At 49.1% G+C, this 57,671-nt stretch carries 49 protein-coding genes and 4 tRNA genes (1 of these 53 running past the window's edge); 41 read left to right on the top strand and 12 right to left on the bottom strand.

From position 1 onward, the window contains the following. A protein-coding gene (gene mmsB, locus BOCO_RS06090) for a multiple monosaccharide ABC transporter permease (protein WP_244568772.1) crosses the window boundary here: on the top strand, window positions 1-103 show its 3' portion. Its footprint begins 1,067 nt before the window's first position; the window shows 103 of its 1,170 coding nt (coding positions 1,068-1,170); the start codon falls outside the window, past its left edge; it ends in the stop codon at window positions 101-103. 523 nt (window positions 104-626) lie between these two features. Here mmsB and BOCO_RS06080 read toward each other — a convergent pair. Continuing rightward, window positions 627-703: transfer RNA gene (locus BOCO_RS06080), tRNA-Met, on the bottom strand. A gap of 273 nt (window positions 704-976) precedes the next feature. Between BOCO_RS06080 and atpB the strand changes: the two genes are divergently transcribed. From atpB to nrdH, 10 genes are all read left to right on the top strand, one after another. Then, window positions 977-1,789, top strand: a complete 813-nt coding sequence (gene atpB, locus BOCO_RS06075) for a F0F1 ATP synthase subunit A (RefSeq protein ID WP_094723263.1) — start codon at window positions 977-979, stop codon at window positions 1,787-1,789. A 136-nt stretch (window positions 1,790-1,925) separates the two neighbouring features. Next, complete coding sequence (atpE, locus tag BOCO_RS06070; RefSeq protein ID WP_094723261.1) at window positions 1,926-2,153, top strand: ATP synthase F0 subunit C; 228 nt, start codon at window positions 1,926-1,928, stop codon at window positions 2,151-2,153. Window positions 2,154-2,271: 118 nt separating this feature from the next. Further along, on the top strand, window positions 2,272-2,814 hold the full coding sequence (locus BOCO_RS06065; protein ID WP_094723259.1) for a F0F1 ATP synthase subunit B: 543 nt from the start codon (window positions 2,272-2,274) through the stop codon (window positions 2,812-2,814). A gap of 61 nt (window positions 2,815-2,875) precedes the next feature. Beyond that, complete coding sequence (locus tag BOCO_RS06060; RefSeq protein ID WP_094723257.1) at window positions 2,876-3,703, top strand: F0F1 ATP synthase subunit delta; 828 nt, start codon at window positions 2,876-2,878, stop codon at window positions 3,701-3,703. 52 nt (window positions 3,704-3,755) lie between these two features. Continuing rightward, window positions 3,756-5,402, top strand: coding sequence for a F0F1 ATP synthase subunit alpha (gene atpA / locus BOCO_RS06055; RefSeq protein ID WP_094723255.1), 1,647 nt, complete (start codon window positions 3,756-3,758; stop codon window positions 5,400-5,402). Window positions 5,403-5,405: 3 nt separating this feature from the next. Then, window positions 5,406-6,344 (top strand): F0F1 ATP synthase subunit gamma, encoded by a 939-nt coding sequence (locus BOCO_RS06050; RefSeq protein WP_094723253.1) that lies wholly within the window; start codon window positions 5,406-5,408, stop codon window positions 6,342-6,344. Between the two features lie 8 nt (window positions 6,345-6,352). Beyond that, the gene (atpD, locus tag BOCO_RS06045; RefSeq protein WP_094723251.1) at window positions 6,353-7,846 is read left to right on the top strand and encodes a F0F1 ATP synthase subunit beta; all 1,494 of its coding nucleotides are present in this window, start codon (window positions 6,353-6,355) and stop codon (window positions 7,844-7,846) included. Further along, window positions 7,846-8,136, top strand: a complete 291-nt coding sequence (locus BOCO_RS06040; protein ID WP_094723249.1) for a F0F1 ATP synthase subunit epsilon — start codon at window positions 7,846-7,848, stop codon at window positions 8,134-8,136. Before atpD ends, BOCO_RS06040 begins: the two co-directional genes overlap by 1 nt. A 7-nt stretch (window positions 8,137-8,143) precedes the next feature. Next, window positions 8,144-8,887 carry an endonuclease NucS gene (gene nucS, locus BOCO_RS06035; RefSeq protein ID WP_094723247.1) on the top strand — a complete coding sequence of 248 codons (744 nt, stop codon included), beginning with the start codon at window positions 8,144-8,146 and terminating at the stop codon, window positions 8,885-8,887. Window positions 8,888-9,164: 277 nt separating this feature from the next. After that, on the top strand, window positions 9,165-9,410 hold the full coding sequence (gene nrdH / locus BOCO_RS06025) for a glutaredoxin-like protein NrdH (protein WP_094723243.1): 246 nt from the start codon (window positions 9,165-9,167) through the stop codon (window positions 9,408-9,410). 108 nt (window positions 9,411-9,518) lie between these two features. On the opposite strand, the gene BOCO_RS06020 is transcribed toward nrdH, so the two are convergent. Next, window positions 9,519-10,481, bottom strand: coding sequence for an FKBP-type peptidyl-prolyl cis-trans isomerase (locus BOCO_RS06020; RefSeq protein ID WP_094723241.1), 963 nt, complete (start codon window positions 10,479-10,481; stop codon window positions 9,519-9,521). Window positions 10,482-10,561: 80 nt separating this feature from the next. Here BOCO_RS06020 and BOCO_RS06015 point away from each other — a divergent pair, with 80 nt between their 5' ends. The 3 genes from BOCO_RS06015 (at window position 10,562) to BOCO_RS06005 (ending at window position 14,011) form a co-directional block, all read left to right on the top strand. Further along, window positions 10,562-11,908, top strand: a complete 1,347-nt coding sequence (locus BOCO_RS06015) for a hypothetical protein (protein WP_094723239.1) — start codon at window positions 10,562-10,564, stop codon at window positions 11,906-11,908. Next, window positions 11,908-12,939 (top strand): DUF8094 domain-containing protein, encoded by a 1,032-nt coding sequence (locus BOCO_RS06010; protein ID WP_244568770.1) that lies wholly within the window; start codon window positions 11,908-11,910, stop codon window positions 12,937-12,939. The genes BOCO_RS06015 and BOCO_RS06010 overlap by 1 nt, the downstream gene beginning before the upstream one ends. A gap of 109 nt (window positions 12,940-13,048) precedes the next feature. Beyond that, window positions 13,049-14,011 carry a tetratricopeptide repeat protein gene (locus tag BOCO_RS06005; RefSeq protein ID WP_094723237.1) on the top strand — a complete coding sequence of 321 codons (963 nt, stop codon included), beginning with the start codon at window positions 13,049-13,051 and terminating at the stop codon, window positions 14,009-14,011. Window positions 14,012-14,034: 23 nt separating this feature from the next. On the opposite strand, the gene BOCO_RS06000 is transcribed toward BOCO_RS06005, so the two are convergent. After that, a complete protein-coding gene (locus BOCO_RS06000; RefSeq protein WP_094723235.1) occupies window positions 14,035-14,664 on the bottom strand; it encodes a CYTH domain-containing protein in 630 nt (209 codons plus the stop codon). A gap of 138 nt (window positions 14,665-14,802) precedes the next feature. Here BOCO_RS06000 and BOCO_RS05995 point away from each other — a divergent pair. The 12 genes from BOCO_RS05995 to rplA all read left to right on the top strand — a co-directional run bounded on the left by BOCO_RS05995 (window position 14,803) and on the right by rplA (window position 26,743). Further along, a tRNA-Arg gene (locus BOCO_RS05995) sits at window positions 14,803-14,878 on the top strand. Window positions 14,879-15,077: 199 nt separating this feature from the next. Beyond that, window positions 15,078-16,874, top strand: a complete 1,797-nt coding sequence (gene argS / locus BOCO_RS05990; protein WP_094723233.1) for an arginine--tRNA ligase — start codon at window positions 15,078-15,080, stop codon at window positions 16,872-16,874. Between the two features lie 124 nt (window positions 16,875-16,998). Continuing rightward, window positions 16,999-18,333, top strand: a complete 1,335-nt coding sequence (locus BOCO_RS05985; RefSeq protein ID WP_094723231.1) for a Maf family nucleotide pyrophosphatase — start codon at window positions 16,999-17,001, stop codon at window positions 18,331-18,333. A 415-nt stretch (window positions 18,334-18,748) separates the two neighbouring features. Beyond that, window positions 18,749-21,505 carry an Rne/Rng family ribonuclease gene (locus BOCO_RS05980; RefSeq protein ID WP_169711897.1) on the top strand — a complete coding sequence of 919 codons (2,757 nt, stop codon included), beginning with the start codon at window positions 18,749-18,751 and terminating at the stop codon, window positions 21,503-21,505. A 148-nt stretch (window positions 21,506-21,653) separates the two neighbouring features. Then, window positions 21,654-21,962, top strand: a complete 309-nt coding sequence (rplU, locus tag BOCO_RS05975) for a 50S ribosomal protein L21 (RefSeq protein ID WP_094723229.1) — start codon at window positions 21,654-21,656, stop codon at window positions 21,960-21,962. A 38-nt stretch (window positions 21,963-22,000) separates the two neighbouring features. Beyond that, window positions 22,001-22,252 carry a 50S ribosomal protein L27 gene (gene rpmA, locus BOCO_RS05970; RefSeq protein WP_094723227.1) on the top strand — a complete coding sequence of 84 codons (252 nt, stop codon included), beginning with the start codon at window positions 22,001-22,003 and terminating at the stop codon, window positions 22,250-22,252. Window positions 22,253-22,362: 110 nt separating this feature from the next. Continuing rightward, complete coding sequence (obgE, locus tag BOCO_RS05965) at window positions 22,363-24,033, top strand: GTPase ObgE (RefSeq protein WP_094723225.1); 1,671 nt, start codon at window positions 22,363-22,365, stop codon at window positions 24,031-24,033. A 176-nt stretch (window positions 24,034-24,209) separates the two neighbouring features. Further along, window positions 24,210-24,282: transfer RNA gene (locus BOCO_RS05960), tRNA-Trp, on the top strand. A gap of 36 nt (window positions 24,283-24,318) precedes the next feature. Further along, the gene (gene secE, locus BOCO_RS05955) at window positions 24,319-24,546 is read left to right on the top strand and encodes a preprotein translocase subunit SecE (RefSeq protein ID WP_094723223.1); all 228 of its coding nucleotides are present in this window, start codon (window positions 24,319-24,321) and stop codon (window positions 24,544-24,546) included. 41 nt (window positions 24,547-24,587) lie between these two features. Beyond that, window positions 24,588-25,415 carry a transcription termination/antitermination protein NusG gene (gene nusG, locus BOCO_RS05950; protein WP_094723221.1) on the top strand — a complete coding sequence of 276 codons (828 nt, stop codon included), beginning with the start codon at window positions 24,588-24,590 and terminating at the stop codon, window positions 25,413-25,415. Window positions 25,416-25,562: 147 nt separating this feature from the next. After that, the gene (rplK, locus tag BOCO_RS05945) at window positions 25,563-25,997 is read left to right on the top strand and encodes a 50S ribosomal protein L11 (protein WP_094723219.1); all 435 of its coding nucleotides are present in this window, start codon (window positions 25,563-25,565) and stop codon (window positions 25,995-25,997) included. Between the two features lie 56 nt (window positions 25,998-26,053). Continuing rightward, on the top strand, window positions 26,054-26,743 hold the full coding sequence (gene rplA, locus BOCO_RS05940; protein ID WP_094723217.1) for a 50S ribosomal protein L1: 690 nt from the start codon (window positions 26,054-26,056) through the stop codon (window positions 26,741-26,743). 123 nt (window positions 26,744-26,866) lie between these two features. On the opposite strand, the gene BOCO_RS05935 is transcribed toward rplA, so the two are convergent. Next, window positions 26,867-28,675, bottom strand: coding sequence for a DUF6020 family protein (locus BOCO_RS05935; protein WP_158520429.1), 1,809 nt, complete (start codon window positions 28,673-28,675; stop codon window positions 26,867-26,869). Between the two features lie 224 nt (window positions 28,676-28,899). On the opposite strand from BOCO_RS05935, the gene BOCO_RS05930 reads away from it, so the two are divergent. Next, entirely contained in the window at window positions 28,900-29,520 is a 621-nt protein-coding gene (locus tag BOCO_RS05930) for a hypothetical protein (protein ID WP_244568769.1), read from the top strand. Between the two features lie 154 nt (window positions 29,521-29,674). Here the strand turns inward: BOCO_RS05930 and BOCO_RS05925 are convergent, their stop codons facing one another. From BOCO_RS05925 to BOCO_RS05905, 5 genes are all read right to left on the bottom strand, one after another. Next, on the bottom strand, window positions 29,675-30,100 hold the full coding sequence (locus BOCO_RS05925) for a glycerophosphodiester phosphodiesterase (RefSeq protein WP_094723211.1): 426 nt from the start codon (window positions 30,098-30,100) through the stop codon (window positions 29,675-29,677). 358 nt (window positions 30,101-30,458) lie between these two features. Further along, a complete protein-coding gene (locus tag BOCO_RS05920; RefSeq protein WP_094723209.1) occupies window positions 30,459-31,076 on the bottom strand; it encodes a hypothetical protein in 618 nt (205 codons plus the stop codon). Window positions 31,077-31,252: 176 nt separating this feature from the next. After that, window positions 31,253-31,340, bottom strand: a tRNA-Ser gene (locus tag BOCO_RS05915). 128 nt (window positions 31,341-31,468) lie between these two features. Beyond that, window positions 31,469-32,914, bottom strand: coding sequence for a catalase (locus BOCO_RS05910; RefSeq protein ID WP_094723207.1), 1,446 nt, complete (start codon window positions 32,912-32,914; stop codon window positions 31,469-31,471). Between the two features lie 327 nt (window positions 32,915-33,241). Next, entirely contained in the window at window positions 33,242-34,693 is a 1,452-nt protein-coding gene (locus tag BOCO_RS05905; RefSeq protein WP_094723205.1) for an Nramp family divalent metal transporter, read from the bottom strand. 209 nt (window positions 34,694-34,902) lie between these two features. On the opposite strand from BOCO_RS05905, the gene BOCO_RS05900 reads away from it, so the two are divergent. The 3 genes from BOCO_RS05900 (at window position 34,903) to BOCO_RS05890 (ending at window position 39,200) form a co-directional block, all read left to right on the top strand. After that, window positions 34,903-35,625, top strand: a complete 723-nt coding sequence (locus BOCO_RS05900; RefSeq protein ID WP_094723203.1) for a metal-dependent transcriptional regulator — start codon at window positions 34,903-34,905, stop codon at window positions 35,623-35,625. 4 nt (window positions 35,626-35,629) lie between these two features. Beyond that, a complete protein-coding gene (locus BOCO_RS05895) occupies window positions 35,630-37,483 on the top strand; it encodes a DUF6541 family protein (RefSeq protein WP_094723201.1) in 1,854 nt (617 codons plus the stop codon). A gap of 133 nt (window positions 37,484-37,616) precedes the next feature. After that, window positions 37,617-39,200, top strand: a complete 1,584-nt coding sequence (locus BOCO_RS05890; protein ID WP_094723199.1) for a glycoside hydrolase family 25 protein — start codon at window positions 37,617-37,619, stop codon at window positions 39,198-39,200. Here the strand turns inward: BOCO_RS05890 and BOCO_RS05885 are convergent. Together BOCO_RS05885 and BOCO_RS05880 are read right to left on the bottom strand one after the other, a co-directional pair. Beyond that, on the bottom strand, window positions 39,197-41,023 hold the full coding sequence (locus tag BOCO_RS05885; protein WP_094723197.1) for a hypothetical protein: 1,827 nt from the start codon (window positions 41,021-41,023) through the stop codon (window positions 39,197-39,199). The two genes, BOCO_RS05890 and BOCO_RS05885, sit on opposite strands and share 4 nt — an antisense overlap. A gap of 34 nt (window positions 41,024-41,057) precedes the next feature. Then, window positions 41,058-42,548 (bottom strand): DUF2142 domain-containing protein, encoded by a 1,491-nt coding sequence (locus tag BOCO_RS05880; protein WP_094723195.1) that lies wholly within the window; start codon window positions 42,546-42,548, stop codon window positions 41,058-41,060. A 77-nt stretch (window positions 42,549-42,625) separates the two neighbouring features. Here BOCO_RS05880 and rfbB point away from each other — a divergent pair, with 77 nt between their 5' ends. The 7 genes from rfbB (at window position 42,626) to BOCO_RS05845 (ending at window position 54,183) form a co-directional block, all read left to right on the top strand. After that, a complete protein-coding gene (gene rfbB, locus BOCO_RS05875) occupies window positions 42,626-43,645 on the top strand; it encodes a dTDP-glucose 4,6-dehydratase (RefSeq protein WP_094723193.1) in 1,020 nt (339 codons plus the stop codon). Between the two features lie 150 nt (window positions 43,646-43,795). Then, window positions 43,796-45,250 (top strand): sugar nucleotide-binding protein, encoded by a 1,455-nt coding sequence (locus BOCO_RS05870; RefSeq protein WP_094723191.1) that lies wholly within the window; start codon window positions 43,796-43,798, stop codon window positions 45,248-45,250. 132 nt (window positions 45,251-45,382) lie between these two features. Then, complete coding sequence (gene rfbA / locus BOCO_RS05865) at window positions 45,383-46,273, top strand: glucose-1-phosphate thymidylyltransferase RfbA (protein ID WP_094723189.1); 891 nt, start codon at window positions 45,383-45,385, stop codon at window positions 46,271-46,273. A 101-nt stretch (window positions 46,274-46,374) separates the two neighbouring features. Further along, a complete protein-coding gene (locus BOCO_RS05860) occupies window positions 46,375-47,202 on the top strand; it encodes an ABC transporter permease (RefSeq protein WP_094723187.1) in 828 nt (275 codons plus the stop codon). Then, the gene (locus tag BOCO_RS05855; protein ID WP_094723185.1) at window positions 47,203-48,429 is read left to right on the top strand and encodes an ABC transporter ATP-binding protein; all 1,227 of its coding nucleotides are present in this window, start codon (window positions 47,203-47,205) and stop codon (window positions 48,427-48,429) included. Next, window positions 48,429-50,081 carry a glycosyltransferase family protein gene (locus BOCO_RS05850; protein WP_094723183.1) on the top strand — a complete coding sequence of 551 codons (1,653 nt, stop codon included), beginning with the start codon at window positions 48,429-48,431 and terminating at the stop codon, window positions 50,079-50,081. Before BOCO_RS05855 ends, BOCO_RS05850 begins: the two co-directional genes overlap by 1 nt. Before the next feature lie 7 nt (window positions 50,082-50,088). Further along, a complete protein-coding gene (locus tag BOCO_RS05845) occupies window positions 50,089-54,183 on the top strand; it encodes a glycosyltransferase family 2 protein (protein ID WP_211278695.1) in 4,095 nt (1,364 codons plus the stop codon). Between the two features lie 40 nt (window positions 54,184-54,223). Here the strand turns inward: BOCO_RS05845 and BOCO_RS05840 are convergent, their stop codons facing one another. Beyond that, window positions 54,224-55,255, bottom strand: coding sequence for a glycosyltransferase (locus BOCO_RS05840; protein WP_094723181.1), 1,032 nt, complete (start codon window positions 55,253-55,255; stop codon window positions 54,224-54,226). 253 nt (window positions 55,256-55,508) lie between these two features. Between BOCO_RS05840 and rpsF the strand changes: the two genes are divergently transcribed. Genes rpsF through rplI form a run of 4 tightly spaced genes read left to right on the top strand, consistent with a single transcriptional unit; the run spans window position 55,509 to window position 57,235 of the window. After that, on the top strand, window positions 55,509-55,805 hold the full coding sequence (gene rpsF / locus BOCO_RS05835) for a 30S ribosomal protein S6 (protein ID WP_094723179.1): 297 nt from the start codon (window positions 55,509-55,511) through the stop codon (window positions 55,803-55,805). A 55-nt stretch (window positions 55,806-55,860) separates the two neighbouring features. Beyond that, the gene (ssb, locus tag BOCO_RS05830) at window positions 55,861-56,469 is read left to right on the top strand and encodes a single-stranded DNA-binding protein (RefSeq protein WP_094723177.1); all 609 of its coding nucleotides are present in this window, start codon (window positions 55,861-55,863) and stop codon (window positions 56,467-56,469) included. 53 nt (window positions 56,470-56,522) lie between these two features. Further along, on the top strand, window positions 56,523-56,771 hold the full coding sequence (rpsR, locus tag BOCO_RS05825) for a 30S ribosomal protein S18 (RefSeq protein WP_094723175.1): 249 nt from the start codon (window positions 56,523-56,525) through the stop codon (window positions 56,769-56,771). 11 nt (window positions 56,772-56,782) lie between these two features. After that, window positions 56,783-57,235: a 50S ribosomal protein L9 gene (gene rplI / locus BOCO_RS05820; RefSeq protein ID WP_094723173.1), complete on the top strand. Its 453-nt coding sequence runs from the start codon at window positions 56,783-56,785 to the stop codon at window positions 57,233-57,235. The last annotated feature ends 436 nt before the right edge of the window (window positions 57,236-57,671 follow it).

Here is a 57,671-nt window from a genome sequence, read left to right as displayed (position 1 = left end):
GTCCATTATGGGCGTAGATACAGCCATTGTGAAGACTATTAAGGGTCTGGTGTTGCTGTTGGCTGTGGCTATTGATGTGATGTCTAAGCGGACCAAGAAGTAGTAGCACTATCGAACCACTGCTAGTGCATTGCCCCGGGGCCAAGTTTCCAGGTGGACTCGGGGCGTACCCATTGCTGGAATATGCAGGCTTTATGAAATGGAGAACATCATGCAAATTACGGGAAAAGCTCGAGCAAGAATGTATGCGTTAACAGCCCTTGCTTGCGCCTTGTGGTTAGTTCAATCCCTCGTTGAAGCATCGAAGGATGGCAGTCTCCTTCATTGGTCGACAATAGTGTTTTCATTATGTCTGGGTGTGGTTACTATGTACTGCGGTTGTTGTGCCTGGAAGGTCAATAGAGCAGCAGAGAAAACCGTTTCCACTGACACCCCTGCCTCAAGTGAGTCCTCCCAGGATTGAATGCGCAGCAAAGCCTGTAACTGCCTAAAAGGTCTCCACTAGGGGCTGTAGATGAGTTTGAGAAGGTCAGCTTCTGTATGCAGTGGTGACTGAGGTGCAAAAGCTGGGGTGTAACTAGTAGAAAAACAGTAAAAGCCCGGAACCACTAGGATTCCGGGCTTCTTGGTAGCGGGGTCAGGATTTGAACCTGAGACCTCTGGGTTATGAGCCCAGCGAGCTACCGAGCTGCTCCACCCCGCGACGGCTGCTACAAGCAGCTCTGTCTACTATACTTGCATTGGAGCTAATGTCAAATTGATGCCTTGAGTGAAACGCCGTATATGTGGCTTGATTAGAGACTTTTATTGAGTTAATTTACCATACGCCCGAAAAAGGAGTATTTTGTTACGTCGATAACATTTACATGTATCTCTCCAGGAAATCAAGCTCTGTAGTTTGGTTTCCTGTGGTAAATGGTGAATGGGGACGACTAGCGCTACAGTAAGCATAAGTGCCACTGTCAGGAGGCGGTAGATGTTTCAAGGAGTAGGGAGCGACATGCTAACCCTTGCAGCTTCTCAACCGGAATTGCCCGGTATCGATGACTTCATGCCTCCAGAGATCCTTTTCCAGGGGACTCCATTTGCTATGAACCGTATTATTCTGGTTCGTTTCATTGCAATGGTCGTTATTCTTTTAGTACTGGGCATTACGGCAGCTCGAGCTAAACTCATACCATCGCGTTGGCAGGGTGCTATTGAGTGGCTTTTAGATTTTGTGAGAGACTCAGTTGTTTATGAAGTCATGGGTGAGCTGAGGGGCCGCCAATATGTTCCCATGGTTACAACTGTCTTTCTAACCGTGATGGTCTTCAACCTATGCGGTATCGTACCGGGTTTGAATATCGCAGCAACGGCCACTATCACAATGCCTTTAGTGTTTGCTTTGTGGACGCTTTTCCAATACCTGATAACCGGTATTCGTGAGCAAGGATTGTGGAAGTACTTAAAACAGGAGCTCTTCCCAGCTGGCGTACCGTGGCCTCTCTATATTATTCTGACACCGATCCAGCTCTTGGAATTGCTGATCATTAAACCAGCTTCCCTTACAATCCGACTCTTCGCCAACATGATTGCAGGCCATCTCTTAGTGGCTATCTGTTTGGCATTCACTCAGTTCTACATTATCGAGGCAAGCAACCACTTTCTAGCTATTGCCGGCATTGGCTGGTTTGGTCTTGGTTTTGCACTGACAGCATTCGAAATGTTTGTGGCGGCTTTGCAGGCCTACATTTTTGCTGTTTTAACGACTGTGTACATTAACCAGAGCTACCCAGAGGAGGACTGATAACAGTGTTCTCACGCTTCGTAGCACTCGCGTACATGAGCGGTAAGAGATAAATAGACTTGCGAGATCGCGGCTGACAGCATTCGGTTTCGCGCAATAATCCATAACCGAAATAAGGTTTAGGAAAGGAACACAAATGGATATCATCACTCTCGCTGAGGTAACGGGCAGCATCAGCATTTTGGGCTACGGTCTCGCAGCTCTCGGCCCAGCACTAGGCCTTGGTATTGTGGTTGGTAAGACGGTTGAGAGCATGGCTCGCCAGCCCGAAATCGCCAATAAATTGCAGACAGCCATGTTCATTGGTTTGGCCTTGATTGAGGTGCTTGGTCTGCTGGGCTTCGTAGCTATCTTCATTGCATAGTGAGCGGTTCACTGTAATTTGTATCCTTCTGCAAAAGCAGTCCAGAGCAAAGATGCAAAGTGCAATTCCTAGCAAACAAATACCAAGTACAAGGTAGGTTGAAGGAAAGGAGACGCTGGTGGAGTCTATAGCGGCAGATGGGGGTATTGACCTCTTTATCCCTAAGACGTATGACATCTTTTGGTCGTTAGTCATTCTCATCATTCTTGCGGTCTTCTTCGGCAAGTACTTTATGCCCAAGTTCCAAGCTATTTTCGATGAACGTGCTGCCAAGATTCAAGGTGGTATGGAAAAGGCAAAGAAGGCGCAGGAAGCAGCTAATCAAGCCAAGAAGTCTTATGAGGATCAACTCAACCAAGCTAGGGTTGAGGCATCGAAGATTCGCGATGATGCTAGGGCGGAAGCCTCGCACATCGTCGCAGATGCTCGTACACGGGCACAGAGTGAGGCCGATCAAATTACTGCCAATGCTCAACGATCCATCGAGTCTCAGCAGCAGCAAGCTCTCGTCTCTCTCCAAAGCGAGGTCGGTACCTTGGCAGCTGCTCTTGCTGGAAAGATCCTGGGCACACAGCTCAAGGACGATTCCGTGCAGGCTTCAATGATTGACTCGATTATCGCTGACGCAGGTCAGCAAGATGCAGGTAAACCGAAGGCATGATAACAGGTAGAGTTACTCAGCATGTGCTGAGGATAAACGGTACGCGAGGAGGAGGTGAACTATGCGAGGAGAAGCATCACTAGCCGCTGATAAGGGGGCTCGCCAAGCGTTCGCTCCCCTTCTACAGCAGGCAGGTACTGGGGCTATTGACGTAGCTCAAGAGTTGTTTAGCTTCGTGACGCTACTTGATCAGTATCCGCAGTTGGAAAGGGCACTGACTGATCCCTCTCGACCGGACACGGACAAAGAACGTGTAGTGAGTGAGCTCCTAGCCGGGCGTGCACAAGATCTCACGGTTAGCATTGTCAAGGACCTGTCGACCCGCTACTGGAGCAAGGTCAAGCATATAGCAAATGCAGTTGAAGATTTAGCTGTTGATGCGATGGCCTACTACACAGATGCTTTAGGTATTACTGATCAGGTAGCCGATGAATTGACACAAGTGCACTCGGCTTTCGTTGATTATCCTATCGTGCTTTTCCGTCTCTCTGATGAGTACAGCAAACCACAAGCTAGAGTGAATCTGTTAGATGAGCTTTTGGTTGGTAAAGGCTTACACAAAGAGACTATGCAATTAGTGGAACAAGCGACCCGAGATTTACGCGGCCGTAGCTTTTTACATACCATCGACTGGTTGGTAGACCGTTTTTCTGCTCATATGAATGAAACGATGGTGACAGTAGTCACTGCTGTACCGTTAACGCATGAACAGATGGCCAAGCTGGTGGATGTATACTCTCAGAAACTAGGTCGAGCAATTTATATAAACGCTATAGTCAATCCAGAAGTCATTGGTGGCATGCGAGTGGAGTATGGTTCTCAGGTAACTGACAACACGGTCCTTACACAGCTCAAGCAGTTACAACGACAAATGGCTATTTCGAGTTGAATTAACCAGATTGTAAGACAGACTTGAAAAAGAACAACAATAAGGAGTGATCATGGCAGAATTGACCATTGATCCCGCCGCGGTGCGCAAGGCTCTCGACGATTTCGTGGAGTCATATCAGCCGTCGGATTCGCCAACGCAAGAAGTTGGACGTGTCCGCACAGCTGGAGATGGTATTGCGCATGTAGAGGGACTGCCTGGTTGCATGGCTAACGAGTTGCTGACCTTCGAAGATGGCACGCTCGGTTTGGCATTCAACCTCGACGCTCGCGAAATCGGCGTGGTAATTCTCGGCGACTTCGAGGGAATTGAAGAAGGGCAGGAAGTCCACAGGACTGGTGAAGTACTATCAGTGCCGGTCGGGGATGGCTATCTAGGTCGTACGGTTAACCCTTTGGGTGAGCCTATTGACGGTCTCGGCGAGATCAAGACTGAGGGTCGACGCATTCTCGAGGCTCAGGCCCCGGATGTGATGCACCGTCACCCAGTGGATGAGCCCATGTCCACTGGATTAAAGGCTATTGATGCCATGACTCCAATCGGTCGAGGGCAACGCCAGCTGATTATTGGAGATCGTCAAACAGGCAAAACTGCTATTGCTTTGGATACCATCATCAACCAGAAGGCAAACTGGGAGTCCGGTGACCCTAAAAAGCAAGTGCGCTGCATCTATGTGGCTATCGGGCAAAAGGGTTCTACTATCGCTTCGGTTCGTTCCTCCCTGGAAGAGGCTGGAGCTATGGAGTACACCACCATTGTGGCTTCTCCAGCGTCTGATTCAGCAGGTTTTAAATACATAGCCCCATACACTGGTTCTGCTATCGGTCAGCACTGGATGTATAACGGCAAGCACGTGCTTATTGTCTTTGATGACTTGAGTAAGCAGGCAGAAGCTTATCGCTCGATTTCTTTGTTGCTACGCCGTCCACCGGGGCGTGAGGCATATCCTGGCGATGTCTTCTACCTCCACTCTCGGCTGTTGGAACGCTGTGCCCGGGTTTCAGATGATTTGGGCGGTGGTTCGATGACTGGTTTACCAATTATCGAGACTAAGGCTAATGACGTTTCGGCCTATATTCCGACTAACGTAATCTCTATCACTGACGGTCAGATTTTCTTGCAGTCCGATCTCTTTAATGCCAACCAGCGTCCTGCTGTGGATGTGGGCATTTCAGTTTCCCGAGTTGGTGGAGCAGCCCAGACGAAGGCCTTGAAAAAGGTTTCTGGAACACTGAAGATTTCTCTGGCACAGTATCGTTCCCTGCAATCCTTTGCGATGTTCGCTTCCGACTTGGATGCGGCTTCCAAGGCTCAGCTCACTCGTGGAGCTCGTCTCACCGAGCTTCTGAAGCAGCCCCAATTTTCTCCTTACCCAATGGAGAATCAGGTGGTGTCTGTATGGATTGGCACTCATGGGAAGCTAGATGAGTTAGACCTTGAGGACGTTCTACCTTTTGAACATGGTTTGCTGGACTATCTAGATCACAACACCGATATTCTTAAGACTATCCGTGAAACTGGTGACTTTACCGATGACACAGAAAAGGCGCTTGATCGAGCGACAGACGATTTCGCAAAGACTTTTGTGACCCATGATGGTAAGACGCTAAATGGTCAAGATGCTGCTGATGAGCAAGAAGATGTTCCTGTTGAGCAGGAGAAGCTTGTAGCTCAGGCTTCAAAGGTGGGGGAGCGGTAAACGATGGCCTCACAGCTCGCATATAAGTCTAGGATCGCTTCCACTTCGGCTTTAGAGAAGATATTTAATGCCCAGGAGATGATTGCTTCTTCGCATATTGCTAAGGCCCGTAAGGTGGCATTGGATGCGAAGCCATACTCTGATGCGATTTTCGACGCCGTGCAGGCTTTAGTGGCTCACACTGATGACGTGCAGCATCCGCTAATACAGAAAAATGAGGACAACCCTCGTGTGGCAGTACTTGCACTGACTTCTGACCGTGGGATGGCAGGAGCTTATACCTCGTCGATTATTCGCGAGACTGAAAATTTGCTCAACAAGTTAGACCAGGTCGGGCGGCAAGCAGAGCTGTACGTGTACGGTAGGCGAGGTATCTCCTACTACAAGTACCGCAATAGGGACATTGCTAAGACTTGGGAAGGAGATACTGACAAACCAGGTGTCGAGATTGCTGAAGATATTTCACAAACTCTGCTGGACGCCTACATGGCACCCGCTGCTAAGGGTGGTGTTTCTGAGCTTTATATCGTCTTCACAGAGTTTGTCAATATGGTTGTCCAGAAGGTGCGGGTACTCAGAATGCTTCCTCTGGAGTTGGTGCATGCGGACGACGCAGTTAGTGCTGTTGAAGCTCCTTTGCCAGCCGAAGGTATGCAGGAGAAAGAGGCTACACCTTTGTACAGCTTCGAGCCTAGCGCCAATAAGGTGTTAGACGTAGTACTTCCCAAGTACATTCAAGGTCGCATTCACGAATGCCTTTTGACAGCTGCTGCTGCCGAGACAGCGAGCCGGCAGAACGCCATGCACACAGCCACGGATAATGCCCGCGGATTAATTGATGATTTGACACGTAAGCTTAATGCTTCACGACAAGCGTCAATTACCCAAGAACTTACGGAAATCATCGGTTCTGCCGATGCATTGAACAAAGAGGAAGAGTAGGAACACCTATGGTTGCACAGCAAGAGCGGCAAACCACCGGTGCCGAAGATCCGGCGCTAGACATAGCCTCACAAGGCCGTGTTACTCGTGTGCAGGGTTCGGTCATTGATGTGGAGTTTCCAGCTGGTCACTTGCCAGACATATACAATGCACTAACAGTCAACCTGAATAAGTCGTCAGATACAGAAGGTGAAAGCCTGTCCACCATCATGCTTGAGGTGGAGCAACATCTGGGTGATTCGACTGTACGAACAGTGGCTTTGAAACCTACTGATGGCCTGGTCCGCGGAGCTAAAGTTACCGATACTGGAGGTCCTATTAGGGTCCCTGTCGGTGATGTGACAAAGGGTCATGTCTTTGATGTAGCTGGCAATATCCTCAACCAGAAGGAAGGCGAGACTATTCAGGTTAAGGAGCGGTGGTCTATTCACCGCAATCCTCCTGCGTTCGACGAACTCGAGTCCCAGACTCAGATGTTCGAAACCGGCATCAAGGTTATTGACCTGCTGACACCATATGTGGAAGGTGGCAAGATTGGTCTCTTCGGTGGTGCTGGTGTCGGTAAAACCGTCTTGATTCAGGAGATGATACAGCGCGTGGCTCAGAACCACGGTGGTGTCTCCGTCTTTGCTGGTGTCGGTGAACGTACCCGTGAAGGTAATGATCTGATTGGTGAGATGGAAGAGTCTGGCGTGTTGGAAAAGACTGCCTTGGTCTTTGGTCAGATGGATGAGCCCCCAGGGACTCGTTTGCGCGTACCACTGACGGCTCTGACGATGGCTGAGTATTTCCGTGACGTGGAGAATCAGGATGTCTTGCTCTTTATTGACAATATCTTCCGCTTCACGCAGGCGGGGTCTGAGGTTTCAACACTTTTGGGCCGAATGCCTTCTGCTGTGGGCTACCAGCCCAACTTAGCAGACGAGATGGGAGCGCTTCAGGAGCGCATTACATCGACTCGTGGTCATTCGATTACGTCTCTGCAAGCCATTTACGTGCCTGCTGACGACTACACTGATCCAGCTCCTGCTACCACGTTCGCCCACTTGGACGCAACTACAGAGTTATCTCGTGATATCGCTTCTAAGGGCATTTACCCAGCTGTAGACCCCTTGGCTTCGACTTCCCGAATCCTTGACCCCCGGTATGTGGGTCAGGCTCATTATGAATGTGCCAACAGAGTTAAGGCTATCCTTCAGCGCAATAAGGAGCTCCAAGACATCATCGCTTTGATTGGTATCGACGAGCTGGGCGAGGAGGATAAGACCACCGTTAATCGGGCGCGCAAGATTGAGCAGTTCCTAGGACAGAACTTCTATGTGGCTGAGAAGTTTACCGGCCGTAAGGGTTCATATGTTCCTGCCTCTGAAACTATTGAAGCATTTACTCGCATCTGCGATGGTGCCTACGACGAAGTGCCCGAGCAGGCATTCACCGGAGTTGGTGGCATTGAAGACCTCGAGCGCAACTGGCACGATATGCAGAAGGAATTGAAGTCATAATGCCTGCCTCAAGCAATACGATGCAAGTCAACATAGTGGCAACTGACCGGCCCGTCTGGTCCGGTCAGGCTCGTTCCGTTTCTATTCCAGCCCAGCAGGGTGCCATGGGTATTCTTCCTAATCATGAACCTATTTTGAGTCTGATTAAGAAGGGTACCGTCACCGTGATCGAAGCAGATGGAACGAGTACGAGCTTCGATGTTGATGAAGGTTTTATATCATTTGACTCCAATAAGCTGACTGTTGCTGTTGAACACAGTACCAAGAGTCAGTATCCGAGCGGCCAGTGAGGTTTCTGTGCGCATAGTTGTAGCAGATTGTTCTGCTGAGTACTCGGGGCGACTCAAGGCGAGCTTGCCCCGAGCGAAGCGGGTATTGTTGATTAAGGCAGATTCGTCTTGCCTCATTTTTTCAGAAATAGGATCCTATAAACCGCTCAACTGGATGTGTGCCCCATGCACACTCAAAGAGTTGGAGCCAGAAAGTGAACAGACCAGCCAGGAATCAGTACCTGTACAAGCAGTACCGGTAACAGCAGAAGAAGCTCCGCAAATCCAAAAAATATTCAAGGTTAGTGCCACAAAATCGAGTGACGTTCTTACTGTTAGTCTCTACCATATCTATCTTGATCAAGCGTTCGAGCTGGGTCAAGATCCAGGGCTAGTTAAAGATGGTGTTGAAGACCATCTTCAGCACTATTTATCTCAGCAGATTGAACGTATAGGTAAGGGCGCCAAGCTTGTGCGGCGTGAATATCCTACAGCAATTGGCCCTGTTGATATCATGGCTGTCGATAAAGATGGTCAGCATGTGGCCATAGAAATTAAACGTCATGGTGGGATCGATGGTGTTGAGCAGCTAACCAGATACCTTAAATTACTCAATCGTGATCCTCTAATAGCCCCTGTGAGAGGGATTTTTGCTGCACAGACAATCACCCAACAAGCCCGGGTGCTGGCCGAGGACCGTGGCTTGGAGTGCCTCATCTTGGACTATGAGGAGATGAAGGGCGAGGACAGTGGAGAGATGACTCTCTTCTAATGCTCGTTGCCCGTGTTCACAAAGAGGTGGGCAGGAGTCTCCTGTGTAGTGGGCCTGAAAAATGTGACGTAATAGCTATTTTTATTTGTGTGGATTTTGTCACTGTCGAGGCGCTGGAATCTACTAAATATAGGGTTTATCTTGAGACACGCCACTAGCTGTTGTGGTTTACCTTTCCAGACCTCTCCTGTAAAGTACATGAAAGATGTCACCAAGAGTGAGATTGAAAGCTGTCGTATTAAAGCTCACAGCATCGCGGTAATAAGGAGAAGGATTCATGTCAGTTACGGTTTATACTAAAGCTCATTGCCCGCAGTGCGATGCTACGAAGCGTCAGCTTGCTAAGCAAGGTATTGACTTTGAAGTTGTAGATCTGACTGCTAATCCTGAACAAGTTGAAGACTTCCTTGCACAGGGATTTAAACAGACTCCGATCGTTGTCAGTGAGCAGGTAAGTTGGAGTGGTTATCGTCCAGATATGATTAAGCAGTTAGCTCGTGAGATGGCTACGGTACATGCGTGAATTCATAGAGCTCTCCTAGATAGGGGAGCACCGTGTATATACAGAAGGGCCCGCAAGTGTTGGCTTGCGGGCCCTTCTGTATGCGTAAGTGATGTTCAGAGGCTCAATTTAGTATGCTGAAAGAATGTCAACCACGAAGATGAGTGTTGAATTTGCTGGAATTTCTTTCTGCTGCTGTGCCCCGTATCCTAATTCTGGTGGTATTACAATAAGTACCTGTGAACCGACTGTCTGGTTAGTCAGGCCTTCTTTCCACCCTTTAACGACGCCATCGAGACTGAAGTCTGCAGGTTCTCCCCTATCCCAAGAGGAGTCGAACTGTTTGCCGTTAGAAGCCAGCCATCCAGTGTACTGTACGGAAACGGACTGGGTTCCTTTGACGGCAGGCCCACTTCCCTTGATGAGCGGTTGAGCAACGAGCTTGCCAGAAGGCTGGTAGCCATTTAAGTGCAAGCTAGGTTTACCGTGCTCATTGAGAGTTACTTTCGGTAAATCAGCAGGTATGTCTGATACCGGTTTGCCAGTGGCTCGAGTTAGTGCCTTAGACTTAGAAACGACGGTGAGGGCCATGATATATGAGTTTGATTTCTTATCGGCAGAAGTATTGTCGTCAATGCCTATGCCAATAGTGCCGTTTACTTTCATCTTCAAGAATTTATCGTAAAAAGCTGGATAGGTCTTGCGGTCTACAACGATTTGGCAGTCAGGTTCGCCTTTTTCCCAAGTCGAGTCCAGTTCCTTGCCATCTTTTGCGCTGATAGCGATGCTTCGAACGCACAAGCGATCGCCGGCCTTGATGTTTTCGCCATCTCCTTCTTGCAAAACTACGGAAGACTTGTCTGTTACCTTAAATGGTGTTTTGAAAGTTATCGTAGGTTTTTGCCCTGGCTGGCCTTCGGCAGTTACGCCTACAAGTGCAGCTCCTTTATTGGAGGATTCACTAGTGTCCGTTTGTTTTTCACTCGGTGTAGGGTTGGTAGGTGAGCCGCAGGCTGTCAGGCTTACGCCTAAAGCCAGAGTGCTCAGCAAAGTAATACTTTTGCTTAGTGTTCGAAGTATATGTGAATTCATAAGTACATACACTATCGTTCGAGGCCGATTTTCCTTCTCGCAGCGACTTGCCAACAGTGGCCTGTAGAATGAGGCATGTTATGAGCAGACAAGAAGATCAAAACGTAAAGAGCGTGGCTACAGGTAGACCTACACGCAGAGCTAAGATCATGCGCGGGATCGTCGCACCCATTTTTGCTCTGATGGCAGTAACTTGTATTGTTTTTGGTATTATAAACGCCACGGTATGGAAACCTAATCCTCAGGTAAGTGCTCAAACTACTTTGCACTCTCGGTATATTGTGACAGATCCAGGAGTACTTGAGCTGGTAGATGATGATGCAACAGTTACAGCTTCCTTATTAGGGGACTCAACAGATAAACAACACGACAATGAAGTATGCATAGCAATAGGTAGCTCTCAGGATGCAGTTGGATGGATATCTGGCCACCAATATCAGCGTATTAAAGGTTTAGCTACCTGGAGCCAGCTTCAAACTGAAAACCAACAAGTAACCGGCAAGCCAGCTGCAGAGTCAAACAAGCATGTCGATTTTCGACAGTCAGACATGTGGCAAAAGGTCAAGTGCTCTTCTAAAACTGTATCGATGCATACTGGTTCTCATGAGGCAGGACAGGTTGCTATCATTAGCGTCGAACCGTCGAAAAGGAACAGTAGCCAGCGGCAATCAAGTAATAGCAGCAGCCAGCCTGAGGTTAAAGTGCAGATGCACTGGCAGCGTCATAAGCTACCGAACTTTGCGATGCCCCTCTACTTTGCAGGTGGATTACTAGCAGTATTAGCAGTTCTTTCTGCTTCTGTATTTGCCATGGAACCTTCAAAGTTACGTAAGAAAAAGACTGAAAAACTCGAAGAGCAGCAGCAACTGAGTGTAGCTCAGGCTTTCGGTCGTACTTTCGCTTCTGTTCTTAGTCGCTCTAAGTCTCAAACAGACGGTCATCGTCGTCATGGCACGCAGACTGCTGTAGCTGAAGAGAGCCAGCCCAAAGTGGTTGACATTAGCGCGAAAAACATGCTTGAGGACCAGCAACCACCGCAATCGCAGTCATCTGAGCAGGTCGGTTCTGATGATCCTACCGGTGCTAATTCAGGTTCCCTGCAAGATTACTTGCAACGATTTGCCAGTGAAATAGGGGGAAGCTCGCGCACAGCTAAGCGCAAGCGGAAGAAATCCGTAGACGATGTGAATGATGATACTTCAAACGCAAGTATTCCTGACGACACTAATCAGCCGGATATTGATGACAGCACGGTTGGTGCTATTCCCCAGCATTACGAGGATGATGATGGAAGTATAGACGATCGAACGTACTTCGCTTCGAATGAAGGTATCAGCGATGAAACCACAGAAGTATTCAAGGCTCGCGAACGTACAGGTAGGCACCAGTATATACCGCAGACGCAAGGTCAGGATGGAGTAGAGTAATGATTCAAGGCCGTCATTACAAGCTGGCAAAGAATACACTTATGCTGGTAATCAGTATTACCACTGTATTGAGCTTAGGTGCGTGTGAGGGGCAGGTTCCTCAGCCCAGCACGCGGACTAGCTCATCTTCATCTTCGGCTGCTCCAACGCCTGATTTAACGACCGAGCAGGAAAAGAAGATTCGGGAGGACATTGTCGAGGTACTCGAAAAAGCTAATTCAGCAAAGGACGCTACTGGGCTAGATCAACGTGTGACAGGTCCACAGTTAACCATTCGTTCCAGTGAATTGTCAATTGCTAAATCTACTGGCAAATTAGATCCTAAAACAGCAATACCTAAAGATATTGCTCAAACAGTTATTCCTGGCGATAGTGGATGGCCGAGATCGGTCTTTGCTATTACTACTACAACTGAGGATCAGCAGTCCAAGCGTTTACTGGTTATGAACCAGGCTTCAGCTCATGAAAATTATAAGCTTTGGGGTGTTGCCCGCCTCTTCCAGGGGGCCCAACTTCCCAAATTCCCAGTTCCAACAATTGGTGCTCAGATGGGGCAGACGGACGACAAAGGGCTCAAAGCGACTCCTGTGCAAGCTACAGAGCGTTATGCTGACCTCCTTCAGTACGGCAAGAACAGCAAATTTGCTAAGGATTTTAGTGCAGACTACTTGCGGGACTCTATCGACAAGCTCACAGAGACCGTTCAGCAAGGTATAGATGCGAACAAGGGTGAGCAGCATCAGACTTTTGTTCCAGAGGCAGGGCAGATCAAGGTTATGCGTTCCTCTGAGGGTGGCGACTTGGTTGTGGCACAGATTAATTCAGTATGGACCCGTAAGGCAGGGGAGGGGCGTGAGTCTTTGCCTGCCTCGGACGCAGAAAAAGCACTGTTTGCTGGTGGTAAGCCAACCAGCACTATGAAGGTAACGTATGTTAATGTCATTGCCCTCTATGTTCCGCCTGCTGCCTCTTCTCAGCCTATTACCGCAGTGGGAGCTGAACGACAGCCTGTGAAAGTTGAAGCAGTATAAAGGCTCAGCTGCTGGGAAACCTGGCTCGCCTGCTGCCTCCAGGTGAGCTAGGTTTAATATGTATATGTCTTGGTATGAGACAGTTGAAATAGAATAGGGAGATGGTGGTATGGCACAGCAAGCTCAGCCTCGTGCAAACTTTTCAATGGCAGGTGCTGTAGATTTGGAATCGCTCAAGCACAAGGTAGAGGCTCAGCCTGGACAGGCAGGAGGGGCTCCACTTGCTGGCGGCTATGTAATTGATACCACTGAGGCTTCATTCCCTGCTATGGTGCAAACATCTGCCACTTTCCCTATCCTGCTCATGCTGTGGACACCAACTGATGACAGGCTCTTCCCCCTTGCGCAGGCTCTGGCTGACGCTGTCAATGCTCAGGACGGCAAATTGCAGCTGTCGCGCGTAGACATTGCAACTAATCCTCAAATTGCCCAGGCTTTACAAGCTCAGGGTGCTCCTGCTCTGTATGCACTCATCGCGGGTCGTCCCATGCCTATTTTGGAAGGACTACCTTCAGCCGATGAGTTGCAACAGATTGTGGAACAGCTCATTCCTCAGATTATCCAGTTGGCTCAACAGCAAGGGATTACAGGTTCTGCTCCCTTCCAAGAATCCAATGAATCAGGTACGCAAGAGCAAGCTCGACAAACTAGTGCAGCTGAAGTATCTCCAGAACATCAACAAGCTCAGCTGTTGGCCCAGGATGGAGATTACGCTGGTGCTGCACAAGCCTACGCTGCGCTCATGGAGAAAGACCCTCACGACGAGTTTGCGGTCCGAGAACATGCTAAGGCCTTGCTGATGGCGCGTTCAGCCCATGCAGATGTCCGCGTCATTAGGCAGGAAGCAGCTGATCAGCCAGACAACCTACAAGCTCAGCTCGCGGCAGCAGATGTTGATATGATCGGCGGCAAGGTTGATGATGCATTCTCTCGTCTCATTGATTGTATAGCTGCACATAAGGATCAAATGGCTGACGCGCACAGTCGCCTGCTAGAATATTTTGCCATGGTAGACCCTTCAGATCCCCGCTTAGCTAGAGCACGTCGGCGTTTAGCGACAGTTATGTATTAGACGAGAGACAAACTCAATTGTCCCTAGTCTAAACTGCGATTGCTGCCGAATCCTTTTAAGAAACGGGTTCCTTTGCTTGCCAGTTCTTGTTCAAAGCTATCTGACCAAGTGGAGTATGGGCTCTGAGCTAGGCCGTCGTTAGAAAAACGAGGGTCGTCAGTGATTTCGGTCGTGCAAAAAGCTGGAATGACAAGATCAGTTACTGGACCAGACCGTTCCACTTCAGCGACAACGAGGGGGGCGTTCGATCCTCCGAAAACGTCGATATTCCACCAGTCTTCACCCAGCCAGATCCCATACCGATTTTTAACAATGAGAGAACTTCCTCGCACGACTAATTCTGCAGCGATGCCAGGATCAAGAGCTCGTTCGGCCTCATACCTCGTGCCACCAACGACTGGGCCCTTGGCAGTCATCGAAGCAGCTGTGTATTGGTCACGTTCTTTCAGTAATACATCGAGCGCATCAGTGTGAGCGTTCATAGTCCTGTTGACACCTTCTGCCTGTAGACGAATGCGAAGGGCATAGTTATCTTCATGTACAAAGTAGCCCTGAACAATAAGGGTTGACATGTCGGCACTATTGACCTCTTCGGGTTGTGTCTGGCAAAAGAACCTGCGTTCGAACTCGAAGTCGTCTTTATCTTCATCCATGAGGCCATTCTACCTATACACAGTCTGTGGAAGTGTAGGTGACGCGCCGGCAGCCCGAAGACAGTTACCCGCTTGTTCTTCGGATGGACTAGAATACTGTCTTGTGCCTGTGAGGCGTTAAGCTTCGGCAGTTAATATGGGCTCGTAGCTCAGTGGATAGAGCGTCTGTCTCCGGAACAGAAGGTCGAGGGTTCGAATCCCTTCGAGCCCACCAGCTTGCAATTTTCTTCTGCTGCCTTCGCAATGGTCTTAAATATCTACAAGGTAGTCGCATAGTTACATGATCAAGAGCTACGCAAGCGTCTCTGGTGATTCTCATACACGCTTATTGCTGTACGGATCCCTGCATCCAGATGAGCTGGCGCGTCACTAATGGAGTTCCATGAGTTCAGTACCTTCGGTAGACTGAAGATATGAGTCCTGAAGCACTTGCACAAGAAATTTGTTCCGTTTGTCAAAACTTAGCAGACCAGACTGCTCTTGGTGGTTTAGTTGCCGGTGATATTCCCTCTCCTGACAAGCTTGCTGTCATGCGTCCCAAAGATCGTGCCCACGGTGACTGGTCCACGAATATTGCCATGCAGTTAGCAAGGAAAGCTGGTAGTAAGCCCACTGATCTGGCACAAGCTATTGCAAATGAACTAGAGCACAACCAAGGCATAGCTTCGGTTGAGATAGCGGGACCAGGCTTCATCAATATCACACTCAATGCAGCAGCTTCCGCAGCAGTAGTGGATACTATACTCACGCAAGGCCAGGCCTATGGTTCTAATACACATTTAGCAGGTAAGACACTTAACTTGGAGTTTGTGTCCGCTAATCCTACTGGTCCTATTCACATCGGTGGCACACGGTGGGCTGCGGTGGGCGACTCTCTGGCGCGTGTTCTCGCAGCAAATGGAGCAACAGTAGTCAGTGAATATTATTTCAATGATCATGGTGAACAAATAAATCGTTTTGCAAAGTCTCTTGTAGCTGCTGCCCATGGTGAGACGACTCCTATAGATGGTTACAAGGGTGCATATATCGATGAGATTGCTCAAAGGGTCATTGAGCAGGCGCAAGCCGATGGAGTCGATATTCTCGCTCTGCCCCGCGTTGACGGTGGGCAGGATCATGACGGTGAACCGTTGGGAGAGGGAGATTCGCCCCAGCGTGAAGAGTTCCGCAAGCGTGCTGTGCCCATGATGTTTGCTGAGATTCAGCAGTCTATGAAGGACTTCCGTGTGAACTTCGACGTCTGGTTCCATGAGAATAGCCTGTACGAGGATGGTGAAGTCCAGAGAGCTTTAGAGGTTCTGCGTGAGCAGGGTGACCTCTACGAAAAAGATGGTGCCACTTGGTTTGCTTCCACCAAGCACGGGGACGATAAGGACCGGGTTATCATCAAGTCTGATGGCAGCTACGCATATTTTGCTGCTGATATTGCATACTACTACAACAAGCGTCACCGTCCAGTTGACCCAGCAGATGTGGCTATTTACATGCTTGGCGCTGATCATCATGGCTATATTGGCCGTATGATGGCCATGTGTGCAGCGTTTGGAGACCAGCCCGAGGTCAATATGCAAATTTTAATTGGGCAGATGGTCAACGTAGTTAAGGACGGCAAAGCTGTTCGTATGTCTAAGCGTGCAGGCAACGTCGTCACGATTGACGACTTGGTGGAAGCCGTGGGAGTGGATGCTGCCCGCTACTCTCTGGCTCGCACCGACTACAACCAGTCTGTAGATATTGACTTGAATTTGCTTGCTTCCCATACCAATGAGAATCCGGTCTATTATGTACAGTACGCGTACGCGCGCTCAAAGAATGTAGATCGTAATGCTGCGGCTGCCGGTATCGACATATCTCAGGCAGATTTGAACATGTTGGATACTGAAGCCGACGGGGAGGTCTTGGCTCAGCTTGCGTTGTACCCATCTGCTCTACAGTTGGCTGCTGACCAGCGAGCCCCTCACCGTCTGGCGCATTACTTAGAAGATTTAGCGGGTACCTACCATCGCTGGTACAACCGAGAACGAGTGGTGCCTATGCCCTTAACTGATCTCGAGAGTCGTGAGGCTGAGAATGAGCTTGAAATGGCTCATCAGGCTAAAAATCCTGAGCCCGCACGTGCTGCTGCTCGGTTAAAACTCAATGATGCGGTACAGCAAGTTATTGAAAATGGTCTTAGTATCCTGGCTGTGACCGCACCGGATCATATGTGAGCTGTGTCCTCATCAGTCTTCTAAGTCTATTGGTACTAGCTATCTATAGGTACTGAGAACAATCCACCTGTATGTTGGTATGCAGAAGATAGCTCAAGTCGCTAGCGGAAGGAAATATGGCAATATGACTATCCCAGTAATTCTTGCTTCGCAATCACCTTCCCGCCGGCGCTTGCTGGTTCGGGCTGGCATCCGGCCTACTGTCCGAACATCTGGTGTCGATGAGCCACAAGTGTTGTCTGAGGCCGCACGCCAAGTTGGGGTGCGTGCAGATGCTTTACCGGTCAAAGAGCAAGTGGCAATTTTAGCTCGAGCCAAGGCTGCTGCGGTAAGGCAGGTGTATAAAGCTGTGGGCAGGGCTGAGGAGGAAGCCAGCGGTCAACAATATCTCTCACGTCCGCTTGAGGATGGTTATGGGAGTGTTCGTAGACAGGAAGATCTGAAAACTGTCATCAGTACGAGTGCTGGCATGGAGACAGTTAGCCACGGACCAGTGCTCATAGGTTGTGACTCTTTGTTTGAGTTCGATGGTCAAGCTCAAGGTAAGCCGCACGATCCTGAGGTAGCCCAGGAACGCTTGATGGCTGTTAGTGGTAAGTCCGGTACGTTGTGGACAGGACACTGTGTGATCGACCTAGCTTCAGGGCGGCAGGTAGAAGCGGTGAGTCATGCTCAAGTGTCGTTTGGGGCATATACAGCTGAAGATATAGCTGCCTATGTGAGTACAGGCGAGCCCCTGGAAGTAGCTGGCTCTTTTACCATAGAAGGTATGGGGGCTGCCTTTATTGAAGGTATAAGCGGGTCGCCTAGTGCGGTTATGGGTTTGAGCTTACCGTTACTGAGAAAGCTGGTGAGCCAATTAGGTATAAGGTGGGCTGATTTGTGGAATGTGAACGAAGAACATGAACAGCTACATGAACTTGCCGCAGGTTCAGCACAGGCTCCTGAAGAAAATGTTCACCAGCCTGGAGATGGTTGGGTCAATTGCGCTTGCGGGCACCAGCATTGGGGACTCAACGGTGCAGCTGGTGTCTTATTAGCTCGTTCTGATGAGTCAACAGGTTGTATTAGCGAAGTGCTGCTACAGCATCGGGCTGAGTGGTCAGCAGAAGGTGGCACATGGGGAGTTCCTGGAGGCGCCATAGCTGATGGTGAAAATCCTATTGAAGGTGCCCTGCGTGAATCCTATGAGGAAGCCAATATTAGACCCCAAGACATAGACGTGGTAGGCACATATGTGGAGGATCATGGACCTTGGGCATATACCACAGTCTTTGCTCGTGAAAAATCTGGTCGTTCAGTTCATCCAAGAATGAACGATGATGAGAGTATTGAATTAGCCTGGGTGCCTTTGGATGAAGTAGCAAATAAGCGCTTGTTAGGTGCTTTCGGAAGAGATTGGCCAGCATTTTATAGTCGCCTACGAGCGTTTCCGGCTCAGGCACCAACCCAAAGCTGATTGAAGTCTTGTATCTTGCATGCTCGAAGTCAACGGTGCCTATGTATTCAATGTTCGTTGCACAGTAAGAAGTTGTATTTGCTTGGTTGCTTGAGAGTGTAGTCAAAATAGCACAATCACAGGGCGCAGAAGCCACAGTTTACCGACGGCTCATTGTGTGTTCTGCTGAAGAATTAGCTTGTAAGAAGAAGTTGTGAGATACTTATGTAAGTGGTGGCTCTGTATGGCTGCCTGTATAGCGTAGGCGTTGATCCTCTTACATGCTTGCTTTTGCAGATGTAAGCGACGGTGTCCGCCTCGGAAGACTTTTGAAGGTTTGGACTATGTGTGTAAAGCACGGCTACGGTGAGAGCGTAGTGTGAGAGCAGGTCTGTACTATGATAGCGATTCGGTGCAGCGGGTCGCAAGGAGCATTGTGTCGAATAAAACACTTGAGGATGCCGTAGAAAGTAAGTCCTCACAATACAAGAATGAAGTCAGTCAGCAAGACAACAAGGTAAAGCCTACTCGCAGGCGAGGTGGCCGTAGGGTAGTGCGGGGCGCTGGAGCTGCTGGTGCAGATGTTCCGGTTCAGGTCGAGTCTGAGCAACAAGAACCAGTGAGTGCTCAGCCTAAGCGAGGAAGACGTACATCGTCTTCTCAGCGCAGTCAAAGTTCTAGCAGCCGTGGCAGAAGTCGAAAGCGTGTGACAGATGTTGAAGAAGCTCAGATCCAAGTTGAGCAAATGGAACAGCCCAAGTCTCGGAAGAGGCACTCGAATGCCTCTGAAAATGAGCAGGCTACAGGTGCAGAGATAGTTACTGGTTCTCGATCTCATTCAACCCGTAGTCGTATACGGAAAACTAGCGAGAACAAGAATGACGGGACCAACAATAACGAGACTAATGAGCAAAGTGGTCGTTTGAAATCGCGGTCTGCACAAGCTGCGGTAAATAAAACACCAGCGAAGCCCATGACGTCTTTGCTCTTCCAAGAGCCTGTTATTCCTGTTCGCAAAGAAAGTACGCTGGAAGATAACGAAGTAGATACAGTTGCTGACAGCCAAGACACTGAAGAGCCTACAAGAAGTCGTCGAACAGGCAGCCGTAAGGGTCGTACCCGTAAGGCAGCTAAGACAGCTCTTGTGTCTACAGAGCAGGAAGCAGATCAAACTGAGATTGCTCAAGTAGAAGAGCCCCGTCGCCGTCGTTCCCGCAGGCTCAATGCGGAAGAACGGCAGGCAGCTGATGAGGTTGGTCAGATTGAAGAAGACCTCCAGACTGACGGTATTGTCTTCATTGATGAAGAATCCGAATCTTCCACTGATGCTAGTGGCGACGATGAAGAGGTCAAACCTGTTACCAGACGTAGACATAAGAGTGAGGAAGACGAGGAAGACTCTGGTCTCACCCGTCGTCGCCGTCGTCGTCGCGGTACTAAAGAGAGTGAAGAAGAACCGGTTCGTCGCTCCCGCCGTCAACAGTATGTGGATGAGATTACCGGTATTGAAGGTTCTACACGACTGGAAGCAAAGAAGCAGCGTAGGCGTGATAACCGCCGTGAGCGCAGTAAACAGACTCAGCTGGTTGAACAGGATTTCTTAGCCCGGCGTGAGAATGTAGACCGGATGATGGTGGTGCGTGAAAAAGAGCAGCATACCCAGATCTCTGTTATAGAAGATGGCGTTTTGGTTGAACATTATGTCTCAGACATTGACGAGGCATCTTCTCTTGGCAACATTTATCTGGGGCGCATTCAAAATGTGCTCCCCAGCATGGAAGCTGCATTCGTTGATATCGGTCAGGCAAGAAATGGTGTGCTCTATGCTGGTGAAGTAAACTGGGATACTACTCGACTAGAGGGGCAACCTCGCCGTATTGAGCTAGCTTTCAAGTCAGGTGATCCGGTTCTGGTTCAGGTGACTAAGGATCCTATCGGGCATAAGGGTGCTCGTCTGACTTCCCAAGTGACTTTAGCGGGACGCTTCCTGGTCCTAGTTCCGTCTGGCGGTATGACGGGTGTATCTCGAAAACTGTCAGACCATGAACGTTCTAGACTTAAGTCAATTGTTGCTAAGATTGCGCCTAAAGATATGGGCGTCATTATCCGCACGGCTGCGGATGGAGCCAGTGAAGAGGCCATTCAAAAGGACTTAGAGAGTCTCGAACGGCAGTGGAAAGCTATCGAAGACAAGCGGGAAGAATTCTGGCACGGCAAACGTTCCAAGCTGTTGCAGGGAGAACCTGACGTAGCCATTCGTGTAGTTAGAGATATCTTTAACGATGATTTCAACAAGCTCATGGTGCAGGGTGACCGAGTGTACGAGCATATTGAAAACTACTTAGAGACTATGGCTCCTGATTTGAAAGACAAACTTGTCAAGTGGGACCCTAGCGAGCATGAGGGCAAAGACGTTTTTGACAAGTGGCAGATTGATAGTCAGTTGCGTAAGGGAATGGAGCGTCAGGTCTACCTGCCGTCTGGTGGTTCTCTGGTCATTGACCGCACAGAGGCAATGACTACCATTGATGTAAATACAGGGCGGTACATCGGTAAAGGTAAGTCTCTGGAGGAGACAGTAACCCGCTGTAACCTAGAGGCAGCTGAGGAAATTGCTCGCCAGCTGCGCTTGAGGGACATTGGCGGTATGGTGATGATCGATTTTGTTGATATGGTCATGCCTTCTAACCGCGACTTGGTGTTACGTCGATTGGTTGAATGCTTAGCTCGAGATCGAACAAAGCATCAGGTGGCGGAAGTTACATCGCTAGGGTTAGTGCAGATGACCCGTAAAAGGGTAGGTCAAGGTCTTGTTGAGGCCTTCTCAGAAGAGTGTCCTACCTGTCGTGGTCGTGGGTTTATCCTTCACGATGAGCCTACGATATCTAATAAATTTGACGATCCGTATGCTGTTAAGGGTGGCGATCCTTTTGTGAAAACGAATAAGCGATCGCACATCAGCAAACCTGCGAAGGAGTCTCAACCACCGCAAGCTTCTTCTCCTGACGTAAAGGCAAAGCTTGCACAGATTGCCGCTGCTGCTGAAAAGGCTGCAGATACTGGCGATGAGGGTGTTCAGAATGACGATGACTACTCTCAGGACGAACTTGAGAGCAGTAATACTACAGGTTTTGATTCGTATGAAAGTTTCGATGACAGCGATCAACAAGAAGATGTCGTAGAGGAGGCATAAGCTATAGCGTGTTTCGTCGGCGCGCTGCCATTTGACGAGTGGGCGCGCTTACTTATATACTGAATAGCTGGTGTCTACTTCTGTCCGCTATGTAGTGGCAGGATGAAGTAAGACAAGTTGCAGCTTTGAAAACAGGCAAGGTAGGGCTATGTACGCGATTGTGAAGGCCGGTGGCCATCAAGAAAAGGTCGAGGTCGGTGACGTCATTAAGGTGAACCGTCTGGCGGCCAAGAAGGGTGAGTCGGTCGAGTTCCCGGTCGCGCTCGTTGTTGATGGCGCTAAGGTGACTCTGGCAGCTAAGGATCTGGCGAAGATCTCAGTTAAGGGTGAGGTCGTTGACGACGAACTCAAAGGACCTAAGATCAGCATTCAGAAGTTCAAGAATAAGACCGGTGTTGCCCGTAGAAAAGGACATCGTCAGCAGCTGAGTGCAGTTAAGATTACATCCATCGCCTAAGCGTTGGTTTATAGCTTTCAGTCGGGAAAGGACAAGACATGGCACACAAGAAGGGCGCGTCAAGCTCGCGCAACGGTCGCGATTCTAACGCGCAATACCTCGGTGTTAAGAAGTTCGGTGGAGAGTCTGTAGTTGCAGGCAATATCTTGGTTCGCCAGCGCGGCACCAAGTTCCATCCCGGCAAGAATGTCGGTTTGGGCAAGGACTTTACCTTGTATGCTCTGGCAGATGGTAACGTCCAGTTCGGTGTGCGTCGTGACCGCAAGGTTGTAGACGTCGTATCAGACTGACGTTTCTTCCAGTCGAAGTAATATTTTAATAGCCGCGCCCTTTATGGACGCGGCTATTGTTGTATATTTGCTGAGCCGTAGGTAAACGGTCATGGTAGAAAGTAGCAATTATGAGTGCATTTGTTGATCGCGTTACTGTCCATGTTAAGGGTGGTGATGGCGGCAACGGCGCCTCGTCCATTCGCAGGGAGAAGTATAAGCCGCTTGCTGGTCCGGATGGCGGTGACGGCGGTGACGGTGGCTCTGTAGTGCTAGTGGCTGATCCTAATGCAACCAGTCTCCTTGATTACCGCTTCATGCCTCACCGTTCTGCGGATTCGGGAACTATGGGTTTGGGAGGCGACAAGGACGGTAGTAAGGGCGCTGACTTGATATTGCCTGTTCCTGTTGGGACGGTGGTCTTTACCGCTATTGGCAATGAGGGAGAGAGTAAGCGTCGGGGTGAGCGATTGGCTGACCTCAACCATGCTGGTGACCGTTACGTGGTGGCCAAAGGTGGTTCAGGTGGACTTGGTAATCGTTCTCTTTCTAACAAAACTCGTAGGGCTCCTGGCTTTGCTCTGTTAGGTGAACCTGGACAAGAGCTCGAGATTATGCTGGAGCTTAAATCAATTGCAGATGTTGCGTTGGTAGGTTTTCCGTCTGCTGGTAAATCCAGTTTGATTGCTGCCATGAGTTCTGCAAAACCTAAGATTGCAGACTATCCCTTCACGACGCTGGTTCCTAACTTGGGAGTGGTACAGGCGGGAGACTACCGCTTCACCATGGCTGATGTTCCGGGACTTATTCCGGGGGCTTCCCAAGGGAAGGGACTAGGGCTGGAGTTTTTGCGGCATATTGAACGAACCGAAGTAGTAGCCCACGTTATTGATTGTGCCAGCATGGAAACAGACAGGGATCCTGTAGCAGATTACCAGGCGATTGAGCAGGAACTCGCCCTCTATGCTGACCAACTAGAACTGCCCTTAGGTGCTATTGCCTTAGCTGAACGTCCGCGAGTAATTGTTTTGAACAAGGCTGATATTCCCGAAGCCAAGGAACTGGCGGAATTCGTGAAACCAGAGTTTGAACAGCTGGGTCATAAGGTCTTTATTATTTCGACGGCAACCCATGAAGGTCTGCGAGAGTTAGGTTATTATCTCGCTGATCTAGTGAACAAGATGCGAGCAAAGATAGCCGTTGCACAAGCTGAGGGTGACAACGAGCGTGTAGTTATCCGTCCTCTTGAAGATCGCAGGCGTCGCCGTGATGATTTCGTAGGCTCCTTCAAGGTGGAGCGTAAACACAATAAATTGGGTGAATACTGGTTTGTCGTAACAGGTACAAAACCTGAGCGTTGGGTTAAGCAGACCAACTTTGATAATGAAGAGGCAGTAGGCTACTTGGCTGACCGACTCGCCAAGCTGGGTGTGGAGGATGCCTTGCGCAAGGCTGGAGCTCACGCAGGCGATGAAGTGCGTATCGGTCGAGGAAGGGATGAAGTTGCCTTCGATTGGGATCCGACTGTGGCGGCAGGTGCCGAAATGCTGGACGGGGCCCCTATGATTTCCCGAGGCAAGGATTTGCGTCTAGAGCAGTTAGAAACTCGTTCCCACAGGCGTACGAATAGTGAACGGCGTGCACAGTATCACCAGATGATGGATGCTAAACAAGCTGTTCGTGAAGCCATGGAAGCAGAACGCAAGGCAAATCACTGGTCTGATCCTACAGTTAATGATGATCCGCAAGATGCGCAGGGTTTAATCGGCAAAGCTCTTCACCCTGAAGCCGACCAAAGCTGAGAGCGCAGGGGGGCAATCCGCCACGATCGTTCAACGAGTCAATATCGAATTCGACACAGCCGACTAGGTCGGGTAGACGGAATCGGGGTATTAGGCTACAGTAGAAGATTGGCGGTCTGCCACCGCGTAGCTCATAGCGGTATCCACCGGTTTGAGTAACATGGGTCAGTACCCCTAGGGAAGTGGCGCAATTGGTAGCGCAACGGTCTCCAAAACCGTAGGTTGTGGGTTCGAGTCCCGCCTTCCCTGCTCATGGTTGGACCTAGGAACGAACGAAGGACGAGTATGGCTAAGAAGGAACAGGCCGGCAACAGCAAGAGGCCAAATATCTTCCAGCGCATCGGCATGTTCATTAAGCAGGTATTTGACGAAATTCGTAAGGTAGTGGCTCCGACCGGCAAAGAATTGCTTGGCTGGTCCGTGTCCGTATTTGTTTTCGTACTCTTCTTGATGATATTTGTAACAACCCTTGACTTTGGGCTTGGTAAACTGGTCATGCTGATCTTTGGCTGATATCTAGTAACACTTACATTCTTGATAAGGTGGCTCATTTCATGAGTGATGATCGGAAGGCGGATGCGATGAATGAGGAAGAGAGCATGGAGGTCTCTACCGACACAACGACGCCTGTAGCTGCTGACGAGCAGGTTGCTCCTCCTGAAGCAGAAGGTCAGGTACCATCTGAACAAGAAGCTACAGGAACTGTTGACAGTACTGAAGAGACCAAGGGTCTTGACAGCAGCTCTTCTCAGCTAGCTTCGGACGATCCTGGTCAGCAGGCAGTTGATGAGTTTTCCCAGCAACTACGCACGCTTGAGGGAAATTGGTATGTGCTACACACATACTCTGGTTATGAGAAGCGTGTAAAAACAAATATCGAGTCCCGTGTTAACTCCTTTGGTCTCGAGGATCAGGTCTTCCAGGTAGAAGTACCGATGGAAGAGGTAGAAAAGCATACCGACAAAGGTAAAAAAGTCATTAGTCGGGTTCGGGTTCCCGGATATGTATTGATTCGTATGTGGCCAGAGGAAAATGCTCGTCGTGTTGTCAGGGAAACCGAGGGAGTTACTGGCTTCGTTGGACCAACCAAAGAGCCCACGCCTCTTTCTCGCAAAGAGGTCGTGAAGATGATGGCGCCTATGATTGCTTCTGAAGCTTTGAAAGCAGCCGGAGATAAACCGGCAGCTGCCAAGAGGCGTTCAGTTGAAGTCTCCTTCAAAGTTGGTGACCAAGTTACTGTCACTGAAGGGCCATTCGCTACTATGGCTGCGGCGGTGTCTGAAGTGGAGCCGACTACTCAGAAGCTTACTGTTCTGGTTTCCATCTTCGGACGCGATACTCCTGTTGAGCTGGGCTTTGATCAGGTCGAAAAGATCGTATGATCGTAGCTTAACTCGTCGAGTTACAATGGCATAATAAGAAAGCTTGCATCGACAGATCGTACGATCATCGGTGTTGGAAAGTAATAGTTGCGGGAGGTGGATTTGAGAATCTGCCGTGTAACCGCTTCGTAGAAAGAAGAACCAGCAATGGCTCAAAAGAAGAAGAAAGTATCAGCGCTTATCAAGCTGCAGATCGAGGCCGGTAAGGCTAATCCTGCACCACCGCTGGGTCCCGCACTGGGTTCTCACGGTGTTAACATCATGGACTTCTGCAAGGCTTATAACGACGCCACCAAAGACAAGATGGGAAATGTTATACCTGTCGAAATTACTGTCTTTGAAGATCGTTCCTTCACCTTTATCACCAAGACTCCTCCTGCTGCGGACTTGCTCCGCAAGGCAGCCGGTGTGAAGAAGGGTGCTGGCAACCCACTAACCACCAAGGTTGGCTCCGTCACCAAGGCTCAGGTTCGCGAGATCGCTGAGACCAAGATGGCTGACCTGTCAGCACGTGATATCGAAGCTGGCATGAAGATTGTCGAAGGCACCGCCCGTTCCATGGGCATTACCGTCACCGACTGAAAGTTCTGCGGTAGGGCGACGCTAGCCTGCACCGCGACTGCTGATAGGAGAAGCAGATGACAAAGCGTTCTAAAAAATATCGTCAAGCGCTGGAGAAGATTGACCGCTCCAACCTGTACACACCCGAAGAGGCATTAGCCCTCTTGAAGACCATGCCAAAGTATGGTTTCGACGAGAGCATTGAGGCTGTGTACCGTTTGAGTGTAGATCCTCGCAAGGCTGACCAGCTCATTCGTGGTACTGTCAACCTTCCCAATGGCACCGGTAAGACTGTTAAGGTCTTGGTGTTCGCTCGTGGACCTCAGGCTACAGCAGCTGCTGAAGCCGGGGCCGATGAAGTCGGTGATGATGAGCTCGTTACTAAGGTAGCCGGCGGTTATCTGGACTTCGATGCTGTAGTTGCCACACCAGACATGATGGGCAAGGTCGGTCGTTTGGGTCGCGTTCTCGGCCCTCGTGGTTTAATGCCTAACCCCAAGACAGGTACCGTGACCATGGATGTGGCTAAGGCTGTCAAGGAGATCAAGGGCGGCAGAATCGAATTCCGTGTCGATAAGAATGGAAACTTATCCTTCTTAATTGGTAAGTCATCATTTGATGAAAAGGCCTTGGCTGAGAACTTCCACGCTGTTAGCGAGGAAATTAAGCGTCTCAAGCCGACCACGGTAAAGGGTCGCTATGTCACAAAGGCAACATTGGCATCTACTATGAGCCCAGGTGTTCCTCTAGACCTAGCAACAATCTAACTGTAGAGCGTATTGTAATAAGAGCCTGCTGGTAACCGACAAGGTTACAGCAGGCTCTTATTGATTATTAAGATAATTATTGCTCAGAATCGGTAGCTTCTGATCTTCGGTATGTAGCCTGCTTCATGCTCCTGTTTGCTCGTCTGCAAGGCTGCAACGGTGAAATGCTATCAGTAAGAAGGGGAAGGCAAATACTAAGGGGAGCATGTGCCGCTCAAAGTTGTTAGCTGGCGAGGTAATCATAACGCCCATAAGGACAAGCAGCGGAAGTTGGTAATACAAATCCTTCCAGCGACCACGCACTAGTTCGCAGGCAATCAGTATGAGGGTAGCAATGACCCAGAAGTTACCCCGGGCGAACCAACCTATGACCGGAATCTCACTCCAACTGCTTGCAAAACCGGCTACAAAATCTCTCCAGTTATGGCACCAGTGACTAATCCAGGCTGAATCTTGTTGTACATACCCATTGTTGACATAGTAAGACATGGGCACGTAGGCAGTGTCGCCTAAGTCAAAGTAGCCATAACTTTCAGCTAAGAAGGCATCCATATATATGGCAGGATTCTGCTGACCGATCTGCAGCCAGGCTCGGTTCAATTGCTTCATATCGTTTGCTGTAACTGTTTTCCAGCGGTAAACAACCGTCTTTCCTTCTCCACCAGACGACTTGACCTTGTCTGCATCATTGGGGAAGTACGCTCTACCGGCTGCATGCAAGTCCATGATAGGCTCAAGATCTTGTCGTGCTTGGTTAGGAATCCCCGAAGGGTTTCTTTGAGCTACGCGAGAGATTTGTTGCAGTTGGATACCTCTTGCTTCGATAGGATCGCCTTTGATGACTGCACCAGAAGCAAATAATAGACCAAGACAACACTGGAAAACTATCACAGGTATACCGAGACAAACGAGGTATGTGGCCCAATGCTTGCGGTCAGTAATAAGGGCTAGAACTAATTGGAGTACCAGTAGGTAGAGGGCATATTTTGCTGATATGAGCATGATGCTACTGGAAAAAACTAAGGCCCATAATGTTTTTACTGGCAGTTTTCTGCCGTTTATTCTGCTGAGGTAAATCTCATAACCCACCCCTATCCACCATAAGAATGCCCAAGCAAATAAGGGAGATTTGGTCAGGCTGATGGTGCTCACGATTACAAGCGGGCAGAGCAGGAAAAAGGCTAGAGTGCAGAAACGGGCTAGGGGACCAGCTTCTGCCATGGATGTATGGCCTTTAGGAGATGTGATGTGGAAAGTACTAGCTGGTTGAAAGAAACGGTTGGCAGTCACACCGCAACAGTATGCTGCAAAAATGAGTTGGAGGCCAGACAATATGGCAATACCTAAGTCAGGAACACCTGTCAGCTTACGGGAGAGAGCCATCCCGCCTCCGTACAGGATTGTAAGGAAAATATTGTGCTGATCGGTTAAGTATGTAGCTTGTGCCGGCCACAAGTAATGGGCTGTTGGATAGACATCCATGATGGTAAAGCCTTGTAGGTAAGGCAGATGAGCACCATGCATGGTCGCCAGCCAAGATGATACTTCTCGATCCTGGGAAAGGAGGTCCGCTCCATAGCAAGCTACAAGGGTGACCCAGGCCCACAGCCAACCTACTAACACAAAAAGCATTATTTGCCACCACTGAGCTGTATGACGGATAAGCCAGTTCCCTAACTTGCCCCAAGTCTTGGTAGACGCAGGATTACCTCCTTGAGAGCGGCGAAGGCTGATGGCATAGACCAAACCAAGACTCATCCCCAAAGTTGCAAGAAAGAGCAACAGATTGCTAATACTGAAGTTTGTAATCGTTGCATTGTTGCGGTAAATAGGTCCGATTGCCGTGCAAAAGGCAATCCAGGAGCAAGCGAGGGTTGCTAAAATCCAGGCTAAGATATGAGTCCAGGAATGACGGTGAGAACTATCGTTCATTGTAACGTGTGACCTGCTGGTGAGCTTGCTGTCTTGTTGGTATTCCATCGCTATTGATTCTAGCTTGCACATCCCACTTTATGCGCTCATGTGTGCTGAGAGGAATGATAACTTTGACCAGCTTAGCTAATAGGATAACTTGGTAGTATTAGTGCAGGTAGGGCTTGTGGAGTTGTGAATACACTAGCTATCAAGTCCAGCAGAGTGAGAGAGAGGGAGAACGCGTGAAGTCTCCGGAGGTTTCATCACACCCAGAAGCCACAATATCTGACTCTCAATATTCACTGGCAGATATACAGCGTAGGCAGTCTCAGCCTATACGCTGGATGGTATTCATTGGAGCGGTTTTGATAGCGATCATCGTTCCTTACTGGTGGGGACGAGCTCTGGCGATGCATCACACTGTGCAAGTGATGCGTATGGTGTCTTCACTCGATCCGCGTGGTATAGCGCTCATCGCTTGGACTGTTACTTTGGTGGCTTTTGTAGGCATTGGGTTGTCAATCATTGAGTCTTCTAGCTGGTTCTGGCGGGTGGTCTTTACCATAGGTTTGGCTGCCGAACAGTTTATCGCAGGCCTATGCTTACTCAAAGTGAACTTCTGGTACAGCACTTATGTGGTGTACCAGAAGTCAGCAGTCCTTGCAAATGCTGCCAATTTGGGGATTCTAGCTGCCGGCATGGGAGTGGCTGTTTTTGCACTAGTGTTTGTGGCTATTCTTGTAGGAGTCAAAAAAGATTCCCCTTGGAATATTCTGACCCACTCATGGTCCGCGTTGTCCATGTTTTTTGTGATTGAGCTTGCGGCAATTGTTATTGTAATGTTCGGAGGGCTTATTCATTAAGCCTAGCGTTCTTGCAAGCGTAGGATACACACCGTCTTTTGGTCATTGGGAGCATTAGGGTCGTACGTAAAACGACCTAGGTGCAGCCCTCATGATTAGCTGCACCTAGGCCTTATTGCAGTTCCCCTATCAAAACGGGGAGGTTTGGTAACCTTTAGTAACTCTGTGAGACCGGTATGTCGAAACGAATATTTAAACCGCGATCGTAGTGAAGGAACATGTTTGCTCCATAACGGTCTACGTCTCGATGGGTAAAGAGCATACGAATAGCAAAGGCTGTTTGCACGTCTGGAGGGAGCTCAGTAAAGGCTTTATGCGCATCCCAACCGCCGGGAGCTACAGCCTGATCTGGTACGTATGCGTACCCATAACCATCTTCATTAACATAACCCATGAAGGGTAAATCCCAGGCCTTGTGTGATGTTAACTGGTCTTTAAAATCTTCGACGCCTTGTAAAGCCTCATCGCTGATGCCGAAGCGTTTTGCGACTTTATTCGCTTCGCGCGTCTTAGTGGCGTCATCAACGCTGAAGAGTTTGCCATCTACAACAATTGTGGTGCTGTCGTTTTGGTCTGCCATATACAGTCCTTCCTTGAGATCCTCGCTGTCTATGTATCAATGTGGGGGACCTGAACACCCAAAGCTCAGGCCATAACTGCTACTGAACAGTGTGGATAAACCGCGTATACTGCACTGCATCCGCACTGTTAAATGTATCAAAAAATACTGGTCATTGTTACCTCAATCGTCTTCGAATATGTATTGCTCTGAGTACTACCGAGAAGAGGAAACAGCTTTCTGTATAGGGTATCGGATGTCAGATCTGCATCAAAAAGCTCACATTTGCTGATGGTAATTTTGCTCACAGTAAAGAGAACTGATTCGTTTATGGACCTGCATAAGTTGTCGTGTGTATCGACTTGATAATGTGTATGGTTTAGGGCTTACGTCGTAAACTAGCAACGATAACAGCGGCAGCAGCGGCAGCCTCAATAGCTGTTGCCAAGATCCAAGCAATAACCATCCCGCTTTGTTTACTGCCTACTGACCCTAAACGGGTGAACAGGAAAACATCTGTGATAGCAATCTGTGCCGCAATAAGTACACCTATTGTAGATGTGCTTACTAGTTGCTGTTGATCAGCACTGTCTGATGTTGTTAGGTGAATGACACCCACATGGCACAGGAGCCAGACACTGATTCCTAAAAGAACGCCGGCTAGGGGTATGGAGAGAAAAACAGGGAAAGTTGAAAAAGCAACCCCCAGTGAGGCAACGGCAAAAGCGATTGCCAGACCTAAGTAGAGAGGATTATGGTGCCCATTATTCTCCACAATTTGCACGGCTGAATTAGTTATACTACCTGCAGCCTCCAGCATGGACCCAGCTTGTGATTGATCATCAGCTGGTGTGTTGCTGACGGTTTCTTGAGAGCTGGCAGTTTTCGGGTTTTCGCTAGTGTGCTCGTTCTGTTGCTCTACGGGTTCTTCAGATGCTGCAGAATCTTGAGTAACCTGAGAATTCCTATGATTGGTTTTTGTTGTATTGCTCATCATAGAGCCTCCTTGATACCAGTTTACCTTAGTTGAGTCCCCATGAGCAACCTCTATGTGTCTGTGTTGTTATTTGTTCTCGAGCTAGAACTAAGAACCACAGGAGATAGGTGAGTGCAGTGTTGCTGGAATACTAGTAAACCCCCTAGGGCGGGTTATATAGCCCTAGGGGGTTTCTGTGGCGGAGAATACGAGATTCGAACTCGTGAGGGCGTAAACCCAACACGCTTTCCAAGCGTGCGCCATAGACCACTAGGCGAATTCTCCGAGATGGGAGTGGACCACTAGCCCGAGCTAGCTGGCCTACTCAGCCACAGCATCTTATAGTAACACAAGATGCTGATTCTATCTATAGGCGCGCGTGTAGGCGTGTATATTCTTGATTGGGCTGGACCCTACTCTTGGATGGATGCTAACGGCAGGTTTAAGGCCTGAGCTACGCGTTCTCCGTAGTCGTGGTCCGCCCGGTAGAATTGCCGGGTTTGTAATATTTTAATGTCTTGGTTTTCTACTGTGCCAAGAGTATCGGTGATGGTTTGGATGAGGCGATCCTTTTCATCGGCAGACATCAATCGGTAAAGGTCACCGGCCTGAGAGTAGTGGTCTACTTCGTATGGTTGTGAATACTCGGTGACACCTTCTACTGCATCAGGGTGCATGCGAGCATCATGATCTTCGACTGGTCCATCGTGTGAATTGGGCTCATAATTTACCGATCCATCTTGCCCCTGTGACATAAAGCCGTCTCGCTCATAGTTATGCACTTCATTCACTGGCCGGTTGATAGGCAACTGTTCATAATTTGCCCCCAAGCGATAGCGCTCTGCATCCTTATAGCCAAAGAGTCGACCCTGTAGAAGCTTGTCTGGAGAAGGCTCAATACCTGGTACGAAGTTGGCTGGAGAGAAAGCTGCTTCTTCTACTTCGTCGAAGTAGTTGACCGGGTTTTCGTTAAGAGTGAACTCGCCAATTTCAATGCGCGGGTAGTCCTTCTTGGAGACGGTCTTGGTGACGTCGAAGATATCGTACTTGTAGTTGAGCCCCTCTTCGTAAGGCAGAATTTGTACGCACACTTTCCATGATGGATAATCCTTGCGTTCGATAGCATCGTAAAGATCGTGTAGTAGGTAGTCAGTGTCCTCGCTGGCTGTTTTTGCTGCCTGTTCGTTAGTCATGTTTTTGACGCCTTGAGCACTGACAAAGTGGTACTTGACCCAGAATTGTTCGCCTTGAGCATTAACCCACTTAAAGGTATGTGAACCGTATCCGTTCATTGTCCGGTAGGAGGCTGGATTTCCACGGTCGCCCATCAGATAGGTTACCTGGTGGAGGGACTCAGGTGAATGAGACCAGAAGTCCCACTGCATTTCTTGGGTGCGCAAGTGAGTTGCTGGGTCACGCTTCTGAGAATGGATAAAATCAGGGAACTTGAGGGGGTCATTGACAAAGAAAACAGGCGTGTTGTTGCCTACAATGTCATAATTGCCTTCGTTTGTGTAGAAACGTAGGGCATAACCTCTGACGTCGCGTAGGGTATCAGGATAGCCTAACTCACCAGCAACTTGAGAGAAGCGAATAAGTACTGGAGTCTGCTTGCCGCTGCCATTGAACACGTCAGCTTTGGTGTACTGGCTCATGTCTTTGGAGAGAGTGAATGTACCCTTAGCACCCGCTCCCTTGGCATGGACTACTCTCTCTGGAATGCGTTCTCGGTTGAAATGGGCTAGTTTTTCTAGGAGCTGGTAATCCTGCATGAGGACTGGTCCGCGCTTGCCTGCCGTCTGTGAGTGGTTGTTGTCAGCCCAAGGTTGGCCCTCATTGGTAGTGAGTTTTGTATTCATTACATACCTTCATTTCCTAATCTTGCGCTGCCTGTGCTAACTTGAACAGTTGTTATCGGCAGTTGGATCAAACTCAGTCATACCCAGTGAACAGCGGTGAGTATGATCTCCTTCACAACGCTGTGTGCTTTCACTGTACAAGTCTACTCTTTTTTGAGCTTTATTGATAACGACTGCAAGTATAAATAGTGATCCTGCACACAGAGTCAATTCAGTCAGTCATATAAGTAATTGGCAAAAGCTATTCACAATGAGGTTCCATGGAATCATGCGCCTATGTGCTAGCACATGAAGCGTTGTTGATACCTGCTTTCCAATAAAACGTCTTTATATAAGACTGATGATTTCGCCAATATCTTGAATGAGTAATTGCATGTTGAGTATAGTCAGGACTATTACGACGGCCCAAGCAAGAGTGGTTAGCAAGCGTGAGTTAGCATACTTTCCCATGATTTTTGTGGATGAGGTGAACCAAACCAAGGGGACCATTGATATGGGGAGGGCGACGCACAAGAAAACTTGAGAGTAGACCAAGAGATTATCTAAAGCTGATTCTTTGCCGCCAAAGAGTAATGTGCAGATAAGTACAGGAATAATTGAGATAAGACGAGTAACTATCCGGCGCATCCATAGGGGTATCCGCATTCGGATGAAACCTTCCATGACAATTTGACCGGTAAGGGTGCCTGTAATGGTTGAGTTTTGCCCGGATGCAAGCAAGGCCACTGCAAAAAGGGTGCTCAATAATCCAGATGCTACGGGTCCTGCTATCTTTTGATCTCCTAGGGCGTTATACAGGGCGGTAAAGGTGTCCAGTCCTTCACCGTGACCGAAAAACATGGCTGCTCCTAAAATCAAGAGGAGGCAGTTCACAATAAATGCAGCAGATAGCTGGATATTCGAATCCCAAGTGGCAAAACGAACGGCATTCGATACCTGTTCGTCATCGGATCGGTCGATGTCACGGGTTTGGACGATTGATGAATGCAAATAAAGGTTGTGGGGCATAACTGTAGCGCCAACAATGCCTAATGCCATAGTAAGTTGTCCATTACCGAGAATCTGCTTATTGGGAATGAAACCTTCAAGAATAGAAGGAATATTGGGTTGAGCTAGCACTACTTCATAGACGAACACCAGCATAATAACAAGAATGAGCCCTGATACGATGGCTTCAATCCGTCGAAAGCCCAGGTGGGTGAGGAGAAGGAGAAGGAGTACATCGAAAATAGTTAAGGCAACGCCAACGATGAGAGGTATTCCGAAGAGGAGTTTAAGGGCAATGGCTCCTCCGATTACTTCTGCAATGTCAGTAGCCATAACTGCCAGCTCTGTGCAAATCCACAAGATAAACCCAAGCTTTGGTCCCGTGTGCAAGCGAGTTGCCTGGGCTAAATCCATTCCGGTTACAATGCCGAGTTTTGCTGACATGTATTGGAGCATCATGGCGATAAGGCTAGAAATAAGGATCACAGACATGAGGAGATAGCCATACTGAGCTCCTCCTGAAATTGATGTAATCCAGTTTCCAGGATCCATATATCCAACGGCCACAAGGGCTCCTGGCCCTGAGAAGGCTGCTAGATTTTTCCAAAAATTTGCTTGACCCCGGGGAACTGGGATTGTGGAGTTGACTTCTTCGAGAGAACGTCCATTGGCAGTTTGGATGAGGGAAGACTTTTGTTGTAAATCGTGAGCGTTGCCTGAACTTGCAGGCCGGCTATTGCCTAAAGGTACGGTAGTTTTACCTTCGCCAGATGGTGGTGGTGTGCTTGACATGCTATCCCTCGGCTCTGTGACTGTCGGCTTCTCAATGATAATGCTTATAGAAATGAGATATTGACTATCAAACTTCTATCTTCGATACATCGAAGTTTAGTTGCTTTTTAATATTACCGCTAGTCTCGGCATGTGGAAACTTCTTGTGTGAGGTTGAAGTTCTGTTCTTGCTTAGCATAGTGAAGTAGGCTTCTTGCTAAACTTGCCCTATGACTTTGGAGGAATTATCGGCAAATTCACAAGATTACTTGAAGATAATTTGGGACTTGCAGGAATGGGATTCTCGCCCTATCCAACCTTCAGCTTTAGCAAACAGAGTTGGAGTTAAACTGTCGACTGTATCTGGAGCCATGGCTCGTTTAACTACTGCTGGCTTAGTGGAACATCAGCCTTATGGTGGCGTCACATTAACAGATAAAGGTCGTAAATATGCCATCAAAATGGTGCGCCGTCATCGTCTCATTGAAACCTTCCTAGTCCAGAAACTAGGATATAGCTGGGATGAAGTGCATGAAGAAGCGGAAAGCTTAGAGCATGCGGTGTCGGATAGGATGATTGAGCGTGTAGATGCACTTTTGGGGCACCCAGATAGGGATCCACATGGCGATCCTATTCCTTCTTCTGAGGGTATTTTGCCTGACCGCACCAATTCAGTACCACTGTCTGCTGTCCCAGAGCATGCAATCGTGAGAGTGGATAGGGTTAGTGATGAAGATTCTGAGATGCTGCGGTATTTGCAGAGCCAGCAGGTCAACGTTGGTTCCCTGCTGAGGGTCGGTTCCCAGGCACCGTATTCTGATGCAATAACTGTAATTCCCCTGGATCAGGATTATAAGGAAGTGGGTAAACCGTCACTGGTCTTCGGGTCTCAGGTGGCGGACCGGATCCGGGTGTGTGAGATATCTGATCGTCAACCACTAACCAAGGAGTAAGGGCTTGAACGCTGGGATTATAGAGCGACTTCGTCGGCACCCCCGATATGTGGTTGGCATCTGCTCATTGCTGGGAGTGTCGATAGCCTTTGCAGTGGTTCTGATGTGGCTGCCAAAGAGTAGTAACATGTGGACCCTCCCTATCCACCAGCTGGATGCGCCTTCCCACTACTATTCCATCCGCAAGCTGCTGCGTAATGGATTGTCCGCAACGTTTGAGCTCTATCCTAATGATGCTTTTTACCCGCCGCTTTTTCATGTGTGTGTTTGGGCGCTCCTAAAACTATCGCAACTGTGCGGCTTGCAGCTGAGTATCTTTGCTGGAGTGAATATCATCTGGCTGCTGGCGTCTGGAATACTGTTCCCCGCCGGCATGCTGTTGTGGTGCTCCTACTTTTTCCACAATATTCGCTTGCCATACCGTGCTGTGCTGTGCGTTCTCATTCCTGTTGTATCTGTATCGTCTGTGGCGCATCCATACTGGTACCTATCGGCGGGCCCCATATTGGCATATGGTTTTGCTACTTGCATACTGCCATTCTTGCTCTATGCCAGTTTGCGACTTATTGATGTGCTGACTGACAGTGCAGTGCGCTCGCGACAGTCGGTGTTTCAATGGCTAACGATTTCTATTGTTTTGGGTGTGCTGGTATTGCTAGCGCATCCCCGTGTTGCTTTTACTTACCTCGTGTTTATCATCTTCTTTATTCTTTTGAAGTTCTCTTGGAAGCTGATAGCATCGGTGTTTGCTTTCTTAGGCCTTGCTGCCGGTCTCTTTACCTGGTATGTGATGCATCGAGACCATGGGAAGAATTATTTCAATCCAGCAACGTGGTTCCATACGTATACTCCAACACGGCCCTTGTCTGAGTCCTTAACGATTTTCGCTACCAACTTTCTTCCAGGTGTTGCCGGATTACTGATGTTTGTGCTGGTAATGTTCTCAGTATGGTCTTCCTTGACGCTGAGTGCTGGGCGGCGTAAAGATGGGGTTGCTCTTATTTCGTCATATTTATTGACTGGAGCTATCTACCTCAGCAGTGCTTCTTTGACAGGGCCGGTAGCAAATATCTTGACAGCTGCTTGGTATCGAGTGGAGACCCGGCCTTTGTCTATGATTCCTCTGGCTGTCTTGCCGCTGGTAACATTTGGCACGTCCAGATGTATAGCGTACATAGAATCCGATACAGCTGGGAAGAAACTGCAATGGTTAGCTAGTAAGACCAGGCGCAAAGGGTTGGCGCTGGCTTGGTTGTGCGTCCTGTTGGTAGCGGTTATAACTGCTAACTTAGCCAACCCCACAAGGGATGAGCTCAGGCAGCAGGTGGAAACATCTACTGCCCCAGATAGTGAGAATCCCACAGAACAGCTAACCCCTGGCAAGTTACGGGTCTTACAAGCTGTATATGAACAGGTGGAACCAGACTCAGTTGTCATTTCTGACCCCATGAATGGCTCAATGTATGGGATGGCGCTCTACGGGATGAACATGCTATACCCGGTATACAATCCTATGGATACAAAAAATGGCAAAGTGTTTGGGCAAGTAGAGGCCGCCTTCAACTCTGGGAACCGGGATCAGGTTTTGCAAACAGTGTGTCCAGTGAATCCCAGCTACACGAGCAAGCAGGGAAGTTCCATTGCGCAAGGGCCGAAATACTTTTTGGCTATGGGACCCCAAGCGCCCAGCTTGCAGTTGTTCACCTATAAGGCCCAGTATGATCCCTTCCACTCGCAAGAGCTTATTGACAGCTATATTCGTTCTGGAACATTAATTCCAGTTGATTCCTTTGCTTATGAAGCACCTAGTGGACAGCAATGGCAGCTTTTGCGATTTGATTGTCATAAACAGCAGTAATGTCAGGGTATTTATGAAAGTCCTGTAGTGCCTTAGTGTTCCAGAACCATCAACCATCTATTTCCATTAACCTGTGATTTGTAAAACGAATGCTTGCACGTACTTATAACGCATACAGGTATATGGGGGATCGATGATTTTATTCAGTAAAGTTTGCGCTTTGCTTGCTTCGGCTGGTTTAGCTGCCATGCCTATGGCGACTTCACTCACGGTAAGTAACAAGTCACATCCATCCTTTGCTGAAGCAAACACAGTTCTCAGTGTGGCTGATCAAAGTGTCGATCACAAGGCTCAGGCTGAGCAACTACCTCAGTCAGTTTCTCCTCAGGTATCCTCTGAAGCTGTTCTAGTGTCTCCTCAACTCGCAGTAGAATCATCTGGTCAGATAAAAGATGTGGAGACGGGCGCGCTCATCACTGATCCTGCGATCGTGGGAACAGCTGCAAAGCCAGCCGACCCATTGGCTAAGACTCACGGAGAGTCATTTGAACCGTTACCAATTGACGAAGTCGAGCGCCAGGTCGACAGTACTCAACACACAAGTCAGCCCAGTGTTCGTCCCGCCTCCTTGCAACTTTCAAATCGTCCGTATACGTACACTGCTGGTCTTCCCAACAATGAGTACGGAGCACACTGGGGCCGGCACAACGGAAGCCAGGCTTTCTTCCAGTCCAATGGACAGCTCTTTGTGCAACAAGCTCACGCAGTTGTTGATGTTTCGCAGTGGCAAAAAACAATTAACTGGGAGGTAGCCAAAGCTTCCGGAGTCGAAGGTGCCATTATTCGCATCGGCTACGGGTGGGGCAACGGTTTCGATACTCAAGCTTTGCGTAACATCAACGAGTGCAAGCGGCTCGGTATTCCTTTCGGAATTTACCTATACTCATACTCTTATGACGCGGCTACTGCTGCTATGGAAGGTGATAGTCTAGTTGACCTTCTCCGTAGGGCGGGCGTTAGTCCCAGTAATTTAAGCTATCCGGTCTACTATGATTTGGAACCGTGGGCTTGGACGGGTCATTCCCATCCAACCAACCCAGCAGTGTACGACAGTATAGTGAATGCTTGGTATGGACGCTTGCGAGCTGCCGGCTACAATAACTTGTCGGTATATTCATACCCGTACTATCTCAATACTGCTCTCAATGCTCCCAGTATTCATGCTAAAACCGATTGGGTAGCCTCTTATGGTCCCACTCCCTTGTTTAACTTTCCTAGGAATGAGCGTTGCTGGCAGTACAGCAGTACTGGACTCGTTGCAGGCATTAATGGTCACGTTGATTTGAATGCTTGCGGTGTAGCAACGGTTGCTGCCACAAATGAAATGCCCATCTATCGCGTGTACAACCCAAACTCAGGCGAGCACTTCCTGACTTCCAATCCAGTTGAGTATCGTCAGCTGTCTGGGAAAGGTTGGAATGCTGAGGGTGTGGCATGGGTTGCCCCTGCAGACGGAGCGCCAGTATACCGCTTATACTCGTTGAACCAGGGACGACACTTATACACTATGAACGGTAATGAGTACAACATGCTGACACAGTATCGTTGGAGGCAGGAAGGTCTCAATTGGCGGTCTGGCGGAGCAGTGCCAGTGTATCGTGTATACAATCCAAATTCTGGGCAGCACCTCTTTACAGTAAATGCCAACGAGCGCAACCACCTCGTTTCTCTCGGTTGGTGCAATGAGGGTACTGCTTGGTATGGGGTTCGTTATTAAAAGCCAGCTTGTCGCTTGTGCTTAGGTTGCGAAAGCGTTTGAGCGTGTTTGCATTGCTTACTTGACTCTATCTCTTGCTTTCGTGCCAGACTTCCAGCAGCAAGTAAGAGAGCTACTATTACCAATGGTGTAATTGAGCCAACAGTAAAGAAGAACTGGAAGTACAAGTTCGCGGTGTATTCGATGAACCAGGAGACTGCGAAGGCATAGATAAACGCGTACGCTATGAGTGCAAGGCTGAGGCCAACGGCTAATGTATCTCGCCATTGACGATGTACTAGTCGTTTCACAGCCCAAAAAACGTTGTACAGGAAAACTAAACATAGGCAGATGTTAATAATCCTATAGAGGACTACATCAACCTGAGCCACTGTTTTTGCCTGCTGGCTGGTGAACCAAGGCAGCACTTGTGGATTTGGGTCGTGAACGTCAATATTGAGTTGCTGGAGATCCTTCTTATTGGGAATTGGTTTCTTACTGTTCTCAAATACATTCTTTCCCTTGGAGTGTTCATAATACCTTCCAAGAGTTATGGTGTCAGCGAGCATATCTGCTGAGGGGCCGATTAAGCTCGTAATTTGCTGGGGTGTTCGTCCTGGCAGGGAAGAAGACAGTCGGATTTTCCTGCTGCGTATCAGGTCACCCTTCTCGAAGGCGGTATCAATTTCTTTGTTGACCTTTTGATAAAAACTTTGTACCCGGCCTTCATCATCCATTCCCAAACTGCTGTCTGTGGCACCTATCAATTGCCAGGTCAAGAAGTCACCTTCTATAGGGTGTGTGTAAATGGAAGGCGCTGCGAAGTCACGATGCCTGATGTAATCCATAATGGCTGGTTGGGAACGCAAGGTGGGAGAGACTCGTTCTACTGCATCGAGGGCATCAGCCGTAGCCCAGATACGCGGTGATTGATGTGGGCTAGCTACCTGGTAAACCCGGGAAGTGAATCCTGCCATTGCCCCTTGAGTTCGGGTATTGAGTAAGGCAACACCAAAGTTATGGTCATTGTAGAGTCTGACAGCTTGTAGGCATCCGGCGGCACTTACTAGTGGCAGTAGGGTTAGGAGCAGGGTTAGGCACTTTTTCCAAACCTGTACCCTCGTTTGTTGAATGACTTGAACAAGTTTGATGCCAACGACAAAGAGAAACATGGGTATGAGCCATGCTGAATCTTCTTTTAAGTCGTAAACGAACGCGAAAACTAGACCAAGAAGCAGGTAAAAAATGACTCTCCCGGACACCTGTATGACAGTAGCGGTAGTAGATTTCCAAGGTAGCTGACTTGTTCGTGATTTTCTTTTTACTCTGGGATGCTGACCAGAAGTTAGGTACAGCATGAGTAAGGCGATGAGGATGAAGAGAGAGGGCGGTATGAGGGAATTGCGATACAGTCTCGTTCCTAGCCAATTTTCGAATGCTAGCGGGTTCCAGAGCACGTAGCAGTAACTGATGAGTGAAAGCCAAAGAATATGGAAAAACGAATACAATGCGCAAGCAGTCAAGACAGCAGCTAAGAGCCAAACACCAAAATACACTATGTCGATGTTGACCTTGCTCCAGGAAACTACACGTAAAAAGAAGCCATATCCTTGGTTTTTTGCTAGCTTGTAAGGGTCATGGGTTGACGGATAATCCGACATTGAATAACTCATGAGCAGCCCATCGTCTGCCCGTTGATTTGCAGCAAACCACATGTGCAGGGTGACAGACATCGCTAGTCTTCCCAGGGTAAGGATGATAAGGGTAAGGATGACCAGACATCCAGCAATTGCATGATATGGTCGACCATCTTGTGCTTTATGGAGTTGCCGAGCGGTCTGCATGTTCCTATGGTAGCTTGTCTGTACCGTTGTCGCACTACTTGCGGGATTTGCGGTGGAGAAATTGGAAGGTGCCTGATTTTTGCTTACGGGCATACTTGTGGCTGTGAGCCGGTTCTGATCTCCTATCGGTTTCCTGGGTTTCAGTGTCCGGAGAAGATGGAGCGCCTGCGCTCCGTAGGGATGGCCTTTTTGGATGGAAAGCTACACACACTAAAAGCGGCAAAAGAGGTAGAATGTAGCGTCCCTGAAATCCTTGTATTTCTGTAGTGCTGTCAAATGTAGGCATAGCATTCCAGGTAAGGCACAGCGCTGTAAATGTGAGATACAGGCATATGAGAAATACCACAACGGACAGTATGATGTAGCGGTTTCTGCTTACCCAGCTCGATAGCTGTTCGTGTGCTGGTGCTTGATGTTTGGGCAGTGTCTGTAATAGGTAGAGCCAGGCTAGGCCTAAGATGATGGTTGCCTGCATTGTTAAAAGCTGGTCACTGGAAACTTTTGTAGGTAAGAAGATGATGTTCCACGTTATTGTCTTTACGAGCGTGAAGGGGTTGTGACGCATCCAGTGAACGTTATTTTCAATATTAGTTATTGCTAGCATTCCGGCATACTTTGAGCTCCATAAACCGTATGAAAGTAGAGCAACTACTGCGCAAGTCCCTATAGTGATCACCTTGCGTTTACGGCTGAGCACATGATGCGGCAGAGCCAGTAGCAGTATGGCAAGGGCCACATAGACCAGTTTTGAATAGAACAACAATATTGACAAGATGCCCAGGCACACTACTTGCAGGGTCGTGGCAGGGGTAGTTCGGATGCTGACCCGGAAGAACAACGCTAGAAAGCATGCGCTGATACTGATGAAGAAAGCATCAGCCATGAGGCTTGACCCTATAAATACGGTCATTGGAAATACGGCGATACAAGCAACCATAGTTTTGGCCCTAGGGATGATCACAATAGCAAGGCCCATCAGTGTTAGGAAAACGATGAAATTAGTTATGCGCCCTGCCTGCCAGACTTGGTAAGGTGAACTATTAAGCCAGAGGGCGATGCGAATGCCTGCTGCTTGAGGCAGATACACCAGCGGGAAGTACTGGTTGGAACGGTTTGCAATATGTGATGTTGGTACGGTAATGGTTGACTGTGGCTCGTGGTCAATCACTCGCTGTTTTTCCTGTTTACTACTTGGAGACAGGGGGCTGCTGACGACGGTATCGACGAGCGTATTGATACGGCCTGTGCGTTTGAGTAGGCGGGCGTCACCAGAGATGTATTGGACCTTCGTGTGGTTACCGAACTTGTCAGTCTCTACGTGAGGCAAGTTGAAAATCTGACCTGTTGCAATGGCATAGGGCGTATTAGCATTCATGTCCGTATCAGGCATGGTGAGGGGTCCGATAGCGCTGATGAAGTAGGAACCTTGGAGTATGGCTAGAACGAAAAAAAGAGACAGAGCAAGGCGACTGTCAGCTATCGAGCGGCGTAGATGTATTCTCACTAGCTCTCCTCTGTAACTCATGAGTTAGTCCTTGTGGTGATGGTAGAGGACTGCCCCGAAGTTGTCATGAATTTCTGCAATGAAGTACTATTAGTTGCATGGCAGAAAACTTCTCACCTAAGAACATTATCGTCACTGGTGGATGTGGCTTTATAGGTTCTAACTTCGTACACTATGTAGTCAACAACCATCCAGAGGTACATGTGACTGTACTAGATGCGCTCACATACGCTGGAAACATTGAGAATATTAAAGGTTTACCGGAAGATCGGGTTGAGTTCGTCCACGGCAATATTTGCGATTCAGAACTCCTTGATCGTATCGTCCCAGGGCATGACGCTATTGTTCACTATGCCGCCGAATCGCATAATGACAATTCCATAGCAAACCCTGAACCATTTGTTCGAACTAATGTGGATGGTACTTTCCGCCTGCTTGAAGCGGCACGAAAGTACGATGTGCGCTACCATCATGTCAGTACAGACGAGGTATATGGCGACTTAGCCTTGGATGACCCAGCTCGGTTTACTGAAGAGACACCGTATCATCCTTCATCACCGTATTCTTCAACGAAAGCCTCATCAGATTTGCTGGTAAGAGCGTGGTTTAGGACTTTCGGCGTACGGATGACCATCTCCAATTGTTCCAATAATTACGGTCCGTATCAGCATGTAGAAAAGTTCATTCCACGACAGATTACCAATATCTTGGAAGGTATTCGGCCTAAACTGTATGGCGATGGTCTGAATGTACGTGACTGGATTCATACCGAAGATCATTCATCGGCTGTGTGGACTATTCTCACCAAGGGTCGTCTAGGTGAAACATACTTGATTGGTGCCGATGGAGAGCGTAACAACATTACTGTTCTGCATGATATTTTGCGAGTTATGGGACAGGATGAGGATGCGTTCGACCATGTGCGTGACCGCCCAGGTCACGATCGCCGGTATGCTATCGATGCTACGAAGCTGCGCACTGAATTAGGTTGGCAGCCCCAGCATACGGACTTCGAATCAGGTCTCAAGAAGACGGTTGAATGGTATGAGACCCATCGTGAGTGGTGGGAGCCGGCTAAGGCGGCCACAGAGGCTAAATATCAACAGCAAGGACAGTGACTACATCCGGCGTTGACACGGCTTTTGTGTTTGACGCCGGATACTGCTTAACTATGACACGGCGGTGAAAGTCTGCTGTAAGAAGATTGAATCGACGCTATCACGAGTAGCGGAGTACGCCGGATGCCGGCGGGAGAGGCTGTATACAGGATGCCTTTAGAGTTTGAACGAGAACTACAGGTCGAAGAGACTAATATTCCCGGCCTGCTGGTGTTTGATTTGCCGGTGCATGGCGACAATAGAGGGTGGTTTAAAGAAAACTGGCAGCGTGCCAAGATGACAGCCTTGGGTCTTCCAGATTTCGGTCCTGTGCAGAACAACATCAGCTTCAATGCAAGCAAGGGCGTTACCCGTGGTATCCATGCTGAACCTTGGGACAAGTATATTTCTATCGCCGCTGGAGAAATTTTCGGCGCTTGGGTTGATTTGCGCCCAGGAGAGAGTTTCGGACAGGTGTACACCACTAGGCTTGATCCGTCTAAGGCTATTTTTGTTCCCAGAGGTGTTGGTAACAGCTTCCAAGCCTTGCATGATGGCACTGTTTACACATATCTCGTCAACGCCCACTGGTCGTTAGAGCAAAAGAAAACTTACACGTTTGTTAATTTGGCTGATCCGGATCTCCACATCGATTGGCCTATCCCTCTGGAGTCTAGCGAGCGCTCTGCTGCTGACTTGCAGCATCCCATGCTTAAGGACGTACAGCCCATGGCTCCGCTGCGCACTCTGGTGACCGGTTCTCGCGGTCAGCTCGGGCAGGCTATTCAGCAGTATGTGGAAGAGCACCACTTGCAGGGATTTGAATTTACTGATATCGATAGTTTTGATTTTTCTGACCCAGCTGCTTATGCGCGCTTCGACTGGTCATTGTATGGCACCATTATCAATGCCGGTGCCTTCACAGCAGTAGATAAGGCTGAAACACAAGAAGGCAGGCCTGTGGCTTGGAAAGCTAATGCACAAGGTCCGGCGCTCTTGGCTCAGGTGGCTAGGGAGCACCACATTACCCTTGTTCATGTTTCCAGCGATTATGTGTTTGACGGACAAACCGAAGAACACACTGAAGAAGAGGATTTTGCTCCTCTCGGTGTCTATGGGCAAAGCAAGGCCGCCGGTGACATAGCAGCTGAGGGTGCACCTCGACACTACATTCTGCGCTCAAGTTGGGTGATCGGCCAAGGGCATAACTTCGTGAAGACCATGATGAGCCTGTCTGACAGGGTAGCTGATCCAGAGCAGCCCCTGAACGAAATTACTGTAGTTGACGACCAGTATGGGCGTTTGACCTTTACGACTGACATGGCCAAAGCAATCTTCCATCTGCTGGATACGGGCGCACCCTATGGCACATACAATCTCACTGGCTCTGGCTCTATTCACTCCTGGGCTGAAATAGCGAGTGCCGTCTTTGAGCAGACGAATGGCAATGGTGATAAGGTTCGACCAGTTTCTACCGCCGACTATTATGCTCAGGCTACCGATCCAGTCTCACCTCGTCCAGTCCATTCGGCCTTAGCCTTGCGTAAAATAGAGGAAACCGGATTCCATCCGGCTGATTGGGAACAATCCATGGCGGACTACATTCGTTCCCAGCAGCAGGCTTAGCTGACAGCTTATTGCGCAAAAACAGCACAGATACCGGCAGTAGGCACGTAACTTGCTTGTGGTGTACAGTATGCTGTTGCTAATTGTGGCTGCATGTGTGGGCATGTGAACAGCAAGAAAGGTATTAGGCCTATGAAAGGCATTATTCTGGCGGGTGGTTCAGGCACCCGCCTCTATCCGCTGACGACAGTAACTTCTAAGCAGTTGCTGCCGGTGTACGACAAGCCGATGATTTACTATCCCTTGAGCGTGCTTATGATGGCCGGTATTCGTGATATTTTGATCATCTCGACTCCGACTGATCTTCCTAACTTCCAGAGGCTGCTTGGTAGTGGAGAACAGTATGGTGTCAAGTTCTCCTACAAGGTCCAGCCTAGCCCAGACGGTTTAGCTCAAGCGTTCATCTTGGGCGAAGAGTTTATTGCCGGTGAGCCTTGCGCTCTAGTATTGGGAGACAACATCTTCTACGGCAACGGTCTTGGACGTGTCTTGCGTTCAGCTGCTTCAGCTGCTCAGGGCGCTACGGTCTTCGGTTATTACGTCGACGATCCTGAACGCTATGGTGTGGTTGAGTTTAATGACGAACATAAGGTCATCAGTATTACCGAAAAGCCGGAGCATCCGGCTAGCAATTATGCAGTAACTGGATTGTACTTCTATGACAGTCGAGTAAGTGAGTTTGCTCAGCAGGTTAAGCCTTCTGCCCGTGGCGAGCTGGAAATTACTGACCTCAACCGGATGTACTTAGAGGATGATTCTTTGACAGTGCAAACCTTGGGTCGTGGCTATGCGTGGTTGGATACGGGTACAATGGACTCGCTCTATCAGGCAAGTGAATTTGTCCGTACGGTGCAACGCGCTCAAGGGCTACCGATAGCAGTGGTGGAGGAGATCGCTTATGAAAACGGTTGGATTGCCCGTGAACAGTTAGTTGAGTCTGCTCGTAAGTATGGCAAATCACCATACGGGCAGCACTTATTGGATGTAGCCAATAACAAGATTATGGTCAAAAAGCTCGTCTGAGCTTGCAAGTCCTACGGAAGTATTACGCTCAGCGGTTGGTATTGTAACGAGCACACAAGTGTCGCCGCTGACAGATGTATCCATCAATCGAGGAGAATCTATTGAAAATCACTGAGATTTTCACTAAGAAGAACCGGCTGCTGCTGAAGGCCATGGTTTCTACAGACTTCAAACTTCGTTATCAGCAGTCAATTTTGGGCTACCTCTGGTCAGTTTTGAAGCCGCTCATGCTCTTTGCCATCATGTATGTGGTTTTCGTTCGTTTTATGCGCTTTGGTGCTGACGTCCCTCACTTTACTGTGGCTTTGTTGCTGGGCATCATCTTGTGGAACTTCTTTAACGAGACAACCACTGGAGGCATGCTTTCCATCGTGGGGCATGGTGATCTTCTCCGCAAAATTCATTTCTCTAAGTATGTGATTGTTGTGGCCTCATCAATGAGTGCCCTGATTAACTTCGGGTTCAATTTTATTGTGGTCATCATTTTTGCCTTGGTGAATGGTGTTCGTCCCTCATGGTCGAATTTGTTAATCATTCCTATAGTTTTCGAACTATACCTGCTGGCTCTAGGCATTGCCTTCTTCCTGTCTGCGCTCTACGTAAACCTGCGCGATTTGAACCCAATTTGGGAAGTGGTAACGCAGGCTGGCTTTTATGCAACCCCGATCATTTACCCGATTAGCATGATTTCTTCTAAAGCTGGTGCCATGGGGCCGGTCTACGCCAAGCTAGACCTCCTCCTCAACCCTGTGGCTCAAATTGTGCAGGACGCACGACATGTGTTAATTTCTCCTGCCAATCCTACCTTGTGGCAGTGGGAGAGCAATTTCTTTATTGCCTGCTGGCCGGTTGTTTTCACCCTCCTGATTTTCATTGGCGGCCTTAAATTCTTTACCGCCAAGTCTAAGTTCTTTGCGGAGTTGGTATAAATGAGTTTGGTCAAGAGAACAAGCAAAGAGTTACCTGAAGATGTGGCATTACGGGTATCGCATGTGTCGAAAGACTTTAAGCTTCCGCACGAGAAGACCAACAGTCTTAAAGGTGCCCTCTTTAACATGGTGCGCGGTAATACAGGCTATACCCTCCAGCATGTTTTGAAGGATGTCTCTTTTGAAATCAAAAAAGGTGACTTTTTCGGAATCGTTGGCAAGAACGGTTCTGGCAAGTCCACCTTGCTCAAAATCATCTCCCAGATCTACACTCCTAACTCTGGCTCAGTACAGGTAAACGGTAAGCTGGTGCCTTTCATCGAGTTAGGTGTTGGCTTTAATCCAGAATTAACTGGGCGTGAAAACGTCTATTTGAACGGCGCTATGCTCGGATTCACCAAGGATGAGATTGACGGCATGTATGATGATATCGTCGATTTCGCTGAGCTTGGTGACTTCATGGAGCAAAAGCTCAAAAACTATTCCTCTGGCATGCAGGTCCGTCTTGCCTTCTCTGTAGCGATTAAGTCCCAAGGCGACATTCTCGTTTTGGATGAGGTTCTGGCTGTCGGTGATGAGGCCTTCCAAAAGAAGTGCCAAGATTATTTCTTCGAAGCTAAGAGGAAGAAAAAGACCATTATTCTGGTCACTCACTCTATGGGCGATGTTCGCAAGTTCTGCAACAAAGCCATGCTTATTCAAGATGGTGTTATCGCCAAGTACGGCTTGCCTGACGACGTGGCCAATGCTTATTCCGAATACTTCCTTGAGCAACAGCAAAAGGTGGTGCAAAAGGATAACGAAGCAGTTCGTCTAGAGCAAGGTAACGGCATTAAACTTGTTGATGTCAAAGCTATGGTGGGCAAGGAAGAAACCCAGCTGCTCAACATTAACGAAGATTTCGACTTGGATATCACCTTTGACTGTTCCAGAGATATCAAGAGGGGTATCTTCGCTATTAATTTGATCGACCAGCAGGGTAGGGTTGCCTTAGCTACGTCAAACAAAATTAATGGTGACCAGGAGACGTTCACCAAGGGTAAGCACCGGATGCTCTTTAGTATTGAGAACGTGCTAGCTTCGGGTGACTATCACGTTAATATTGCAGCTGCCAGCGGAGATGATCTCCTACTGAAGCAGTCTTCGGTGTACCAGTTCCAGATAAGGAAGGCCAAACTGTACGACCAAAGTATGACGCACCCAAAGGTCAAAGTTAGGCTTTCGTAATGAGCTCAGCTGCACAAGGTGGGAAGCAGAGGGTTCTGATTACTCAGAGCACCCTAGTACATATAGGCGGCAGCGAAGTTCAGGCCTTCGAGCTAGCGCAGTACTTGCAGTCTCAAGGGTACCAAGTAGTCATTTATGCTTGGGTAGCTGCTGACCCCATGCTCAAGATTGTTGAAGATGCTGGTATTCAGGTTCTTACTAGCGCCAGTGCCTCCTGTAACGAGTTACACCTAACAGATTTTGACTTAGTCTGGGTTCAGCATGAGGTACTACCTCGTGTGCTGATTGATGAGCTGGCACAAGGGCCAGTTGAGCGGCCTCACTTCATTTTTTCACATATGTCACCCTATCGGGAAGTCCACCTTGAGCAGCCCTACATGTATGGCCTTGAGGACGGGTTGGCGGACATGATAGTGTTCAATGCGCAAGGCACTCTCGATGCCCAGCAAGCATTTTTCGAGAGGCGAGATAAGCTTGCCCTATACCCTAACCCAGCTCCGACGGCGTACAGTACTACCCCTCATCGGATGCGGGACAAGCTGGAAGCGGTGCTTATTGTCTCTAACCATGCTCCTGAGGAACTATTGCAGGCAGCAGAGCTGTTACGTGGACAAGGACTGAGGGTTGATGTCCTCAAGGATGTAGTAGGTCAACAGTCGCAGCCAACGTCCCCAGAATTGCTAGATAAGTATGACTGTGTGGTGTCGATTGGCAAGACTGTTCAGTACTGCCTTGTGCAAGGAGTGCCAGTCTTCCTCTACGATCGTTTTGGTGGACCGGGCTATCTCAACGAAGACAACTTTGAGCGAACCGCTTATTTCAACTTCTCAGGCCGATCCAAGGGCCAGGCCCCTTCCCTGGTCGAAGTCATGCAAGAGCATGCAGCTACTGAGGTTGAGCCATCGGTGCTTGCCCAGCAAATCGTTGAAGGGTATCAGGCTGCTTGTGCTTTCCAGAGCCAGCACCGTGAGCGGTTTATCGCAGAATATGACATAGACACGGTCTGGAAGCAGCTCATGCAGGAGCTGAAGAAGCACCGTCCAGAAGCTTTTGCTATGAGTGATACCTACCACTCGTATCTTTTGAGACATACTCAGATGGTGGCTGACTATAACCAGTCAACCCAGTTTGCGGCAGACCCTATTCTTTGCTTTTACCAGCAGGCGGTACGCGTTTTCCTAGGGAACTCTCAGCAGATGACGGCTGTTAATCTCACCCCACACGCATATCCTCTAGGCGCAGAAACTCATCTGTCTTTCCAGTGTGAAGGGCAGAAGGTTACGCGTGTTGACTTTGGTGAACAGCCCTGTCTCATAGCTGGATTGGAAGTCAAACACCAGGGAGCAGGGCGTCTAGAGATAAGTACCAATGCAGATGTCGACTATGAGGGTGTCTACTTCTTCTTGCAGATGGACCCTCAAGTGTATATTACTTCTCCAGTAGGAGTCGGGCAGATGTCGGTACGAGCTCAAGTCTTCCCTCTCTCTCACATTCCACCAGCAGTTGCTAGCAAGCTTGCTCAAGAAATTCGACATCGCCAGATCGTCCAAGCTCGACAGCTAGACAGATGGCATTGCCTTATGAATAATCCATTCGTTCGTTGCATCTTGCGTGTGCGCAAGATGCTCCAGCATGTTATCCCCAAAAGGTAGGCAGTTAATGCTGTTACACAATTCGATGAACTATCAAATTGAAATTGACACGGTGCGTAAGGATTCCCAGAGTCATCAAATCTGCGTTACTGGTTGGGCTGTGGACAAGTTGCGCCACTTAGGCCTGGATATGACTCCCACTGATGAACAGTGCGAAGTGAGCCGCCATCCCCGCCCCGAAATTAGTAGCATGTATGAGCTGAAAGACGGTGTTCGTCCTGGTTTTAGTGTGGCTTTTCCCCAAGGAAAGAAGGTTGCCAAGGTAAAGGTTACCCTCAATGGGGAAGATAAGCTGCTTGTTCTTGATGCAGACAAGATTGAACGGCAAATACAAACCGACAAGATAAAAAGCAAAACACGAACTGCTGTCAGTTATCTTTCTCATGCTTGGACGCCGTCTGGTTTTCGTGCCCTCCTGACCGCAGTTCACCGTAACGTGAGCAACCATCAGGAGTTCTACGAGCGTTGGATTGATCAGCATGAGAATATGACTCAGTCTCAGGCTGAGGAGCAGATAGCGGATTATAAGCTCCATCCACTGGTTTCCATTGTAGTCCCGGTGTACAACGTCGACGAACAATGGTTGCGTAAGTGCGTAGCATCAGTACAGAATCAGTGGTATTCGCGCTGGGAGCTCTGCCTGGCAGATGACTGCTCGCCAGCGGAACACGTGCGCCCGCTCCTGCAAGAACTAGCGCTCAGTGATAGCCGTATTAAGGTTGTAGAGCGTTCTAGCAACGGTGGTATTGCGGAGGCAACGAATTCAGCCATAGCCTTAGCTTCTGGTGAGTATGTTGGGTTCATGGATAACGATGATGAGCTTGCTCCCAATGCTCTCTTCGAAATGGTCAAAGCCATCAACGAAGATCCCAATAGAGATTTTCTTTACTCTGATGAAGACAAGATGACTGAGGAGGGGGTCCGCTTCGAACCCTTCTTCAAGCCTGGTTTTTCTCCTAACCTGCTGTTAAGTCACAACTACATTACGCACTTTGTTGTTGTTTCGAAGCAGTTGTTGGATCAGGTTGGTGGTCTGAGCAGCGATTATGATGGCAGCCAAGACTACGACTTCGTGTTACGTGCCACTGAGCAAGCCCAGCAGGTGCATCATATTGCAAAAATGCTCTACCATTGGCGCACGTTGGCGAGCTCTGTAGCAGGTGATCCTACCAGCAAGATGTACGCATACGAAGCTGGGCAGAAGGCTGTTGAGGCAGCGCTAGAGCGCCGGGATATGCAGGGCACTGTCAGCATGATGGAAAACCTGGGAACGTACAAAATAGACTACAAGTTCAAGCAGCCCAGTGTAGCTGTGCTCGCTACAGGTTACAGTGATGAACTCTTCCAGTACTTGCGCCAGCATACCCAGTATTCCAATGTTGCATTCGTGCGCTGCCAGAGTGAAGACGTCAATGCCCTTGCTCTGGAAAGACAAGAAGATGTACTGGTCTTCGTAAACGGACTGAAACCTGAAAGTGCCCAGTGGCTGGAACAGATGGTGAACTATTCCCATCCCAGTGGTGTTGGAATCGTCGGCGGTAAAATCTTCGATCGCAATCAGCGGGTGGATAATGCAGGCGTGACCTTGCGAGCTATGCGTTCAGGACAGCCGTTCGAGATGCGTGGACAGTGGGACCAAGGTATTGGTTACTACTTCCGAGATATTTTGCCCCACGATATGTTCGCGGTCACCGAAGACTGTATGCTTATTACCCGCCAAGCATTTACGTCATTACACGGTTTTAATGCCAATCTTGCAGCTGGTTTGAAAGGTATAGACCTCTGCGTACGAGCTAGGCAGCAGTGCAATCTTTCAACCCTGTGGCAACCCTACAGCAGTTTCGTGAGGGAAGGCAGGCAGGCCCTGACAATACCCTCAGAAGCTCTTCAAGCATATCTAGGTTCCCATGCCACGATGACTGATCCGTTTGCTACTGCCTATTTCCCCTTAGATGAACGGCAGAATGAGCGGGTGAGCGGCTCAATTGACGAAGTAAGTGTTTCCCGAGATGGTTGCCATATTCTTGTTAAGGGTTGGGCTGTTGACCAGCACAGAGCTCAAGCAGCAGATGTTTCATTGAAGGCTAGTAGTAGCATTCAGGTTAAAGAAATGCGTCGTCTGCTGCGGCCCGATGTTAATATGACCTTCCATACCCAGCCCGATGCAGAAGTGGGATTCGAGATCAGAATCAGTGTAGAGCCCGGAGCCTATCAAACCGTGCGTGCTGACCACCCATCCTTAGTGTTCAGTTCAGAATCAGGTCAGGTAACTGAACCGCTGCCCCTGCCTGCTTCAGCTGCACTCGCCCGTACTACTGCGATGATGAAAAAAGTAACCCTCCTGCGCCATCCGCGTCGTCTGGCCCATCAGTTGAGTGACAGGTATCTTGCGCCTCGTAAGCAGCGAGAGGCATACCGTAAACTCATCGAACGTACTGAGCGGTATGATTTGAACCAGGTGCGCTCGCAGATAGAACACTTCCAGCAAAAGCCGGTGATTTCTGTGCTGGTCCCCGTCTACAATGTGGACCCACAGTGGCTTGACCGCTGTGTCAGCTCGGTCCGTCAGCAGTTCTATCCCCACTGGGAGCTGTGCTTGGCTGACGACTGCTCAACAGACCCTCGAGTTCAACCTCTTCTGGAACGGTATGCCCAGGAAGATAGCCGTATCAAGGTAGTTATCCGCAAGGAAAACGGTCACATTTCTCGTGCGACTAACTCAGCTCTTGAGATTGCTAGTGGTGAGTTTATAGCTTTGCTGGATAATGATGATGAGCTTGCCCCCCAGGCTCTCTTCGAGGTCGTGAAGAGGCTCAACGAATGCCCACAGACGGATTTGATTTACTCTGACGAAGATAAGGAAGATGAGCAGGGTAACCGTTCTGACCCTCATTTCAAGCCGGACTATGCGCCAGACCTTCTTCTTTCCACTAACTACATCAGCCACTTAGGTGTTTACCGTAAGTCGATAGTCGACGAGATAGGTGGATTCCGGGCCGGATATGAAGGTTCCCAGGACTACGATATGGTTCTGCGCTTTGTGGAGCATACCAGTGCAGAGCGCATCCAACACATTGCTAAGGTCCTCTATCACTGGCGAACGTTAGCATCTTCTACAGCTTCGGGTAGTGGTGCCAAGGACTACGCTTCTGATGCTGGTTTACGTGCTCTGCAATCAGCCATGGAACGTCGGCAAACAGGTGCTGAAGTGGTGAGTGCTGGCCCTAGTGGTATTTACAATGTCCATTACCCGGTGGCTCAGGAAGACTTAGTCTCAGTGATTATCCCCACCAAGGATGGTTACGATAATATCGAGCGCTGCATGGATTCCATCCTCGCAAAGACGACTTACAGTAACTATGAAGTCATTATTGCAGATAACGGATCGACCCACCCAGCCATGCGAGATCTCTATCAGCGGTACCAGGAGCAGATGGGGGATAGGTTCCGTGTTGAAGAGATTGACATTCCCTTCAACTATCCACGAATCAACAATATCGCTGCGTCCAAAGCAAAAGGTAAGTATCTGCTCTTCCTCAACGATGACACCCAGGTCATCAGCCCTCACTGGATGACTCGAATGGTCTCATTTGCTCAGCTGGAGCGTGTAGGCCTAGTTGGAGCTAAGCTCTACTATCCCATTGAAACTATCCAGCATGCGGGAATTGTTTTGGGACTCGGCGGTGTCGCTGGACATATCGAGGCAGGTTGTCCCCGTACTCATCTTGGTTACTTCGGGCGCCTAGTGGAAAACGTTAATTATTATGCGGTCACGGCTGCTTGCTGCATGATTAAGGCGGACGACTTCAAGGCCGTGGGTGGATTTGACGAGGATTTGGCTGTGGCTTATAACGATGTCGATTTGTGCATCAGAGTTCACGACCAGTTGGGTCGCGATAATGTGTGGGCCCATGAGGTTGAGCTCTATCACTATGAGTCCCTCACCCGGGGGTATGACGTGAAAGATGCCGAGAAAAAGGCCCGTTTAGAGGAAGAATCGGCCACGTTTGCTGCTCGCTATCAGGCAATTATTGACAACGACCCTTACTACAATCCCAATCTGTCTCGTACGTCAGGGAACTTCTGGGTTCGCGAGGTCTGAAAGAAAGCGGTGGCTGGCTCACATACCAGCCACCGCTTATCTATGTCATGTTTTTGATTCGGGCGTCGTACACGAGTTTTTCGCCATATCGCAAACCAGATAAGCATAGACAGGCTACGAGTTGGTGAGCTGGTAGCTTACGTAGCAGGCGCTGTACCCCTGCCTTGTCTTGTTGGTAAAGGTCAATTTCGTTGCTAGATTCCTGCACTGCTGCTTTCATGGAGTGTAGGCCTTCAAGCATGGTGTAGCAGGAGCGGGCAGGACGTACGCCAGCATCAAGAGCGAGCTGGAAGTTCAACATTCCGGCAGCAATATTGTCGTGGAAGAAGCTAGGATCCCGCTTGGTATGTGTGACTGAGCTGGGTGTTTGGAGCCAAAAATACAAGGGCAGATCGATATCTGCAACCCTGGTCATGCGCTGGTAGAGTTGTCCAGCAACCATTACATCTTGAGCGTAGGCCCCTTCAGGAAAGCGCACACCCTCCCACAGTTGCGCCCGGTACAAGCGACACCAGTTAGCTTCATTGAAATACTGTGCTTCAGTTTGTCGTCCCAAGTGACTACCGAGCAAGCGTAGACTCTTACAGAAAATATTTTGATAAGCCTGCAGGGGGTTCTGGAACACAGTTACTGTTTGTGGATTATGAGTTCCAGTACTACTTAAACGCACGATGTCATGCAACTGAGATGGGCCGAACTGCTGCCAGCGGGCCTTACTCATATCTGCATCTGTTTTGAGTATGGCTTCAAGTAGTAGTTCGATGTTGCGTATATCGAGGATGTCATCGTTATCAACAAAGGCAATGTATGCTCCTCGTGCAGCATCTAAACCACGGTTTTGTGCCTTGCCTATGCCACCGTTATCTTGTTGTATAAGAGTAAAGCGGCTGTCAGCCCGCACATATCCACGGCAGATGTCGGCAGATTTGTCGGTTGAGCCATCATCGATAAGGATGACTTGCAGCTGACGATAGGTCTGTTCTTGGATTGAATGCAAGCAGTGATCTAGATATCGTTCAGCATTGTAAACGGGAACGATAATGGAGACCAAGGGGTCGCTGGTAGTACTCATAATCACCAGTGTATCGAATTGGTGGAAAGCTGCTTGTTGTGATCGGGTTGGATTGGTACATGTGAAGCAGTGACAGCGCTAAAAATGCTGTAGTCCTCGTGCGATGGAACTCAAACAAAGTCTGATAGAAGGTGTAAACTGAAACACACTGCCTATCATCAGGTACCCTGTGTGCTGCTGTTTTGATTGGCAATGTGTTTACACCCTCCTGTCGTGGAAAGTCCGCGACCGATATGTCCAAAGGAGGTGGGTGATGTCTCAACACAAGTATGAAATGATGTTCATCGCTGATCCGTCTCTTGACGAACGCGCCCTGAAGAAACTCTCTGAGCAGTTCTTAGAGATTGTCACAAAAGCTGGTGGCACTATCGATAAGACTGATTACTGGGGCCGTCGTAAGCTCGCTTACGAAATCGAAGATAACACTGAGGGCAACTATGCAGTTATTAACTACAGCTGCGAGCCCAGTGTGTCTGACGAGCTAGACCGCGTGATGAACCTCAGCGAATCAGTTATTCGCACTAAGATTCTTCGCAAGGACAGCAAGTAAGTTCTTTGTACGGAGCTAGGTAATTCTAGCGGCTATTGCTAAGGAAGGCACGAATATGGCAGGGGATACATACATCACCATGGTGGGTAACCTCACCGCAGATCCTGAAGTACGTACAACCGGTAACGGTGGTACTGTAGCTGACTTCACGATTGCTTCCACCCCGAGGCAGTTCAACCGCAATTCAGGGCAGTGGGAAGACGGCGATGCTCTCTTCATACGGTGCTCTGCTTGGGATTCTACCTATGCTCCAATGGCATCCAATGTACAAGCCAGCTTGGCAAAAGGCATGAGAGTTATCGCGCAAGGACGTCTCGTTCAGCGCTCTTACCAGGACCGTGAGGGCAACAACCGCACAGTCATGGAGATGCGTGTGGATGAGATTGGTCCCGCTCTGTCGCGCAACACCGCCCAGGTTACTCGAACTCCAGGTTCGGGCGCTGCTGGCAACGGTGGAGGACGTGGCGGATTCGCTGGCGCTCAGCAGGCAGGCGGCTATCAGGGTGGTTACCAGGGTGGCGCTTCGGCCCCAGCTGGTCAGGCTCCCGCTCAGCAGGCCCCTGCCCAGGATCCTTGGTCAACACCAAGCAATTCTGGTAATTCGTTCAGCTCATTCGGTTCCTCCGATGATTTCGGCGGTTCGGGAGATGAGCCTGAGTTCTAGCTAGCCTAGCTGTACATTGACCCAATATTGAGCATTATTTTTAAGGAGTACAAATGTCACGAAAAAGGCCGCAGGCGCCGGTCAAGCCGATTAAGAAGAAGCCGAACCCACTGAGTGTGGCAAAGGTTCACGAGATTGACTACAAGGACGTGGCTTTGCTGCGTAAGTTCATCTCTGACCGCGGTAAGATTCGTTCCCGTCGGATCACTGGTGTCACTGTTCAGCAGCAGCGAGAGATCTCTAAGGCAATTAAGAATGCCCGTGAGATGGCCCTCCTGCCCTACCAGACCACCGGTCGCTGAGGAGAGAGACAATGGCAAAGTCAAGTAAAGTAATTCTGACTGCAACCGTAGGTGACTTGGGTCATTCTGGTGATGTTGTTGAAGTTCGCCCTGGTTATGCACGCAACTTCCTGATTCCTAAGGGCTTAGCTTTTAAGTGGACTAAGGGTGCTGCTGCACAGATTGAAGCAATGCGCCGTGCCCGCCGTGCCCGCCAGATGGCTACCCGCGAGGATGCTGTCGCAGCAAAGAACGCCATCGAGGGGACCGTTGTAGAGCTTAAGGCTAAGGTCTCCGAATCCGGTAAGCTGTTTGGTTCTATTTCTGTTGAAGCAATTGCTCAGGCCCTCGCTTCTCAAGCAGCTGTGGAGCCACGCGCTATCTCAGTTGAGCCCATCAAGACAACTGGTGAGTTCCCAGCAACGGTGGCTCTCCACCCTGAGATTTCTGCATCCTTCACCGTTAAGGTGACAGCCGAGAAGTGATTCGGCTGTTGGTGGTTACTGGTTAAGTAACGACCAAGTTTGACTCGTAAAGTCCCTGCCCCTCCTGTTCGGAGGTGTGCAGGGACTTTTTGTGTTATTGCATGTAATCGAAGAATCTTGATAAATATGTGTGTTTGTGTGTGGTTTTGTTAAATTACGTTCATGTTGGTTGTGTTTTTGTGTTCTTGTGTGTGGTTTGGGTATTCTGGTTTGGTGAGCATGCTGGCTTTGGGGAGTGGCGTGTGTTGTTCTTTTTTCTCGTGGGGGAGTTTACTGTTTTTTGTTGGGGTGATTCTCGTGCCGAAATTGCGTGTTGTGGGTAAGCGGTTGTTGGTTGGTGTGGTGTCACTGTGTGTGTTGGGTGGGCTTGTAGCGCCGGTTATGGTTGCTGGTCAGGCTGGTACTGGTGTGTCTGCTACTGACAAATTAACCCCCC

Origin of the sequence: Bombiscardovia coagulans, assembly GCF_002259585.1 — a bacterium.
In the GTDB taxonomy this organism is placed as follows: domain Bacteria; phylum Actinomycetota; class Actinomycetes; order Actinomycetales; family Bifidobacteriaceae; genus Bombiscardovia; species Bombiscardovia coagulans.
Note: the sequence above shows the minus strand (reverse complement) of the source record. Positions and strands in the feature narration are given on the sequence as shown.

Bases quoted from the DNA above. Each gene is read 5' to 3' on its own strand.
- obgE (WP_094723225.1), top strand. From the start codon at position 22,363: ATGAGTGCATTTGTTGATCGCGTTACTGTCCATGTTAAGGGTGGTGAT.
- ssb (WP_094723177.1), top strand. From the start codon at position 55,861: ATGGCAGGGGATACATACATCACCATGGTGGGTAACCTCACCGCAGAT.
- nusG (WP_094723221.1), top strand. From the start codon at position 24,588: ATGAGTGATGATCGGAAGGCGGATGCGATGAATGAGGAAGAGAGCATG.
- rplK (WP_094723219.1), top strand. From the start codon at position 25,563: ATGGCTCAAAAGAAGAAGAAAGTATCAGCGCTTATCAAGCTGCAGATC.
- BOCO_RS05840 (WP_094723181.1), bottom strand. From the start codon at position 55,255: ATGAGTACTACCAGCGACCCCTTGGTCTCCATTATCGTTCCCGTTTAC.
- rplU (WP_094723229.1), top strand. From the start codon at position 21,654: ATGTACGCGATTGTGAAGGCCGGTGGCCATCAAGAAAAGGTCGAGGTC.
- rpsR (WP_094723175.1), top strand. From the start codon at position 56,523: ATGTCACGAAAAAGGCCGCAGGCGCCGGTCAAGCCGATTAAGAAGAAG.
- BOCO_RS05925 (WP_094723211.1), bottom strand. From the start codon at position 30,100: ATGGCAGACCAAAACGACAGCACCACAATTGTTGTAGATGGCAAACTC.
- BOCO_RS06020 (WP_094723241.1), bottom strand. From the start codon at position 10,481: ATGAATTCACATATACTTCGAACACTAAGCAAAAGTATTACTTTGCTG.
- BOCO_RS05890 (WP_094723199.1), top strand. From the start codon at position 37,617: ATGATTTTATTCAGTAAAGTTTGCGCTTTGCTTGCTTCGGCTGGTTTA.
- rpsF (WP_094723179.1), top strand. From the start codon at position 55,509: ATGTCTCAACACAAGTATGAAATGATGTTCATCGCTGATCCGTCTCTT.
- rpmA (WP_094723227.1), top strand. From the start codon at position 22,001: ATGGCACACAAGAAGGGCGCGTCAAGCTCGCGCAACGGTCGCGATTCT.
- BOCO_RS05850 (WP_094723183.1), top strand. From the start codon at position 48,429: ATGAGCTCAGCTGCACAAGGTGGGAAGCAGAGGGTTCTGATTACTCAG.
- BOCO_RS06000 (WP_094723235.1), bottom strand. From the start codon at position 14,664: ATGGATGAAGATAAAGACGACTTCGAGTTCGAACGCAGGTTCTTTTGC.
- atpE (WP_094723261.1), top strand. From the start codon at position 1,926: ATGGATATCATCACTCTCGCTGAGGTAACGGGCAGCATCAGCATTTTG.
- BOCO_RS06040 (WP_094723249.1), top strand. From the start codon at position 7,846: ATGCCTGCCTCAAGCAATACGATGCAAGTCAACATAGTGGCAACTGAC.
- atpB (WP_094723263.1), top strand. From the start codon at position 977: ATGTTTCAAGGAGTAGGGAGCGACATGCTAACCCTTGCAGCTTCTCAA.
- BOCO_RS05985 (WP_094723231.1), top strand. From the start codon at position 16,999: ATGACTATCCCAGTAATTCTTGCTTCGCAATCACCTTCCCGCCGGCGC.
- BOCO_RS06015 (WP_094723239.1), top strand. From the start codon at position 10,562: ATGAGCAGACAAGAAGATCAAAACGTAAAGAGCGTGGCTACAGGTAGA.
- atpA (WP_094723255.1), top strand. From the start codon at position 3,756: ATGGCAGAATTGACCATTGATCCCGCCGCGGTGCGCAAGGCTCTCGAC.
- BOCO_RS05880 (WP_094723195.1), bottom strand. From the start codon at position 42,548: ATGAGTTACAGAGGAGAGCTAGTGAGAATACATCTACGCCGCTCGATA.
- BOCO_RS05855 (WP_094723185.1), top strand. From the start codon at position 47,203: ATGAGTTTGGTCAAGAGAACAAGCAAAGAGTTACCTGAAGATGTGGCA.
- atpD (WP_094723251.1), top strand. From the start codon at position 6,353: ATGGTTGCACAGCAAGAGCGGCAAACCACCGGTGCCGAAGATCCGGCG.
- rplI (WP_094723173.1), top strand. From the start codon at position 56,783: ATGGCAAAGTCAAGTAAAGTAATTCTGACTGCAACCGTAGGTGACTTG.
- BOCO_RS05870 (WP_094723191.1), top strand. From the start codon at position 43,796: ATGCCTTTAGAGTTTGAACGAGAACTACAGGTCGAAGAGACTAATATT.
- BOCO_RS05905 (WP_094723205.1), bottom strand. From the start codon at position 34,693: ATGTCAAGCACACCACCACCATCTGGCGAAGGTAAAACTACCGTACCT.
- BOCO_RS06050 (WP_094723253.1), top strand. From the start codon at position 5,406: ATGGCCTCACAGCTCGCATATAAGTCTAGGATCGCTTCCACTTCGGCT.
- BOCO_RS05920 (WP_094723209.1), bottom strand. From the start codon at position 31,076: ATGATGAGCAATACAACAAAAACCAATCATAGGAATTCTCAGGTTACT.
- BOCO_RS05845 (WP_211278695.1), top strand. From the start codon at position 50,089: ATGCTGTTACACAATTCGATGAACTATCAAATTGAAATTGACACGGTG.
- argS (WP_094723233.1), top strand. From the start codon at position 15,078: ATGAGTCCTGAAGCACTTGCACAAGAAATTTGTTCCGTTTGTCAAAAC.
- rfbA (WP_094723189.1), top strand. From the start codon at position 45,383: ATGAAAGGCATTATTCTGGCGGGTGGTTCAGGCACCCGCCTCTATCCG.
- rplA (WP_094723217.1), top strand. From the start codon at position 26,054: ATGACAAAGCGTTCTAAAAAATATCGTCAAGCGCTGGAGAAGATTGAC.
- rfbB (WP_094723193.1), top strand. From the start codon at position 42,626: ATGGCAGAAAACTTCTCACCTAAGAACATTATCGTCACTGGTGGATGT.
- BOCO_RS06005 (WP_094723237.1), top strand. From the start codon at position 13,049: ATGGCACAGCAAGCTCAGCCTCGTGCAAACTTTTCAATGGCAGGTGCT.
- secE (WP_094723223.1), top strand. From the start codon at position 24,319: ATGGCTAAGAAGGAACAGGCCGGCAACAGCAAGAGGCCAAATATCTTC.
- BOCO_RS05935 (WP_158520429.1), bottom strand. From the start codon at position 28,675: ATGAACGATAGTTCTCACCGTCATTCCTGGACTCATATCTTAGCCTGG.
- BOCO_RS06010 (WP_244568770.1), top strand. From the start codon at position 11,908: ATGATTCAAGGCCGTCATTACAAGCTGGCAAAGAATACACTTATGCTG.
- BOCO_RS05910 (WP_094723207.1), bottom strand. From the start codon at position 32,914: ATGAATACAAAACTCACTACCAATGAGGGCCAACCTTGGGCTGACAAC.
- BOCO_RS05885 (WP_094723197.1), bottom strand. From the start codon at position 41,023: ATGCAGACCGCTCGGCAACTCCATAAAGCACAAGATGGTCGACCATAT.
- BOCO_RS06060 (WP_094723257.1), top strand. From the start codon at position 2,876: ATGCGAGGAGAAGCATCACTAGCCGCTGATAAGGGGGCTCGCCAAGCG.
- nrdH (WP_094723243.1), top strand. From the start codon at position 9,165: ATGTCAGTTACGGTTTATACTAAAGCTCATTGCCCGCAGTGCGATGCT.
- BOCO_RS05900 (WP_094723203.1), top strand. From the start codon at position 34,903: ATGACTTTGGAGGAATTATCGGCAAATTCACAAGATTACTTGAAGATA.